The 57,671-nt window shown below is 39.2% G+C and carries 54 protein-coding genes and 2 riboswitches (1 of these 56 running past the window's edge); of the genes, 37 read left to right on the top strand and 17 right to left on the bottom strand.

Going from position 1 to position 57,671, the window contains the following annotated elements; genetic code table 11:
- On the top strand, positions 1-2,258 hold the 3' portion of the coding sequence (ileS, locus tag HCH28_RS20710; RefSeq protein WP_221682891.1) for an isoleucine--tRNA ligase. 835 nt of this gene lie to the left of the window's left edge; 2,258 of the gene's 3,093 nt are visible here — the last part of the coding sequence; the start codon falls outside the window, past its left edge; its stop codon occupies positions 2,256-2,258.
- Positions 2,259-2,300: 42 nt separating this feature from the next.
- Here ileS and HCH28_RS20705 read toward each other — a convergent pair whose 3' ends face one another.
- Positions 2,301-2,903 (bottom strand): LysE/ArgO family amino acid transporter, encoded by a 603-nt coding sequence (locus HCH28_RS20705; RefSeq protein ID WP_221682890.1) that lies wholly within the window; start codon positions 2,901-2,903, stop codon positions 2,301-2,303.
- Between the two features lie 110 nt (positions 2,904-3,013).
- On the opposite strand from HCH28_RS20705, the gene HCH28_RS20700 reads away from it, so the two are divergent.
- Together HCH28_RS20700 and HCH28_RS20695 are read left to right on the top strand one after the other, a co-directional pair.
- Entirely contained in the window at positions 3,014-4,468 is a 1,455-nt protein-coding gene (locus HCH28_RS20700; protein WP_221682889.1) for an aminotransferase-like domain-containing protein, read from the top strand.
- A gap of 324 nt (positions 4,469-4,792) precedes the next feature.
- Positions 4,793-5,977 (top strand): oxalate decarboxylase family bicupin, encoded by a 1,185-nt coding sequence (locus tag HCH28_RS20695; RefSeq protein ID WP_221682888.1) that lies wholly within the window; start codon positions 4,793-4,795, stop codon positions 5,975-5,977.
- Between the two features lie 36 nt (positions 5,978-6,013).
- On the opposite strand, the gene HCH28_RS20690 is transcribed toward HCH28_RS20695, so the two are convergent.
- Positions 6,014-7,165 (bottom strand): MFS transporter, encoded by a 1,152-nt coding sequence (locus HCH28_RS20690; protein WP_221682887.1) that lies wholly within the window; start codon positions 7,163-7,165, stop codon positions 6,014-6,016.
- A gap of 97 nt (positions 7,166-7,262) precedes the next feature.
- Between HCH28_RS20690 and yeiL the strand changes: the two genes are divergently transcribed.
- The 3 genes from yeiL (at position 7,263) to HCH28_RS20675 (ending at position 11,796) form a co-directional block, all read left to right on the top strand.
- Complete coding sequence (yeiL, locus tag HCH28_RS20685) at positions 7,263-7,925, top strand: transcriptional regulator YeiL (protein ID WP_221682886.1); 663 nt, start codon at positions 7,263-7,265, stop codon at positions 7,923-7,925.
- A gap of 386 nt (positions 7,926-8,311) precedes the next feature.
- Positions 8,312-10,063, top strand: coding sequence for a methyl-accepting chemotaxis protein (locus HCH28_RS20680; RefSeq protein ID WP_221682885.1), 1,752 nt, complete (start codon positions 8,312-8,314; stop codon positions 10,061-10,063).
- Positions 10,064-10,101: 38 nt separating this feature from the next.
- On the top strand, positions 10,102-11,796 hold the full coding sequence (locus HCH28_RS20675) for a methyl-accepting chemotaxis protein (RefSeq protein ID WP_221682884.1): 1,695 nt from the start codon (positions 10,102-10,104) through the stop codon (positions 11,794-11,796).
- A gap of 22 nt (positions 11,797-11,818) precedes the next feature.
- Here the strand turns inward: HCH28_RS20675 and HCH28_RS20670 are convergent, their stop codons facing one another.
- Entirely contained in the window at positions 11,819-12,130 is a 312-nt protein-coding gene (locus tag HCH28_RS20670; RefSeq protein WP_004227864.1) for a hypothetical protein, read from the bottom strand.
- Positions 12,131-12,414: 284 nt separating this feature from the next.
- Here HCH28_RS20670 and HCH28_RS20665 point away from each other — a divergent pair, with 284 nt between their 5' ends.
- Complete coding sequence (locus HCH28_RS20665; RefSeq protein WP_009371727.1) at positions 12,415-13,395, top strand: diaminopimelate dehydrogenase; 981 nt, start codon at positions 12,415-12,417, stop codon at positions 13,393-13,395.
- A 331-nt stretch (positions 13,396-13,726) separates the two neighbouring features.
- Here the strand turns inward: HCH28_RS20665 and HCH28_RS20660 are convergent, their stop codons facing one another.
- On the bottom strand, positions 13,727-14,041 hold the full coding sequence (locus HCH28_RS20660; protein WP_221682883.1) for a hypothetical protein: 315 nt from the start codon (positions 14,039-14,041) through the stop codon (positions 13,727-13,729).
- Between the two features lie 211 nt (positions 14,042-14,252).
- On the opposite strand from HCH28_RS20660, the gene HCH28_RS20655 reads away from it, so the two are divergent.
- The 16 genes from HCH28_RS20655 (at position 14,253) to panF (ending at position 30,976) form a co-directional block, all read left to right on the top strand.
- The gene (locus HCH28_RS20655; RefSeq protein ID WP_221682882.1) at positions 14,253-17,441 is read left to right on the top strand and encodes a winged helix-turn-helix domain-containing protein; all 3,189 of its coding nucleotides are present in this window, start codon (positions 14,253-14,255) and stop codon (positions 17,439-17,441) included.
- Between the two features lie 358 nt (positions 17,442-17,799).
- Positions 17,800-18,618 (top strand): alpha/beta fold hydrolase, encoded by an 819-nt coding sequence (locus HCH28_RS20650; protein WP_221682881.1) that lies wholly within the window; start codon positions 17,800-17,802, stop codon positions 18,616-18,618.
- 1 nt (position 18,619) lies between these two features.
- Positions 18,620-19,153 (top strand): GNAT family N-acetyltransferase, encoded by a 534-nt coding sequence (locus tag HCH28_RS20645; RefSeq protein WP_221682880.1) that lies wholly within the window; start codon positions 18,620-18,622, stop codon positions 19,151-19,153.
- A gap of 456 nt (positions 19,154-19,609) precedes the next feature.
- On the top strand, positions 19,610-20,845 hold the full coding sequence (locus HCH28_RS20640; protein ID WP_221682879.1) for a substrate-binding domain-containing protein: 1,236 nt from the start codon (positions 19,610-19,612) through the stop codon (positions 20,843-20,845).
- A 60-nt stretch (positions 20,846-20,905) separates the two neighbouring features.
- Positions 20,906-21,682, top strand: a complete 777-nt coding sequence (locus HCH28_RS20635; protein ID WP_221682878.1) for an ABC transporter ATP-binding protein — start codon at positions 20,906-20,908, stop codon at positions 21,680-21,682.
- Positions 21,657-22,364, top strand: coding sequence for an ABC transporter ATP-binding protein (locus tag HCH28_RS20630; protein WP_221682877.1), 708 nt, complete (start codon positions 21,657-21,659; stop codon positions 22,362-22,364). Before HCH28_RS20635 ends, HCH28_RS20630 begins: the two co-directional genes overlap by 26 nt.
- A 16-nt stretch (positions 22,365-22,380) precedes the next feature.
- Entirely contained in the window at positions 22,381-23,253 is an 873-nt protein-coding gene (locus tag HCH28_RS20625; RefSeq protein ID WP_221682876.1) for a branched-chain amino acid ABC transporter permease, read from the top strand.
- Complete coding sequence (locus HCH28_RS20620) at positions 23,250-24,266, top strand: branched-chain amino acid ABC transporter permease (protein WP_221682875.1); 1,017 nt, start codon at positions 23,250-23,252, stop codon at positions 24,264-24,266. The genes HCH28_RS20625 and HCH28_RS20620 overlap by 4 nt, the downstream gene beginning before the upstream one ends.
- Positions 24,263-25,267, top strand: a complete 1,005-nt coding sequence (locus HCH28_RS20615; protein WP_221682874.1) for a 3-oxoacyl-ACP synthase — start codon at positions 24,263-24,265, stop codon at positions 25,265-25,267. Before HCH28_RS20620 ends, HCH28_RS20615 begins: the two co-directional genes overlap by 4 nt.
- A 12-nt stretch (positions 25,268-25,279) precedes the next feature.
- Positions 25,280-26,191, top strand: a complete 912-nt coding sequence (gene phaZ / locus HCH28_RS20610) for an intracellular short-chain-length polyhydroxyalkanoate depolymerase (protein ID WP_221682873.1) — start codon at positions 25,280-25,282, stop codon at positions 26,189-26,191.
- Positions 26,175-26,906, top strand: coding sequence for a 3-oxoacyl-ACP reductase FabG (gene fabG, locus HCH28_RS20605; RefSeq protein WP_048393085.1), 732 nt, complete (start codon positions 26,175-26,177; stop codon positions 26,904-26,906). The genes phaZ and fabG overlap by 17 nt, the downstream gene beginning before the upstream one ends.
- Positions 26,907-26,921: 15 nt before the next feature.
- Positions 26,922-28,397: a class I adenylate-forming enzyme family protein gene (locus HCH28_RS20600; protein ID WP_221682872.1), complete on the top strand. Its 1,476-nt coding sequence runs from the start codon at positions 26,922-26,924 to the stop codon at positions 28,395-28,397.
- A 61-nt stretch (positions 28,398-28,458) separates the two neighbouring features.
- Positions 28,459-28,692 carry a Rossmann-fold NAD(P)-binding domain-containing protein gene (locus tag HCH28_RS25200; RefSeq protein ID WP_255601709.1) on the top strand — a complete coding sequence of 78 codons (234 nt, stop codon included), beginning with the start codon at positions 28,459-28,461 and terminating at the stop codon, positions 28,690-28,692.
- 1 nt (position 28,693) lies between these two features.
- Complete coding sequence (locus tag HCH28_RS25195) at positions 28,694-29,014, top strand: Rossmann-fold NAD(P)-binding domain-containing protein (protein ID WP_255601708.1); 321 nt, start codon at positions 28,694-28,696, stop codon at positions 29,012-29,014.
- A 253-nt stretch (positions 29,015-29,267) separates the two neighbouring features.
- Complete coding sequence (locus tag HCH28_RS20590; RefSeq protein WP_004227902.1) at positions 29,268-29,531, top strand: YhdT family protein; 264 nt, start codon at positions 29,268-29,270, stop codon at positions 29,529-29,531.
- Positions 29,531-30,976, top strand: a complete 1,446-nt coding sequence (gene panF / locus HCH28_RS20585) for a sodium/pantothenate symporter (RefSeq protein WP_216486813.1) — start codon at positions 29,531-29,533, stop codon at positions 30,974-30,976. Before HCH28_RS20590 ends, panF begins: the two co-directional genes overlap by 1 nt.
- 40 nt (positions 30,977-31,016) lie before the next feature.
- Here the strand turns inward: panF and HCH28_RS20580 are convergent, their stop codons facing one another.
- Positions 31,017-31,787 (bottom strand): TSUP family transporter, encoded by a 771-nt coding sequence (locus HCH28_RS20580; protein WP_221682871.1) that lies wholly within the window; start codon positions 31,785-31,787, stop codon positions 31,017-31,019.
- 125 nt (positions 31,788-31,912) lie between these two features.
- Between HCH28_RS20580 and HCH28_RS20575 the strand changes: the two genes are divergently transcribed.
- Both HCH28_RS20575 and HCH28_RS20570 read left to right on the top strand, forming a co-directional pair.
- Positions 31,913-32,695, top strand: coding sequence for a TrmB family transcriptional regulator (locus HCH28_RS20575; protein WP_221682870.1), 783 nt, complete (start codon positions 31,913-31,915; stop codon positions 32,693-32,695).
- A 23-nt stretch (positions 32,696-32,718) separates the two neighbouring features.
- Positions 32,719-33,105 (top strand): hypothetical protein, encoded by a 387-nt coding sequence (locus tag HCH28_RS20570; protein WP_221682869.1) that lies wholly within the window; start codon positions 32,719-32,721, stop codon positions 33,103-33,105.
- A gap of 50 nt (positions 33,106-33,155) precedes the next feature.
- Here HCH28_RS20570 and HCH28_RS20565 read toward each other — a convergent pair whose 3' ends face one another.
- Positions 33,156-33,527: a nucleotide excision repair endonuclease gene (locus HCH28_RS20565; protein WP_004227912.1), complete on the bottom strand. Its 372-nt coding sequence runs from the start codon at positions 33,525-33,527 to the stop codon at positions 33,156-33,158.
- Between the two features lie 203 nt (positions 33,528-33,730).
- A riboswitch (SAM riboswitch) is annotated at positions 33,731-33,842 on the top strand.
- Positions 33,843-33,965: 123 nt separating this feature from the next.
- Here HCH28_RS20565 and metA point away from each other — a divergent pair.
- Positions 33,966-34,901 carry a homoserine O-acetyltransferase MetA gene (gene metA, locus HCH28_RS20560; RefSeq protein WP_004227915.1) on the top strand — a complete coding sequence of 312 codons (936 nt, stop codon included), beginning with the start codon at positions 33,966-33,968 and terminating at the stop codon, positions 34,899-34,901.
- Between the two features lie 40 nt (positions 34,902-34,941).
- Here metA and HCH28_RS20555 read toward each other — a convergent pair whose 3' ends face one another.
- The 6 genes from HCH28_RS20555 to plsY all read right to left on the bottom strand — a co-directional run bounded on the left by HCH28_RS20555 (position 34,942) and on the right by plsY (position 40,230).
- The gene (locus tag HCH28_RS20555; RefSeq protein ID WP_221682868.1) at positions 34,942-36,090 is read right to left on the bottom strand and encodes a GerAB/ArcD/ProY family transporter; all 1,149 of its coding nucleotides are present in this window, start codon (positions 36,088-36,090) and stop codon (positions 34,942-34,944) included.
- A gap of 31 nt (positions 36,091-36,121) precedes the next feature.
- A complete protein-coding gene (locus HCH28_RS20550; protein WP_221682867.1) occupies positions 36,122-36,355 on the bottom strand; it encodes a hypothetical protein in 234 nt (77 codons plus the stop codon).
- A 5-nt stretch (positions 36,356-36,360) separates the two neighbouring features.
- Positions 36,361-37,560, bottom strand: a complete 1,200-nt coding sequence (locus HCH28_RS20545) for a Ger(x)C family spore germination protein (RefSeq protein WP_221682866.1) — start codon at positions 37,558-37,560, stop codon at positions 36,361-36,363.
- Between the two features lie 25 nt (positions 37,561-37,585).
- The gene (locus HCH28_RS20540) at positions 37,586-39,130 is read right to left on the bottom strand and encodes a spore germination protein (protein WP_221682865.1); all 1,545 of its coding nucleotides are present in this window, start codon (positions 39,128-39,130) and stop codon (positions 37,586-37,588) included.
- A 187-nt stretch (positions 39,131-39,317) separates the two neighbouring features.
- Positions 39,318-39,608 carry a HesB/YadR/YfhF family protein gene (locus HCH28_RS20535; RefSeq protein WP_004227919.1) on the bottom strand — a complete coding sequence of 97 codons (291 nt, stop codon included), beginning with the start codon at positions 39,606-39,608 and terminating at the stop codon, positions 39,318-39,320.
- 19 nt (positions 39,609-39,627) lie between these two features.
- A complete protein-coding gene (gene plsY / locus HCH28_RS20530) occupies positions 39,628-40,230 on the bottom strand; it encodes a glycerol-3-phosphate 1-O-acyltransferase PlsY (RefSeq protein ID WP_221682864.1) in 603 nt (200 codons plus the stop codon).
- Between the two features lie 560 nt (positions 40,231-40,790).
- Here plsY and parE point away from each other — a divergent pair.
- The 7 genes from parE (at position 40,791) to HCH28_RS20495 (ending at position 49,098) form a co-directional block, all read left to right on the top strand.
- The gene (gene parE / locus HCH28_RS20525; RefSeq protein ID WP_004227922.1) at positions 40,791-42,767 is read left to right on the top strand and encodes a DNA topoisomerase IV subunit B; all 1,977 of its coding nucleotides are present in this window, start codon (positions 40,791-40,793) and stop codon (positions 42,765-42,767) included.
- Positions 42,764-45,202 (top strand): DNA topoisomerase IV subunit A, encoded by a 2,439-nt coding sequence (parC, locus tag HCH28_RS20520; protein WP_221682863.1) that lies wholly within the window; start codon positions 42,764-42,766, stop codon positions 45,200-45,202. The genes parE and parC overlap by 4 nt, the downstream gene beginning before the upstream one ends.
- A gap of 108 nt (positions 45,203-45,310) precedes the next feature.
- A riboswitch (TPP riboswitch) is annotated at positions 45,311-45,421 on the top strand.
- Between the two features lie 153 nt (positions 45,422-45,574).
- Positions 45,575-46,570 carry an ABC transporter substrate-binding protein gene (locus HCH28_RS20515; protein WP_221682862.1) on the top strand — a complete coding sequence of 332 codons (996 nt, stop codon included), beginning with the start codon at positions 45,575-45,577 and terminating at the stop codon, positions 46,568-46,570.
- A 1-nt stretch (position 46,571) separates the two neighbouring features.
- Positions 46,572-46,862 carry a thiamine-binding protein gene (locus HCH28_RS20510; protein ID WP_004227928.1) on the top strand — a complete coding sequence of 97 codons (291 nt, stop codon included), beginning with the start codon at positions 46,572-46,574 and terminating at the stop codon, positions 46,860-46,862.
- The gene (locus HCH28_RS20505) at positions 46,862-47,635 is read left to right on the top strand and encodes an ABC transporter permease (RefSeq protein WP_221682861.1); all 774 of its coding nucleotides are present in this window, start codon (positions 46,862-46,864) and stop codon (positions 47,633-47,635) included. The genes HCH28_RS20510 and HCH28_RS20505 overlap by 1 nt, the downstream gene beginning before the upstream one ends.
- The gene (locus HCH28_RS20500) at positions 47,610-48,359 is read left to right on the top strand and encodes an ABC transporter ATP-binding protein (protein WP_221682860.1); all 750 of its coding nucleotides are present in this window, start codon (positions 47,610-47,612) and stop codon (positions 48,357-48,359) included. The genes HCH28_RS20505 and HCH28_RS20500 overlap by 26 nt, the downstream gene beginning before the upstream one ends.
- The gene (locus HCH28_RS20495) at positions 48,349-49,098 is read left to right on the top strand and encodes a TatD family hydrolase (RefSeq protein ID WP_221682966.1); all 750 of its coding nucleotides are present in this window, start codon (positions 48,349-48,351) and stop codon (positions 49,096-49,098) included. The genes HCH28_RS20500 and HCH28_RS20495 overlap by 11 nt, the downstream gene beginning before the upstream one ends.
- Before the next feature lie 25 nt (positions 49,099-49,123).
- Here the strand turns inward: HCH28_RS20495 and HCH28_RS20490 are convergent, their stop codons facing one another.
- The 5 genes from HCH28_RS20490 to HCH28_RS20470 form a co-directional block, all read right to left on the bottom strand.
- Positions 49,124-49,300: a hypothetical protein gene (locus tag HCH28_RS20490; protein WP_221682859.1), complete on the bottom strand. Its 177-nt coding sequence runs from the start codon at positions 49,298-49,300 to the stop codon at positions 49,124-49,126.
- 97 nt (positions 49,301-49,397) lie between these two features.
- Positions 49,398-50,942: a solute symporter family protein gene (locus HCH28_RS20485; RefSeq protein ID WP_221682965.1), complete on the bottom strand. Its 1,545-nt coding sequence runs from the start codon at positions 50,940-50,942 to the stop codon at positions 49,398-49,400.
- A gap of 8 nt (positions 50,943-50,950) precedes the next feature.
- Positions 50,951-51,289, bottom strand: coding sequence for a DUF485 domain-containing protein (locus HCH28_RS20480; protein ID WP_004227943.1), 339 nt, complete (start codon positions 51,287-51,289; stop codon positions 50,951-50,953).
- A gap of 481 nt (positions 51,290-51,770) precedes the next feature.
- Positions 51,771-53,324 carry a solute symporter family protein gene (locus HCH28_RS20475; RefSeq protein ID WP_004227944.1) on the bottom strand — a complete coding sequence of 518 codons (1,554 nt, stop codon included), beginning with the start codon at positions 53,322-53,324 and terminating at the stop codon, positions 51,771-51,773.
- Positions 53,325-53,660, bottom strand: coding sequence for a DUF485 domain-containing protein (locus HCH28_RS20470; RefSeq protein WP_004227946.1), 336 nt, complete (start codon positions 53,658-53,660; stop codon positions 53,325-53,327).
- Positions 53,661-54,245: 585 nt separating this feature from the next.
- On the opposite strand from HCH28_RS20470, the gene HCH28_RS20465 reads away from it, so the two are divergent.
- From HCH28_RS20465 to HCH28_RS20450, 4 genes are all read left to right on the top strand, one after another.
- Positions 54,246-54,842, top strand: coding sequence for an SCO family protein (locus HCH28_RS20465; protein ID WP_221682858.1), 597 nt, complete (start codon positions 54,246-54,248; stop codon positions 54,840-54,842).
- Between the two features lie 189 nt (positions 54,843-55,031).
- Entirely contained in the window at positions 55,032-55,367 is a 336-nt protein-coding gene (locus HCH28_RS20460; RefSeq protein WP_221682857.1) for an ArsR/SmtB family transcription factor, read from the top strand.
- A 31-nt stretch (positions 55,368-55,398) separates the two neighbouring features.
- The gene (locus HCH28_RS20455) at positions 55,399-56,397 is read left to right on the top strand and encodes an NADP-dependent oxidoreductase (protein WP_221682856.1); all 999 of its coding nucleotides are present in this window, start codon (positions 55,399-55,401) and stop codon (positions 56,395-56,397) included.
- A 354-nt stretch (positions 56,398-56,751) separates the two neighbouring features.
- Positions 56,752-57,294 carry a pyridoxamine 5'-phosphate oxidase family protein gene (locus tag HCH28_RS20450; protein ID WP_004227952.1) on the top strand — a complete coding sequence of 181 codons (543 nt, stop codon included), beginning with the start codon at positions 56,752-56,754 and terminating at the stop codon, positions 57,292-57,294.
- Positions 57,295-57,671: the final 377 nt, after the last annotated feature.

Genomic DNA, 57,671 nt, shown 5'->3' with positions numbered 1-57,671 from the left:
CAGGTGTTTCCTATCGATCGCCATTTTCCTATGTAACCGTCCATAAAGGACATATCGTTGTCATGGCAGATTATGTGACAGAGCATAGTGGAACAGGAATTGTACACATAGCACCTGCTTATGGAGAGGACGATTATAAAACGGTGCAGGAACATGGCTTGTCCTTTGTCAATGTAGTTGATCATAAAGGTTGTTATACAGAAGCGGTACCTGAGCTTGTTGGACGTTTTGTGAAGGACTGTGATGTCGACATCATTAAAATGCTTGCAGCAAAAGAGCTTTTATTTGCTAAAGAAAAATATGAGCATAGCTATCCACATTGCTGGCGCTGTGATTCACCATTATTGTACTATGCAACAGATAGCTGGTTTATCAAAATGTCGGCATTAAAAGAGCAGCTTTTACAAAATAATCAGCAGGTGACATGGTATCCTAGCCATATTAAGGATGGACGATTTGGCAACTTCCTAGAAAACTTAGTGGATTGGAATATCAGTCGTAATCGTTATTGGGGGACACCACTCAATGTGTGGATCTGTCAGGATTGCAATCATGAGGAGGCACCTAAAAGTGTTGCAGCACTACAACAATTAGCCAAAGGAGCTGTCAATGAACAATTAGAGCTCCATAAGCCATTTATAGATGACATTGTCTGTACCTGTCCTGTTTGCCAAGGCGACATGAAACGTACGCCTGAAGTTATCGATGTTTGGTTTGACAGTGGTTCGATGCCATTTGCCCAACAGCATTATCCATTTGAAGATGTAGCGAACTTTCATCATCAGTTTCCAGCAGATGTGGTCATTGAGGGAATCGACCAAACGCGAGGATTTTTCTATAGCTTATTAGCAGTATCGACCTTGTTTACAGGAAAACCACCTTATAAAAATGTGCTATCGTTAGGGCATGTACTCGATGAGCATGGACAGAAGATGTCCAAAAGTAAAGGCAATGCATTAGAGCCTGTTGAGTTAATCGAGGAGTATGGAGCAGATGCTCTACGTTGGGCATTTTTAGTTGATAGCTCCCCATGGAATCCAAAGCGTTTTTCAAAGAAAGTTGTCTTAGATGCGAAATCTAAGCTGGTAGATACACTCGACAATACGTTTAGATTTTATGATATGTATGCCCAGATCGATGGTTTTACGTATGATGCTACAAATACAGGTACACGTTCACAGCTAGATCATTGGATATTGTCCCGCTTACATCACACTATCCAGCTTGTCACAACCTCCATGGATGATTATCAATTTACACAGGCTACACGGGAAATTGGTCAATTGGTGGAGGAATTAAGCAACTGGTATATTCGTCGTTCGCGTGCTAGATTTTGGGCAAATGGAATGACAGCAGATAAACGAGGTGCATTTAGCACACTTTATGAGGCACTGACATCCATTTGTCAATTAATAGCACCGTTTACACCATTTATAGCAGAGGATATCTACCGTCAACTATGTGGAAAAAGTGTTCATCTTGAGAAATACCCACTATTCGACGATCAACTAGTGGATGTGAGGCTTGAACAAGAAATGGCAACAGTCTTAACAGTTGTGGAACTTGGACGTAGCATTCGCAATAGTCAGGGAATAAAGGTCAAGCAGCCTTTAAGTGAACTCATTGTTGCCCTAAAAGGTGAACTGTCGGATTACCAAGCCTATAGCGAACTCATTCAGGATGAGTTAAACATCAAAGCTTGTAGATGGACACATGATTTTTCTGCCTATGAAAGCGTGCATTATAAGTTAAACTTTAAATCAGCTGGCGCGGCATTTGGTCCAAAGGTTAATCAAGTAAAAGAGTATGTGTTGGCATTAACAGATGAAGAGAAACAAAGGCTACAACACCATGGAACAGTGGATCTCATGATGGACGGTCAACAGCTAACATTATTAAGAGAACATGTAATAGCTGAATCAATCGTCAAGGACCATTATATTTTAGCAGAGGATAGCACTTGCCGTGTCTTGATGAATGTTCAACTCACAGAGAGCTTACTACAAGAAGGACAAATACGAGAATTAATTCGTACAATACAAGATGCACGGAAAAAATGGCAGCTACCAGTGGCGCAATATGTATCGATTGCCTTTATTGGTAGTGCAGAGGTAATTTTTAATATTCAGCAGCACGAAGCGTTATTACAAGAAAATGTATTAGTTAAAGCTATTCATTATGGTGAGGAATGGCCTCATGCAAAATCCATTGAGACGGCATTGTTTAATGAAAAGCTTACTTTATTTGTTTCTCTATAAAAGAAAAGCTCAGGGTTACCTCCTGAGCTTTTTCTATGTACGTTAAAATAAGCCACTTGCGAGATAACATGCTGTTGCCCAAATAAAGACAGCGGAGCATTTATTAAATACTCGCATCAATTTTCCAGAGCCGTCTAGTTTTTTGAACGAGGCGCCAGTCAAAGTGAGACCGAAAAACCATAGCCAGGAAATGAACACACAAGCAATAGTGAACATCATTTGCTCGGCTCCACTATATTTTAATGCGCTTGTACCAATAACACCGATTGTATCTAAAATAGCATGTGGATTTAGAAGTGACACAGAGAGGGCAAAGAGAATTTGTTTTTTAATAGGCAATGCTTCGCTATTTTCAGTGTTGGCTGGATTTGAACGCCAAATGCTATAGCCCATGTAAAGTAAAAAAACGATACCAATACCCATTAACGTGATACGCAGCCACTCAAACTGTAGAACAATTAATGACAGACCGAATACCGCAAGTAGAATAAGCAGTGTATCACAGATCGCAGCTGTCACACTCGCTGGCAAAGCGCGTAATAAATTTGGTTGTGTAGCACCTTGTGAAAAAACAAAAACATTTTGTACGCCTAATGGCAAAATGAGTCCAAATGCTAAAATGATCCCATGAAGAAAAGCTTCCAACGATCATTCCTCCTTTCTTTACTTATTTTAGATATGGTATAACTAAAAGAAAACGACCAATTGGTTGGTTTTTTATCCACCCAATTCTATAGCATGGAAGGAGAGGGAACATGAGCTGGCAGCCGAATAGACGAAGTGATAATACATTACAGCAGCAGATTGTACAGTGGGTAACGGCCAATGTGGAACGAGGAGACTGGGCAGCAGGGACAAAACTACCTACCCAAAGACAGCTGGCCATGCAGTTCAATGTGAATCGTAGCACAGTTCAGCAGGCTTTAGAGGAATTAAAAGCAATGGGCATTCTTGAAGCAAAAGTAGGCTCTGGTGTTTATGTTACGTACAATTCCTGGCATGCATTAATCCAACAAACACAGCCGAATTGGCAAACTTATATCGAAACAAGCATCCACAAGCCAAACTACCACACCATCCAATTAATTAACGAATACGAACAGCGTGAGGATGTAATACGTTTAGGAACGGGAGAGCTAGCACCCAGTTTGTTGCCTACCGAGGAAATAGAAGCTTCACTGCGAGAGCTATCCTTTCAACCCAAAGCATTAGGCTACTCTTCGCCACAAGGCAATGATCAGCTCCGTAAAGCTATTTGTAAATATGTTCAAAAAAGAGGCATTCCCGCTGAGCCTCAAAACGTCTGTATTGTCTCAGGGGCTCTTCAGGCACTACAATTGATTGCTGTTGGCTTATTAGAGCAAGGGTCTATTGTGTTTCAGGAGCCAACCTCCTATTTAAATTCTGTTCACCCTTTTCAGTCGGTTGGCATGCAAATGATTAGCATTGATCGTGATGAACAGCTTGCTCAAACATTGGCGCAAAGGAAACGAAAGAAACAAGCCGTGTTTTATGCCATACCTACTTTACATAATCCAACAGGTCATGTATGGACAACACGAGAAAAAGAACAGCTATATGAAGCCTGTCAGACATCACGCATTCCGATTGTAGAAGATGATGTTTATCATGAATTGCTTTTTGAAGAGGCATCACAGCCGCTTAAGGCCATGGATAATAGCGGACAAGTTCTTTATATTGGCAGCGTCTCTAAAACCTTAAGCCCAGGGCTACGCATTGGTTGGCTCATCGGTCCAACCACTGTCATTGAGCGGTTAGCTGATATAAAAATGCAAACAGACTATGGCTCAAGTGCCATTTCTCAAGAAATTGTCCTACATTGGCTGCAATCAGGAAAATATGAAAAGCATCTCGCAGGATTACGTCAACAATTACAGGAGCGAGCCGATTTTACGGAACAGCTTTTAAAGGAGACATTTACAGATGTGGCGAATTGGAGCAAACCAAGAGGAGGCTTTTATATTTGGCTCAAGTTTCATGAGCCGCTTGTAGATAAAGACTTCTTTATGAAACTGTTGCAGCAACAAGTATTAATCAATCCAGGCTATATCTACGATCCACAAGATCATCATCATATTCGTCTATCCTACGCCTATGCAACCTACGAAGAATTACAGGAAGGCTTACAAATCCTACATGAATGTGCGGTGGAGGCTATTGGACGAATAGTAAGTAAGGGCTTGTCCTGAAGTTAGGGAAACGAGAGGAGGTTGCTCTAAATAGGTTGAGAAGTGATCAAAGAAGTGAGAAACCCGCTCTAAAGTGGTTGAGAAGTGATCAAACAAGTAAGGAACCCGCTCCAAAGTAGATGAGAAGTGATCAAACAACTGAAGAACCCGCTCCAAAACCAGTGAAAAGTGATCATATAGCAAGCTCCTCTCTCAATTAAATATCCAGGCTTAGCCACCCAACCCACTGATAGAAAAGAAAGTGAATAATCCAAGCCGTGTATCCATACATTTTAGAAGAATAGAAGTATTTTATTTTGATTACGAACATAAAGAGGTGAACGATTGGAAAATTTGCCACCGGGTTATTTTCAGGTGCCTCAGCCTATTCGAGGTGATGGGGCTGGAGGGGTGGATAAGGGGCCACGGGATATTATGAGGGACTTAGAAAATCCTGATATGCTGGTGCCACCAACGACTGATGCGGGTTTGATTCCAAATTTACGATTCTCGTTTTCAGACACGCATATGACCTTAAATCAAGGTGGGTGGTCACGGGAAATTACGGTTCGTGAATTACCGATTGCTACGACTTTGGCGGGTGTGAATATGAGTTTGGCACCAGGGGGCGTACGTGAGCTGCACTGGCATCAACAGGCGGAGTGGTCTTATATGCTGCTTGGTCATGCTCGCATTACGGCTGTCGATCAAAATGGTTGTAACTTTATAGCGGATGTGGGACCTGGTGATTTATGGTATTTTCCGCCTGGCATTCCTCATTCCATTCAAGGACTTGAGGACGGCTGTGAATTTTTATTAGTATTTGATGATGGGCATTTCTCTGATCTGAATACACTGTCAATTTCGGATTGGTTTGCTCATACGCCAAAAGAAGTGTTATCAGCTAATTTTGGGGTTCCTATCCATGCTTTCGATCACATCCCGAGTGAACAAGTATATATTTATCAGGATCGGGTTCCGGGGCCAATCGATTCTCAGAAAGTGCCATCTCCTTATGGGGAGGTTCCGCAAACCTTTAAACATCGTCTGTTGGCACAGCCTCCATTAAAAACACCTGGAGGCAGTGTGCGCATTGTCGATTCGACTAATTTCCCAATCTCTAAAAATATCGCGGCTGCACTGGTGGAAATTGAGCCAGGGGCGATGCGAGAGTTGCATTGGCATCCAAACAACGATGAATGGCAATATTATCTGCAAGGAAAAGGCCGTATGACAGTTTTCACAGGAAATGGAACGGCTCGAACATTTGATTATCGGGCAGGAGATGTTGGCTATGTCCCATTTGCGACGGGGCATTATATTGAAAATACTGGGACAGAGCCATTATGGTTTTTAGAAATGTTTAAAAGTGATCGATTCCAGGATGTATCCTTAAATCAATGGATGGCGTTAACTCCTAAAGAATTGGTGCAAAGTAATTTGCAGGTTGGTCCTGAGTTGCTTGAGGTTCTCAGAAAAGAAAAATGGCCTGTAGTAAAATATCCTGGTTTTTCCTATTATCCGAAATAATCAAAGCAGGTGAGGAAGTTCTCACCTGCTTTTAGTTTAATATTGATATTTTTTGCGTGTCAGGAGCAAAATAGCGATGGCTGGTATTGTACAAATGAGCATGGCTGCGAAGGACAGACCTGGCGATATTTCGTATAAATAGCCACCTAAAAATGTAAGGATGGCGGTACTTAAGCCCATAGCTAATGCAGAGTATAAACCCTGTGCATTGGGTATTTGTTCCTTAGGTAGCGCTTTTGTTAAGTAGCGAATAAAGGCAAAATGGGCTAATGCAAAGGATAATGCGTGCAAGGTTTGTGAAGCGATAAATACCCAGACATTTGGGAACATAAAGATTAGTAACCAACGTAGGGAAGAGCCGCTCGCTGCTAAGAGTAATAAGGACGATGAGCGCCATTTCGTCAATAACGTATCAGCCTTCATAAAGTAAAGAATTTCACAAATAACAGCGATATTAATAATCATACCCATATAGAATGGATCAACCTGTAAATCTTCTAAATAAATATAACCGTAGCTATAATAGGAGGCATGTGCACCCTGTAGCAAGATGACGATGAATAAAACAATGGGGAAGCCTTTGATAGTCCATAGTGTTTTCATCGACAATGATTTTGCACGCTGTTCTTTTGTTGGGACTACCAGTAATTCCTTTGGTGTTGCAAATTGCTGCATAAGTAACATGCCCATCAACCCTATAATCATGCTCCAAAAGATGATGTTCTTTCCAAAAACGCCTGTCAGCATACTAATAATTAACACAGCGATGACAAAGCCAAATGAACCATAGGAACGGCTTTTACCATAATGAATATTGCCATACTGGACAAGCGTAGCTGCACTGCTTTCCACAGCAGGTAATAGCGCTGGGTAAAAAACACTAAATAAAATGGTCACGATTAATAATGCTGTAAAGCCTGTGCTTGGAATATAGAGCAAGGCAGTTAGCAACGAGCCTATTGCTAAAATAGTAATGAGTCGTTTATTGTGTACATATTTTGCAAGTGTTGGGAAGAAGAAAAGATTGGATGTGGCACGAGCTAGGAGCCCACAGCCCATCACTACACTTGCCTGCGAGACGGTTAGATGTTTCGCATCCACCAGCCAACCTGTCCAGTAGGGTAAGAAAATGCCCCAAGTGATAAAAAATGTAAAGAAATTCTGAGAAAGCCATCGTTGATTGTTCATATAATTTCCGTACCTCCATTAACTATGTTGAATAATAGCATGTTCATCGCTACAATAATGTGAGATATCTCATATTTTTTATAGGAGAGAGTAAAAAATGCATATTTTAACAGCTGAAGCCCGTACCCATTATCTTGAAAAATATCCAATCGATGATTTTTTCTCATTTGATATCAATCCCTATTTAGAAGTCCGCCAGTTTGACAAGGGTGAGTGGATCTTCCAGGAAGGCTCATTTCCAGACACCGTGTATTACATGATAGAAGGAAAGGCGAAGCTCTATATGACACATAAAAATGGGAAGGTTTCACTTATTGAATACCTAGAAGCCCCTCTATTTATGGGGGAAATTGAATTGTTAAATGAGGCTAGGTATACAAAGGGGATACAAACCGTCACCAAAACAATTTGCTATTCGATTACACAGTCATGTAAGGAGAAGTTACTTGCGGATGCCTTATTTTTACGTAGACTTTGTGTATTTTTAGGTGAAAAAGCGACAAAAATGACATCTAAATATACACAAAATCAGGCATATCCATTGGAAAATCGCTTAGCAGCCTTTATCCAATTATCTGCCGACCAAGGTGTCTACAGGGAAAAACATACGGAAATCTGTGAGTATTTAGGAGTTTCTTATCGCCATTTATTATATGTTTTGGCACAGTTTTGTGAAGAGAAGATATTAGAAAAGCGGAAGACTGGCTACCAAATTATTGATAAAAAACGTCTCGCGCAGCTTGCACAGGAAATACTATAAAAACAACCAATCCATAAAGGAGGGTCTCAAAAATTATTTGAGATCCTCCTTTTTTTCTTTGAAGAGCAGAGCGTAATTGCCTAATTAAAAATAATTATTCTAGACAAACTAAGTATTCTTTCACTGTACAGAATTGAACTGTGATAAAACTCCTGTATTTTTCAAAAAGTAGAATAGTAAAAATTAATAGGACTTTTATAATGGTTCTTTAGAATTTAATTTGAACTAAAATCTTACATTTTATAGATTGTTTTTCTTAGTACCTGTGTTTATACTATTTTTAGTTATGACAGCTAAGAAAACACATGAGAAAAAATAAGAATAATAAAAAGGAGGGAGTTGCAACGCCTTTAGCCCATTTGCTAGAGCTATGCAGCGAGTGAAAAATGTTTTTTTCTAGGAAAGTAGCTGGAGATTATAATTATTTTTCTGCAATAAACTATTCAGATATAGAATCCAATGAGCGATTTAAAGAAAAGTTAGATTTTTTAGCCTTTTCGAAAAATAGGAGAGAGCTAGTTCGTTATTTACGTACTATCTATGAAAATAATCGAAAGGAAATTTTAGACAACCTAACTGAACGTTTATATGACGTACAGGACTTTGCAAAAATAGCTCAGAAGTACCCGGAGTTAGGAGGAGAAAAGCAATTAATCGATGACTATTTTGAGAGCTTGTTTGAGGACGAATTAAATCTTCAATATGTTTTTAAAAGAAGAAAATTATCATCCATACTTTTAAGTGTGGGGATATTACCTAATCAAATTATTGCTATCTATATGTTAATCAATCAATTGATGATCCCGCTTATCGTAAAAGAATTAGCTCGAAATCCTAAAAATATGCTGGATGTTTTGCTTGCATTCGAAAGCCTATTGAATATAGATCAGCAAATTATCTTTGAAACCTATATAGAAAACCAGGCTAATTCTGTTGTGACAGGATTAGGGGAAATTATTAAATATAATACACAACTCGTTTCAATCAAAGAACTAATTGAGTTTCAGGAGGTGCAGCAAAAAGAAATTATTGCCGCCAATCAATCGATGCAGGTTTTAGAAAACAGCATTGAAGAAATTGCTGTTTCTGTAAGTGATATTTCCGCTCAGACTAAAACAGCATTGTTTGAATTAAATGAAGATCTCGCCTCTTTAAAACATGTTACGTCTATTTTGCAGGTAACGGATGAAAACCAAAAATCAATGCAAGTAAATATCGGTCTTTTAGTAAACCATGTAAACAATGTGGCGAAGTTAATGGAGTTAATTAAATCGATTGCTGATCAGACGAATCTTCTGGCACTCAATGCAACAATTGAGGCAGCAAGAGCAGGAGAGGCAGGAAAGGGCTTTACAGTAGTTGCTGAAGAAATACGTAAATTGGCTGATGATACAAAATCGTCCGTACTTTCTATTCATACGGACATCAATGAATTACTGCTCATAACAGCAGACATACAAGACGTTACACAGCAGTTCGCCAAAGACTTGCATAAAGGCGTAGTCGATACAGCGATGATTACAGAAACACTTACAAATTTAAACGATACCATTCAGCAGCAAGGTATTCGTTTTGGGGAGATTGCAGAAACAGCTAAAAGTCAAGCTGCATCGGCTAATTATATTGCTGAGTGCAATCAAAATATCACTGAAAGCATGGAGAAAAGTAAGGAAATTGTATTTCATATGGGCTCCTCCATTTACCAACTAAGCAATATGATTGATGATTACCGTACCAAAACGATTTCAAATAATTACATCATTAGTCAGGAAGATATTATCGAATTAGCGATTACAGATCATTTGCTCTGGAGTTGGAAAATTTATAATTTACTATTAGGATTTGAAAAAATGTCCGAAGAAGAAATAGCCTCCTATCAAAATTGTCGTCTCGGTAAATGGTATTACGGGTTAGGAAAAACATTGCTTGGAGATAAAGTTATTTTCAAAGAGCTCGAAGAACCCCATATGCTCATCCATGAGCTGGCAAAAAAAGCTGTACAGGCATTCAACCATGGCTACAAAGATCAAACGGAAGCTTATCTTCGTGAAATTACTTTGGTTTCTCATAAAGTAGTGGATAAGTTACAGCAATTAAAAGCTCTTTTAGTGAGTGAAAAACAGCAATATGAACGTTAAAAGGGTCTTAGGTTTTAAACATTTCTGGAGGAATAAAAATGGGCATAATTAAACTTAAATCAGTGCGTCAGAAAAATTTATTTGGTTTTTTGCTTGTCTTACTGCTAATGATTATTCTTTCTATTTTTACCATTGAATCGATGAAAAAAATTCATAGAGATACCGATCATATCATGCAAGAGCAGCTACCATTGCTTATGCTGGATCAATCAATGGCCTTTAACACAGCAGAAAAAATTGCATTAGCTAGAGGCTATATTTTGACAGGTGATAGTTCTTATAAGAATGAGTTTCAGAAATATGCTGAGCAAGCCAGTATTCTAGAAGAAGAGTTGCTACAACAAACGGAATCTCCAAAGACCGAGGAGCTTCTATTGTTAGGAAGAAAATGGAATGAAATGATTGTTGAAAATGTTTTTCCGCTTTTTGAGCAAGGAAAAATCGAACAAGCTGAAGCGATTTTAAATGGGGAGGCTCAAGACTACGCAAGAGAATTAATGAGTGGTTTTACAGCTATGGCTGACGAGCGTAAAAAGGAGGTATTACAACAAGGTATCCAAGTGATTGAAATAGGTAATAAAAATATTCAATTCAACTCAATTTTCACTATTCTGATAGTTCTAACAGGAATTATTATTGCCCTATTTGTAACAAATGGTATAGTGAAACCTATCAAATTGGTTATGAAACGTTTACAAAAAATTGCTGAAGGTGATTTAACTGATCCACCATTAAAAGTTAAATTTCAAGATGAAGTGGCAGAACTGATGAAGGCATCTAATTTTGTTAGTGAAAATAATAATCAGTTATTGCAGCAGGTAAAAGTATCTGCGAAGGAATTACATCAACAAATTGGCTATATTGCACAATCTGTAAAGGATGTATTTAATGGATCAGAGCAGATAACTGAAACGATGATAGAACTTGCCTCAGGCACCGAAGCACAAGCAAATTTAGCAAGTGAAATGGTTTCTAAAATGGAAGTATTTTCTAAAAATATTTGCGAAATGAATGAAAATGGTCAGCATATATTTCAGAGGTCACATGATATCTTAGATATGACTGGTCAGGGAAAAGAGTTAATGGATCAATCCTTGTTACAAATGTCCATCATCCATGAGGTATTTGAGGGGACAGTAACGAATGTCAACAATTTAGAAAAGCAGTCTCAAGAAATTAATCAGCTTGTCACTGTGATTCGAGAGATTTCTGACCAAACGAATTTATTAGCATTGAATGCTGCAATTGAAGCAGCTCGTGCAGGTGATGCGGGAAAAGGCTTTGCTGTCGTAGCAGAGGAAGTAAAGAAATTGGCAACTCAAGTTTCCTATTCTGTAGTTGAAATTACAGGCATTGTGGAGAAAATTCAACAGGAAACCAACACAGTGACAGAATTTCTGCAAAAGGGGTATGTAGAAGTCGCGAGGGGATCAGAGCAAATGAAAATGACTGGGCATACCTTTGAAAATATTAATGAAGCCGTTAAAATGGTGACGATTACTATCCAAGATACATCTGAAATAATTGAAATCGTCATGAGGGATAGTGAAAGTGTAAGTAAAATGATTGAGGAAATAGCTGCTGTCACAGAGGAGGCTGCAGCTAGTGTGGAGCAAACCGCTGCATCCGCAGAGCAATCCAGTATCTCGCTTCAAGTTGTTACGAGCAGTTCAGATCAGTTAACCCGAACAGCCGATCAACTAGAGGAATTAATCCAGTTTTATAAGTTATAAATTAAAAATGGGTTTGACTTCTTTAAATGAAGTCAAACCCATTTTTGTTGTATTCACTTTTTTTAATGAACCAGCGAGCGATATCCTTTCCACTATGGTAAAAGTCCACTTCATTTACCTTGTTTTTTTGGATGGAGAGGTCAGGGATGTTTTCTAAAACGTCAAAAGGTAAAACACCGATACATAAATGATTATTTGTTAGATAATCTCCTTGTTGCTTACTACCACTTTGTATCGATTCACTATGCTTGTTCATTGAGTTTTGTGTCATATGGAATGCAAGTAGTTCTCCTTGTGCCAATGCTGTGCTTGATGAGTAACCAGTACTTTTCATTCAACATGCCCCCTTTTGTCGTTACATTTATTGTACAAGACTAGATGGGAAAATAGCCGTTATTTACAAGGCTTTTACAATAACTTTAAGGTACATGGAAGATTTAGTAATTTGTAACCGTATTCATACCGTTATGGGATATAAACCATAGAAAACTGATATAAATTCTTTTTAAAAAACTCATACTCAAACTATTGTGAATTTTTCTAACACGAAGTATTATTGTAATTAGATTTAACGTGAAAGTTTTCACAAAGTCGCGAAATCGTTAGGAGGAATTTTTAATGAGTGCAATTCGAGTAGGTATTGTAGGATATGGAAATTTAGGACGTGGTGTGGAGTATGCCATTTCACAAAATCCAGATATGGAATTAGTAGCAGTGTTCACACGACGTGATCCTTCAACAGTAAACGTAGCAAGCAATGCGAGCGTATATTTAGTAGATGACGCTGAAAAATTCCAAAACGACATTGATGTTATGATTTTATGTGGTGGTTCTGCAACAGATTTACCAGAGCAAGGTCCACATTTTGCACAATGGTTTAATACAATTGATAGCTTCGATACACATGCGAAAATTCCTGAATTTTTCGATGCTGTAGATGCAGCGGCACAAAAATCTGGTAAAGTATCTGTTATCTCAGTTGGTTGGGATCCAGGTCTATTCTCTTTAAATCGTCTACTTGGAGAATCAGTATTACCAGTTGGTACAACATATACATTCTGGGGCGATGGCCTAAGTCAAGGACATTCAGATGCTGTTCGTCGTATTGAAGGCGTAAAAAATGCTGTTCAATACACATTACCGATTAAAGAAGCGGTAGAACGAGTTCGTAACGGTGAAAACCCTGAACTAACAACACGTGAAAAACATGCACGTGAATGTTGGGTTGTATTAGAAGAAGGTGCAGATGCAACAAAGGTTGAACAAGAAATTGTCACAATGCCTAACTATTTCGATGAATATGACACAACAGTGAACTTCATTTCTGAAGATGAATTTAAAGCAAATCATACTGGTATGCCACATGGTGGTTTTGTCATTCGCAGTGGTGACAGTGGTGCAAACGATAAACAAATTCTCGAATTCTCATTAAAACTGGACAGTAATCCAAACTTTACATCTAGCGTATTAGTGGCTTATGCACGTGCAGCACACCGTTTAAGTCAAGCGGGTGATAAAGGTGCGAAAACAGTATTTGATATCCCATTCAGCCTGCTTTCGCCAAAATCAGCTGCTGAATTACGTAAAGAATTACTATAATCATAGCTAATGATCCCGATTATCATATAGTTGATAATCGGGAATTTTTTTAAGCCTAATTTATTTGCTAAAGTTCGTTGCCAATAAAACGGTACGGTTGTATTATGATATTTCGTCCATCTTAGAAATTCATCTACATGTCGAATGCCAAATTCTAAGACTGCTTGATAAATAAAAATGGAGGCGTATTGTGTGGGAAGATGAAGTAATGCTTCCTTTATAGCAAGAATAGTTTTTCTAGTTGCCGCTGTTAAATTTTCTTTCATAAATGATACTAAGTCTTTGACATTGCCCCTTTTTGGCTATTGGAAAATAACCACATATCCATATTTCACTCAAGTTCCTCCGCTCGGTAAAGCAGTTTAAAATAATATCCATTAAAATCGGAACTCGTATAATCTCTATATTTAAGTTCAATGACGTTCTTATTCAGTATAAGCATGGCTAATTCGCTCATTATGATGTGAGGATTAGGTACATCACAAAATGTTTCAAGGTCAATATCGGGGGAAACCATCAAATTATAAGCAGCTGCCCCTACTACAAAGCAATCGCCTACAGTGCGCCATTTCTGAATCAATTGTAAGTCAGTTAAAACTCTTTCTGCTTTCTGTTTCCTTTTCATTGCTCTATCAAGACTATTCATTTATCCACTTTTCTTCTAAATTTTAGTAATATAACAGAGTAAAAAAATTAGGAAGAAAATACAAACTAAATTCTACTTCCATTCCACAAACAAAAAATGGGGATAAAATCTATAAAAATACATAAAAAATATGGTAAACTGTCAATAATTTAATAATCTGAATTTTTGTAGAAATTTTTGTAACCTTACAAAATATGGAGGTTATGTTTAAATGACAGCAGATATTGTTATTCAATCAAAATGTATGGCGCCCAATCCATCCACGCATTGCATTAATAGAGCAACACTAATGCGAACGCTAAAGAAAACTCGTCATCATACTTGTACTTTTTTGCATAGCGGTGCAGGGTATGGTAAAACAACCATTCTAACTCAATTTCTTGCAACCGAATCAAGTACATTTTCTTGGTACAGTATTTCTGATGAAGATGATAATTTATTACCCTTTTTGAGACATCTCTTTTTTAGTATACAGCGCGTCGTACCGAAGTTTGGTCATACATTTGGTGGATGGGATCAATTATCACGCTTTCCTAAGATGGATGAGCTCAATCGTTGGTATAAGCTATTTATCAATTGCCTCTGTGATATAGAGGAGCCTCTTCTCATCGTGATTGACGACTTTCACCTAGTAGACCATGTTTTTCCTATTAATTATTTCATGGAAAAAATCATTGAATTTGCTCCACCTAGCATTCATTTTATTATTGCTTCAAGAACACTACCCAATTGGGATATTATGAGGAAATTAAGGCTGCAAAAAAAATGGTTGGTTATGAAAGAGGACGAACTGGCCTTTTCAGCTGAGGAAATTGCGGTGTTTTTCGAAGAATATGTAGATGTACATTTATCCGAAGCTGAAATAAAAAAGGTTTTAGAGATCACTGAGGGCTGGGCCATTAGCCTCTCTTTATTGGCAGAGCAATGGCATCATGCTTCGTTAGATCATTGGCTGAGAATACCCACAAATGAGCTATTCACATATTTATCAGAGGAAGTTTATAGTAGAATGACTGCTACTGAGCAGGAGACTATCTTAAAATTAGCGATTTTTCCAACTTTTTCTGCGGAGTTATTGGAAGCGTTTTATGGCACTGAGATTGCGCAAATGCTAAATGCATTAACTCAGCGTCATTTATTTATTCAACCTGTGACAACAGATGGCTTATATCGTTTTCATGCATTGTTTAGTCGATTTTTAGAAATGAAATGGCGACAGTTTCCAACTCTACATGCGGATCTTCATAAACAAGCAGCTTTGTATTATGGAGAACTTCAAAATATTCAAGCTGTCCTGTATCATGCCTTTAAAACGAATGATCATCATTTTTGTGGAGAGCTACTACAGCTTCATGCAGAATCAATCGTACATGCTGGTCAATTTGAATGGTTGCTCGAAAAAATCAATCGATTTAGTGCACAGGAAAAAGATAAATTTTATAAATTATATTATTTTGAGGGCGAATGTCATCGCTACCGAGCTTATTATGAAAAAGCAAAACAATCCTATGAAAAATGTGCAATCATCGCACAGCAGCAGCGTGATCACCTATTTATGACAAAGTCTCAAGCTGGGATAGCCCATATTTACTTAGACACTATTCAACCAGCTTTAGCAGAGCCATATCTTGAGAAAGCATTAGAGCTTGCGAAACATACACCATTGCGCAAAGAGGAACTACTAGAACTTCAACGGCAATACGCTGAAAATTTAGTGAATCTAGGGAAGGCCAAGGGTGCACAGCTCTTTATGGAGGACGTTGCATTGCCAGAGAATGTCATACAACGAGCGAATGTCGATGTGCGTGTTTTACTACGAACAGGACAACTACAGGAAGCCAAGGAGTTATTAGCGCAGCGACTTGAATTACCGCCTCAGCTTGTTGCAACCCATCGCGAAAGTGAACTGCTGGCAGCTTTCGTTTATGCATTGTTAGGTCAGGGCAAAGAAGCCTGGTATGCTGCCCAACATGGAATTCGAAGAGGAATAAAGGAGAAGTCTATTTTCATAGAGGCGGTTGGGTATATCAGAAAGGCTCATGCACTGCTGTTAATGGATTATCCAGATCATCAGGGGGCATGTCAAGCCTATGAAAAAGCATTGACCCTCATGAATGCCATTAATATTTCTCGTGTGAAGGCTGAGCCATATATGGGGTTAGCCATTGTCAAACATTCGTTAGGAGATATGGTAGCGGCGAAGAAATACTTAGCACTGGGCTTACAGGAAACCGAGCAAGTTCAAGATGCTTGGATGACTGCGCTTATTCTTTTAGCAGAAGTAAAAATCATCCTTACTGAGCAAGAAATGGGGAGAGCGAAGCAATTATTAAAGAAGACACAGCAACTATTTCAGGAGTGCGGTGATCGCAATGGCTTGATGCATGTGTTATTTTATCAATCAATGATTGCCCTGAAAGAGTGTAATAAGAAGCCGTTTCAACAGTATTTTCAACAGTTTGCACAACTATGTGTTTCAAATGGCTATGAATACTTCTTACAAAGACCAACGATACTTGGTCCAAGCAATCGAATGGTTTTTTACGAGCTATTGCAATTTAGTCAAATATGTCAGATGGAGCATCCAGCTATCTTATCATTGCAAAGTCATTTTCAGGTCGAGGATAGTATTAGTTATCCGCATGATGAAGTACAGATGAATCTTTTTGGAAGTTTACATTTAATTCGTACACAACGAAAGCTGGAAGACAAAGAATGGCAACGTGATAAATCGAAGGAATTATTCGTTTACCTCTACTGCCATCGCCATCGCTTTACACCAAAGGAAGAAATAGCACAGGCATTATGGCCCGAGCGTAGTGTCGAGTCCTTGGATCGAGATTTTAAGGTGGTCTTAAATACGTTACTCAAAGTGTTAGAGCCACAACGCCATGCAAGACAAGAGGGCTTTTTCATTCAGCGGAAAAATAATATGTATCAGTTACAAAATATTGCTTTTCTCCAAATTGATGTTGAACGCTTTCACTATTATTACAGCTTAGGAATGAACGAATTTGATCCACAGCTGTCCAATGAGTGGCTCTTATTAGCAGAAGCAAGCTATACGGATGTGCTCTATGCGGAAAAAAAGCAAATCGACTGGCTAACGCAGGACCGTGAAAAGCTACAATTTTTATATATCGAAGTTTTGGAACGATTGGCACAAAATGCAACAAGGCAACAGCAATATAAAAAAGCCATTTTTTTCGCAGAAAAGATGCTACGCGAGGATGCACTTTGGGAGGAAGCGTATCGCCTGCTCATGTACAGCCACTACCAGCTCCAAAATCGCTCTCTTGCCTTAAAATGGTATGAAAAATGTGTCCAGCAATTACAACAGGAGCTTAACACAACCCCAATGGAATCCACCATGTCAGTTTATGACTTGATAATGGGTTAGCCAGTGTTGTTTAGGCTAAGCGAAGTGTATTGAACCGTTCCTAAGTAATATGAAAGTGCTCCTATTGAGGGGGAGGCCCGCTCCTAAGAGGAGACAAAGCGCTCCAACAGAGGGAAGAGTCGCTCAAAAGTGAAGTGAAAGGGCTGTAACTAAGGATGGAGGCGCTCCTAAGTAGCGTCAAAGCGCTCCAACTGAGGGTAGGGCTGATCCTAAGAAGAGTGAAAGCGCTCCAACTAAGAGAAAAACCGCTCCTAAGTAGCGTCAAAATGGGCAACATGCTCATAAACCATGTTAACTCGCTCCAACAGTGGCGTAGTCTATATAAACTAAAAAATGTAACCTATTTGGAGGAACAACAATGCCATTTTGTCAGACGAAAAAAGCGAATATATACTACGAAATAATTGGAACAGGGATACCTATCATCATGCTACATGGTTTTTCTCCTGATCATCGTTTGATGAAGGGCTGTATGGAGCCTGTATTTAAAGAAAGTGAAGGGTGGAAACGTATTTATGTGGATCTTCCAGGAATGGGGAAGACAACAGACTATACATCGATTCAGAACTCGGATGAAATGCTAGAAGCAATTATCGAATTTGTACACACAATCATTCAGCAAGAATCGTACCTGTTGGTTGGTGAATCTTATGGTGGCTATTTAGCGCGCGGTATTATGAGGAAATCAGTGGATCAACTTTTAGGTACGGCCTTTATTTGTCCTCTCATCATTCCTGAAAAAGAACAACGTACGGTGCCACCGCATTGTATTGTACAAGCAGATACTGCTTTTTTATCAACATTAAGTCAGCAGGAGCAAGATGATTTTATGTCTAATCAAGTTGTCTTAGATGCCTATAATTGGGAGCGCTATTCAACCGAGGTGTTGGCAGGGTGTAATCTAGCAGATCAGGCATTTTTAGAAAAAATTCAGCAAAGCTACGGATTTTCCTTTACCGTTGACGAAAAGTCCTTTGATAAGCCAAGTCTCTTTTTGCTTGGTAAACAAGATTCTGTGGTTGGCTATAAGGACGCGTTTTCACTTCTAGAGAAGTTTCCCAGAGCAAGCTTCGCCATTTTAGATAGAGCTGGCCACAATTTGCAGATCGAGCAACCTGGATTGTTTACTGAGCTGATGAGTGAATGGCTGAGTCGTGTAGAGGGAGAGATGGATTAAAGTGATACTTGCAAATGATAAATTACTTTTAAGAGAATTTAGGCAGCAAGACTGGGTTGATGTGCATAAATATGCCTCCCAGGAGGTTGTTAGTAGGTATCAAACATGGGGACCGAATTCAGAAGAGGATACAAAAGAATTCATTCAGGATGCTCTCGATGAAGCCACACAAACACCAAGGGAACGATATGTTTTTGCTATTATTCATCAAGAAACGGTAATAGGTGCAGTAGAAATGATGATTAAGGATTTTACAAATAAAGTTGGGGAAATTGGCTATATTGTAAATCCAGACTATTGGGGTAAGGGAGTAGCAACGCAGAGTGCTAAATTATTGGTCACTTTTGGCTTTGAAACATTAAAGCTCCATCGTATTTATGCAACTTGCGACCCTCGAAATATTGGATCATCTAAAGTGTTAGAAAAAATAGGAATGTCAAAAGAAGGAGTATTACGTGAAAACATGTTAATGAAAGATGGCGTTTGGCGAGATTCATTATTGTATAGTATGTTGAAACAAGAATGGTTATCATGAAACGTACGATTAAAAGTCATCTTTACGGTATAAAACTAGGCAGAAGGAAAAAAGCAATAAGAATCCAATGTATCACTGCAATAATGAGAAACAAATTATAAGAAATAAATGTGAACTCTAAAAAGCAAGAATGTTGATTTCTAAACATTCTTGCTTTTTGTTTTAAGAAATGTTGTTTAGTTGCCATTCTGGTTCGCTGCATTTTCGGAATAGAACTATGTTTGTCCCTGTCGTTACGCTTCGCTACACTTTCGGGACAGAAAAAGCTCTGCACGAAATGGCATAATCTTAAAATCTTTTGTCCCTGTCGTTACGTTCACTACACTTTCGGGACAGAGCTAGGTGGCTCATATTTGAGCCATCTAGCTTGTAACTAATTTGTAACTGAACTTTTATATAGTGTTGTCATAGCAAGAAAGCGCTTTCTAGGTAGCTTATTTTGAAGGGGGATATTGGATGAGGAAGCAGTGGTATTGGTTTCTTTTAGTGATGTTGGCTGTGTTGTTGGTGGCTTGTAATGGAAAAACGAAAGACGGTGCAACGGAAGCGGATTCTTCTGATGGGGAGACGAAGGCGGTCACTGCGGAAGGTGGCACAATTAAGATTGGTGTGCTTGCATCGTTAACTGGGGCACTTGAGTCATATGGGAAGCAGACACAGCGAGGATTTGATTTAGGCATTGAGTATGCAACAGGCGGCACGATGGAGGTCAATGGTAAGAAAATAGAAATTGTATATGAGGATACAGAGACAAAGCCAGAGGTGGCTGTGCAAAAAGCGACAAAGCTTTTAGAAGATGATCAGGTTGATTTTTTAGTCGGCTCTTCAAGCTCGGGTGATACGCTCGCTGTTCTACCGCTTGCCGAGGAGTATGAAAAAATTATGGTGGTAGAGCCTGCGGTGGCTGACAGTATTACAGGTTCAGAGTTCAATGAGTATATTTTCCGTACAGGTCGTAATTCATCACAGGATGCCTATGCAGCGGCAGCGGCTATTGCAGGTAAAGGTGTGAAGATCGCTACATTTGCGCCAGATTATTCGTTTGGCTGGGATGGTGTGAATGCCTTTAAAACAGCAGCGGAGGAATTAGGGGCTGAAATTGTACTAGAGGAGTATGCAGATCCTGCTGCAACAGACTTTACTTCCAATTTGCAAAAGGTGATTGATGCGAAGCCAGACTATTTGTTTGTGGTCTGGGCAGGGGCAAATTCACCATGGAATCAAATTGCAGATCTTAAAATTCAAGAAAAGGGCATTAAAATTTCGACGGGTGCGCCGGATATTATTGCGCTTCAATTTATGAACCCATTGGTTGGGATGGAAGGCTTCTCGGTGTATTATCATACACTTCCTCAAAATGATGTCAATCAATGGTTAGTAGATGAACATCAAAAACGTTTCAATGAAGTGCCCGACTTATTTACTCCTGGCGGCATGTCTGCGGCAATTGCTATTGTGGAGGCATTAAAACAATCGGATGGGGATGCAGACGCCAACAAGTTAATCGACGTTATGGAAGGTATGTCCTTTGAAACACCAAAAGGGACGATGACATTCCGTGAAGAGGATCACCAAGCTCTACAATCCATGTATTCGATTCGCTTAGAGCAACGAGATGGTGTGGATTATCCAGTACCAGTACTTATTCGGGAGCTAAGTCCTGAAGAAACAGCACCTCCCGTTATGAATTAAAGAATTGAGAGGCAGCATGGCTGTCTCTCTACATAAACGTGAGAAGGAAGGGAGTAGAGAATGGAGCCTATATTATATACAGATAATTTAACAATTCGTTTTGGGGGACATACGGCTGTGGATAGCGTTAATTTTCAAATGCCTGAGAAGCATTTAAAGTCCATTATTGGGCCGAATGGTGCTGGGAAAACAACCTTCTTTAATTTGATTAGTGGTGAGCTAAAGCCAACTGCGGGTGATGTGTATTTTAAAGGGCAATCACTAGCCCAAAAGTCAGCCATCGAAAGAACTCGAATGGGATTGGGACGATCTTTTCAAATTACCAATGTATTTCCAAACTTAACAGTTCTCGAAAATGTTCGTTTAGCCGTCCAATCCAAGGAGAGAATTCGTTATCAGCTATTCCGCCATTACAAAAGCTATCAGGCAATTACGGACAAAGCGGAGGAGTTATTGGCACTTGTGCTACTCGACAATAAACGAGATGCCCAGGCAACAATGCTATCCCATGGAGAGAAAAGAAAGCTTGAGATTGCCATGCTACTCGCGTTAGATACAGAAATTCTACTGCTCGATGAACCAACTGCAGGGATGTCATTAGAGGAAGTACCTACGATTTTAGAAATTATTCGAAGCATAAAACAGCAGGGGGATAAAACCATTTTGCTCATTGAACACAAAATGGATATGATTTTGGATTTATCGGATTCTATTATGGTGTTGTTCAATGGTCAGCTATTAGCAGATGGTTCACCAGAGGAAATTATGAATAATGATACTGTGCAACATGCATATTTAGGAGGGCTGTACGATGACCACCTTACTGACATTAAATGAGGTTCACACGCATATTGGTCAATATCATATTTTGCAGGGCGTTAATTTTGAAGCGAAGGAGGGGCAGGTTACTGTACTGCTCGGACGCAATGGCGCAGGGAAAACGACCACCCTAAAAACGATAATGGGTTTAACGCCTGCAACAAAGGGTGACATTGCCTTTCGCTCCCAATCGATAAAAAAAAGCCCTACCTATAAGGTGGCTAAATTAGGAATCGGCTATGTACCTGAAAATCAAGGGATTTTTGCAGATTTAACGGTAGAGGAAAACATGAAGGTAGCGATGCGCAAGGAGGATTCAGCCACATTAGAGCGACAGCAATATGTGCTAGAGCTGTTTCCTGACTTAAAGAAGTTTTGGAAAAAGGCTGGTGGGCATTTATCGGGTGGTCAAAAGCAAATGCTGTCCATGGCAAGAGCCTTTATCAATGATAGCCAATTAATACTGATAGATGAGCCTTCCAAGGGACTTGCTCCGATAGTTGTGGAAAAAGTGATGGAAGCGATTGTGGAAATGAAAAAGAAAACGTCCATTGTTCTAGTGGAGCAAAACTTTATCATGGCTAGTCGAATTGGTGATACCTATTCATTAATTGATGATGGGAGAACAGTAAATTCGGGCAATATGCAGGATTTGATTTATGATGAAGAGCTAAAACGCAAGTATCTTGGTATTGGATAGAGGGGGGTGACTAACATTGGAGCTATTGGTCAATTTAATCATTAATGGTTTGGCCACTGGGATGTTAATTTTTTTGCTAGCAGCTGGTTTGACATTAATTTTCGGTTTAATGGATGTATTGAATTTTGCGCATGGTGGGTTATTTGTTTGGGGGGCCTATGCGGGCATCTTTACCTATATGTTGACAGAAAGTTTTATCGTTGGGATTATAGGCGCGATTGTGACTGGAGCGTTGCTTGGACTGCTGACAGAGAAATTCATTATTACGCCTGTTTACGGCAATCATATTCAGCAAATTTTAATTACCTTAGGGTTGATGCTCGTTTTGCAGGAGCTTATTAAGGTGGTTTTTGGTCCAAATGGGGTGGCAGTAAAAACACCAAGTTATTTAGCAGGAAGCTGGGAAATTGGTGATGTGATCATCATTAAATATCGTTTATTTATTATTGTCATAGGGTTTGTGATTTTTGGTATTTTCCAATATATGCTGAAGCGCACGAAGATTGGCTTGATCGTTCGGGCTGGTGTGCAGGATAAGGAAATGGCGCAGGCTCTCGGTATTCATATTAAGCGTGTATTTTTATATATCTTTATGGTGGGCGCTGCTCTGGCGGCACTTAGTGGGATGTTGATGGCTCCCTATTCAGGTGTGATTTATGCAGAAATGGGCATGGAGTATGCCATTTTAGGCTTTATTGTTGTGGTAATTGGCGGTATGGGTAGTTTTTCCGGCTCCTTACTTGCAGCGATTTTAGTGGGGCTAGCAGGTAGCTTTATGGCTTATTATGTCCCTGTGCTGTCACTAGCGGTCAATATGATTTTAATGGCAATCGTTTTAATTTTCCGTCCTCAGGGGCTGTTTGCGATGCGAAAGGAGCGAACATCATGAACCACAAAATATCCTTACGCGCTTTCGCTTTTTTCCTGTTACTTGTCATTTTTATTATCCTTCCTTTTGTCAATGATTCAAGGACACTACTTATTTTACTCACACAAATCTTTATTTTTGGGATATTGGCAATGAGCTATGATATTTTACTAGGCTATACAGGCATCGTCTCCTTTGGGCACGCCATGTTCTTCGGTATTGGTGCCTACACAACAGCAGTCATGCTTAAGCAGATGGATCACACACTCTTGATTTTTGTACTGTCTATCGTGATAGGCATGATACTAGCAGGCTTCATTAGCTTTTTAGTAGGTTTATTAACCTTACGCTTAAAAAGTCATTTTTTTGCGATGCTGACGCTAGCTTTTTCGGGGTTATTTTTAGTCTTAGCTGAAAAGTGGCGCTCTGTTACGTATGGCAATGATGGCTTTACATTCAGAGCACCTGATCTATTTAGAGATCGAATGACCTTCTATTTCTTTGTGCTAGCAAGCTTGGTTGTCATCTTTTTGGCGCTCTACCGCTTTGTTAATTCACCAACAGGTCGTATTTTAATTGCCGTCCGTGAAAATGAACAACGGACGAAATCTTTAGGCTTTAACACGTTGCACTATAAAGTCATTGCCTCAGTTGTGGCAGGCATTGTAGCAAGTTTTGCAGGCTCCTTATATGCAGTGTCATTGCGCTTCGTTAACACGAGTGTCATGGCCATGGATATTACGCTGGATGCATTGTTAATGACGATTATCGGTGGGGTTGGTACTTTAGTGGGGCCGCTATTAGGCTCGGCAGTGATTGAATATGCGCAACATGCACTGTCAGGGCTTGCAAGAGATTATCCTATTTTTGAACGTTGGATTATCTTCTTCGGGATTCTCTATATTTTAGCCGTTATCTTCTTCCCAAAGGGTATTATTGGCTCACTAAGATTGCTCTTTTGGAAGTGGCGAGGAAGGCTAAAGCAACGAAAAACGACAGGTCCCCTGCCTCAGGAAAAGGAGCGATTTGAATGACAGTCGGTATTGTAAGTACGGGTATTTATCTACCCCAACAGAAGATGACATCGCAGGAAATTGCGGCTGTTTCCAATATTCCTGAGGACATTATCCGTCAAAAAATGGGCATTCATGAAAAGCCAATTCCTGATAAGTCTGATCATACAGTGCAAATGGGTATCTGGGCAGCACAGGAAGCGATTCAAAAAGCAAATATAGACCCTAAGGATATTGATGTTATCATCTATATGGGGGAGGAACATAAGGAATATCCACTCTGGACAGCCTCCATTAAAATGCAGGAGGAGCTTGGTGCTGTTAATGCATGGGCATTTGATGTGCAATTACGCTGCGGCACTACAATCATGGCGTTGAAAGTGGCAAAAAGCCTAATGGCCTCAGATGACACGATACGAACCATTCTGTTAGCAGGTGGTTATCGCAATGTTGATTTTATCGATTACAGCAATCCACGAACGCGCTTTATGTACAATTTAGCGGCTGGGGGAGGCGCCATGTTATTACAAAAGAACTATGAAAAAAATCTGCTATTAGAGACAGATATTATAACGGATGGTTCTTTCTCAGAGGATGTAGTCGTGCCAGTTGGGGGAACGAAAAATCCTTTAACCCCAACCCATTTAACCGAAAATTTATATAAGCTTGACGTTTTGGATCCCATTGGGATGAAGGAGCGGCTAGAACAAAAATCTTTAAGCAATTTTTTGAAGGTCATTCGCAGTTCTTTAGCGAAAAGTGGATACAGTGACGATCAGCTAAATTATTTAGCGATGTTGCATATGAAAAGATCTGCACATGATTATATTTTAACGGAGCTTGGCTTACAACAGAAGCAGTCTAATTATTTGCAAGACTATGGACATATTGGTCAGATTGATCAAATTTTGTCCCTACAGCTAGCACAGGAGCAAAATCAAATTCAAGCAGGCGATATTGTGACGCTTGTTAGTGCTGGCATTGGCTATGTATGGGGCGCTATCACAATACGTTGGGGATGAGGGGGAAATGGCATGGTAAAAACGATTCAACTAGCAAATGGAGAGACAATGGCCTATCGCAAGCGATCAGGTGGAGGTCATCCTTTAGTGTTGGTACATGGCAATATGACATCTTCTAAGCACTGGGATATTCTGATGAATGCTTTAGACGACAAATATACTATTTATGCGATAGATTTACGTGGTTTTGGTGAATCATCCTATCTTAAGCCAATCACTGCTATTAAAGATTTTAGTGATGATGTCAAGCTATTTGTGGATGCCCTACAACTGCAAAGCTTTGATATGATTGGTTGGTCAACAGGTGGAGCTGTCTGTATGCAGTTTGCAGCAAATTATCCAGGATACTGTCAACGACTGATTTTACTTGCGTCTGCTTCTACACGTGGCTATCCATTTTACACGGATTTAGGAACAGGCAATCCAGCCTCCTTTAAGCGAGCCTATCATTATGAGGAGGTATTGGTGGATACATCCAAAACAAAGCTTATTCAAGGCTTCTACGATGCAAAAAATGTGGATGGCTTACAGTCTATATGGAATGCATTAATTTATACGCATCATCGACCAAACGAAGGGAAATATCAAGAATATGTAGAGGATATGCTTACACAGCGCAATTTAGCAGAAGTATATCATGCACTCAATACATTTAACATAAGCGCTGTTGACAATGAGGTGGCAAAAGGCTCTCGGGAGGCCTTGTTGCTTCATATCCCAATTTTAGTGCTACGAGGGGATCGTGATTTGGTGATTACAGAGGAAATGAATACAGAGTTATTACAGGATTTAGGCAAAACAGCACAGTTTGTAGGTCTAAAAGACTGTGGGCATTCACCGTTAATCGATGATTTAGCACAATTGACAGCTGAAATTGAAGCCTTTTTAGAAATTGGAGGAAGACAGTATGCGTTTGAACAATAAAGTGGCTATCATTACAGGCGCTGCAAATGGTATTGGCTATGCGGCTGCTGAGCGTTTTATCGAGGAGGGGGCATGGGTGTTTATCGCCGATTATGACGATAAAGCAGGCATTCTAGCAGCACAACAACTAGGCGAAAATGCTGTATTTATACAAGTAGATGTTGCAAGTAGAGAGAGCGTTAATCAGCTGGTGACGGCAGTGATCGAACAGGCAGGACGGATTGATATTTTAGTGAATAATGCGGGGATTACAAGAGACGCGATGCTGACAAAAATGACGGAGGATCAATTTCAGCAGGTACTAGATGTTAATTTGACAGGTGTCTTCCATTGTACACAGGAGGTCATTCCCTATATGGTGGCAGCAGGTGGAGGCAAAATTATAAATACATCCTCAGTTAGTGGAGTATATGGCAATGTTGGTCAAACCAATTATGCAGCGACAAAAGCAGCGATTGTAGGTATGACAAAAACATGGGCGAAGGAATTAGGGCGTAAGGGCATTAATGTTAATGCAGTGGCACCTGGCTTTACAGAAACAGATATGGTCAAAAAAATGCCTGAAAATATTTTGGCTCAAATGCGATCAATCGTCCCCCTACAACGCCTAGGGACACCACGTGATATTGCCAATGCCTATTTATTTTTAGCATCTGATGAGGCCTCCTATGTTCATGGGCATACTCTGCATGTGGATGGCGCAATTATGATGTGATAGGGGGTAGTCAAGATGTTTGTTGAGCAAGAATGGATTTTAAAACGTGCAGCTTTAACACCTCACCACATCGCCTTGATTAATTTAACATCAAAGGAACAATGGACCTACCAGCAATTATCTGAGGAAATCGGCAAATGGAGTCAATTTTTCGAACGGCAGCAGCTACAAAAGGGAAGTAGAGTCGCTGTTTTTGCGAAAAATCATATCCAATTGTTTGCTGTTTTATTTGCCTGTGGGCTACGTGGGCTCATTTATGTACCTTTAAATTGGCGCTTAAGCAAGGAGGAGCTAATACAAATTTTGGAGGATGCAACTCCTGCTATCCTATTATACGAAGAGGATAGTCATTGTCCCTTAGTTTTAGAAAAAATGTTTTCACTTCATGCTAGCCAGCATGAGAAGGAGATACAACCAAGTAGGCAAGACGTGGATGTGGATGATCCATGGTTAATGATTTATACAGGAGGCACGACGGGTCAGCCAAAGGGGGTAGTGTTATCCTTTCAGTCGGTCAATTGGAATGCCATGAATACTATTATTAGCTGGGGTTTACATGCTCAAGATCGGACATTAAATTATATGCCGATGTTTCATACTGGTGGCTTAAATGCTTTATGCATTCCCTTACTTATGGCGGGAGGAACCGTCGTTATTGGCGATAAATTTGATGCAGAAGAGGCACTACAAGCAACGAACCAATATCAAACGACAATTTCTCTTTTTGTGCCAACTATGTATCAAGCAATGATTGCTACGAAGTATTTTCAGGAAAATCAATTTCCTTCCATGAAGGTATTTTTATCTGGCGGTGCCCCGTGCCCTCATCCTATTTACGATGCTTTTTATAATAAGGGATTATTTTTTAAAGAGGGATATGGTTTAACAGAAGCAGGACCCAATAATTTTTATATTGACCGAGAGCGTGCCTATGCAAAAAAGGGGGCTGTCGGGAAAAGTATGCAATTCAATGAAGCTAAAATCATCAATCATATAGGAAAAAGTTGTGCACCTGGAGAAGTAGGAGAGCTATTGGTAAGAGGGAAGCATATGTTTCGCTTTTACTGGAATAACAAGCAAGAAACTGCCAATATCCTGCAAGATGGCTGGTTGAAAACAGGGGATTTAGCGATGATGGATGCGGATGGCGATTTTTATATTGTTGGGCGTAGAAAAGAAATGATTATTTCAGGTGGTGAAAATATCTATCCTCAGGAAGTAGAACAATGTCTACTACGGCATCCAGATGTGCGGGAGGTGGCCGTGATTGGTGTAGGTGATGACTATTGGGGTGAGATCGTGACAGCTTTTATTGTTTGTCCCCACCAGGTAGCCTCTCTATTAGATGATCTTAATGAGCTATGTCATCAACAATTAGGTCGTTATAAGATTCCAAAACAAATGATTTTCTTAGACGAACTACCGAAAACAAGCGTTGGTAAAATCGATAAAAAGGCATTGTATAGGCTTGTTGACTCATCTATCTGTTAAGTATGATGAGAAGGAAGAAACGCTCGTCTTTCTAATTCCGAAATAAGAGAGGGACACATAAATGGCCCACGCATTAGTTATTGGTGGAACAGGGATGTTGGCAGACACCTCCCTATGGTTAGTGAATAATGGCTACCATGTCTCAGTAATTGGACGTAGTGCCCATCGAATGGAAGATTTGCGAAATAGAACAACCAAACCCGCCCTTCTAACGCCGATTTTAGTTGATTATTGTGATATAGCCTTATTAAAAGAGGAGCTAGAAGAAACGCTCGCGCATAATGGGGCCATTTGAATTGGTCGTTGCTTGGATTCATTCCTATGCGGACACTACATTAGAGAACATCTCCAATGTAATTTCAATAGAGAATAACGGGGAATGGAAACTGTTTCATGTGTTGAGGAGTAAGGCGAATTTAAGTGAAGTCCAAGAGAAATTGAAGCTCCATTCTCGTTCGCAATACAGACAAATCCAGCTAGGTTTTATGATGGAAGAAGGTCATGCGAGATGGCTGACACATGAGGAAATATCGCAAGGTGTCGTTGTTGCTATTCAACAGGATCAACCTATTCATATCGTCGGGACGCTACAACCTTGGGCAAAGCGACCGTTATAAACTAACTAACCTTCGTCTAACTAGATGGACGAAGGTTTTTACATATTTCCATTAGCAGTTTGTTTTAGATGTCTACATAATTGTGAGGGAATGTTAGGTTTGTGTGAAAAACGTCAGAATCAGCCAACTTTTTTCTCCTTACATTTTACTTAGTATAACAAAATCATTTCTATATAACTTATCCTTATTTATTCACATCTCTTCCCATCAGACCGACATATCAGTAAAATAGAGTAGGTTAGGGGGATTACATGTGAAAGATCAACGCTTTAAAATAGCGCATCGAGAGGCGCTTATCGGAATTGGACTCGTCCTTGTCAACTTTGCAATTTGGTTTGGCTTTGCCTATGGATTAGGTTCAGGAGATCCAAGAAATTATACGTATGTATTTGGTTTTCCTGCCTGGTTTTTCTATAGCTGTATCGCTGGGACAGGCTTTATGATCCTTCTTATCTGGATTGTGATGAAACTCTTTTTCAAAGAGGTACCATTTGATGATGAGGAGGTGGATCGCTAATGCATTGGCAAGTTGTATTTCCATTGCTATTATTTTTAATTATTATATTTGGAATCGGTATTTGGGCCAATAAGCATGTACGCTCCTCTAATTCATTCCTACAGGAGTATTTCCTAGGTGGTCGTGAAATGGGTGGTTTTATCCTTGCGATGACGATGATTGCTACATATGGCAGTGCGAGTAGTTTTATCGGAGGACCGGGTGTAGCCTATACAAAAGGACTTGGGTGGGTATTACTGGCAATGGCTCAGCTACCAGCAGGTTATTTTGTGCTCATGATTTTAGGGAAAAAATTCGCCATTATTGCTCGTCGTTACCAGGCCATTACGTTAATCGACTTTTTACGCGAACGCTACAAAAGCCATGTCATTGTTATTTTATCAGCCATTAGCATCATTGTTTTCTTATTTTCGGCTATGATGGCTCAATGGGTTGGGGGTGCACGCTTAATTGAGTCGTTAACTGGCTTAAGCTACACTGCAGCATTGTTTATTTTTGCGATTTCCGTGTTAGTATATGTGATTATTGGAGGTTTCCGTGCGGTTGCGCTAACAGATACGGTCCAAGGTTCCATTATGGTGATTGGTACAATTATTTTATTAATCGGCACGATTGTGGCAGGTGGAGGCATCGACAATATAATGGCCTCACTGGTTGCTGAAAATCCTGACTTTGTGTCACCATTTGGCGCACAAGGAGATTTAACACCTTTGTATGTCTCGACATTTTGGATTCTCATCGGTGTAGGGGTTGTAGGACTTCCGCAAATTGCGGTCCGTGCGATGAGCTATAAGGATTCCAAAAGTATGCATCAAGCGATTCTTATTGGCACGATTGCCATAGGGACAATCATGTTTGGCATGCATTTAATTGGTGTGTTAGCCCGACCTGTCATACCTGGCATTGAAATTGGTGATAAAGTCATGCCGCTCCTGACATTGAAGGTATTACCGCCATTTTTAGCAGGAATCGTTTTAGCTGCACCAATGGCTGCGACAATGTCTACGGTTAATGCTTTACTAATGCTTGTCAGCTCTACAGTTGTCAAAGACATCTATTTAAATTATATGAAGCCGAAAGCTAGTGATGCAGAGATTAAGCGTGCAAGCTTTATTGTAACAACAGTCATAGGCCTAGCGGTTGTCATCTTTGCACTCAATCCACCTGATTTATTAGTGTGGTTGAACTTATTTGCCTTTGGTGGACTAGAGGCTGTCTTTATTTGGACAGTCGTTTTAGGATTGTATTGGAAAAAAGCCAATAAATACGGAGCGATTGCGTCGATGATTACAGGCATGTTGTTGTACATTATGATTGATCGGTTTTATCCTTCTGTCTTTGGTATGCATACAGTCACGATACCAATTGTCGCATCCTTCTTTATTTTTGTGCTTGTCAGTTTGTCCACTAGTCATAAATTTAAAAACGAAAAGCTTATGATTTAACGCCAAAACGCCACAGATTTCAAATTCTGTGGCGTTTCTTTTAATGCATCATAAAATCATAGGCATTTTTCGCAAGTAATGTCATTGTAACGACAATAAATAGCGTGCGGACAAAGCCACTTCCTTTTTTGATTGCCATGCGTGAGCCAAGCATAGCCCCACCAATTTGCGCAATGCCCATGACTAGACCATAAACATAATGAATTTGACCTAAGTAAGCAAACATACAAACACCAGCCACATTACTCGCCAAATTTAAAAACTTCGCATTACCAGCCGCCTTTAAAAAATCAAAGCCTACCAGTAAGAAGCTAAAGATTAAAAAGGACCCTGTCCCAGGACCAAGAAATCCATCATAAAAACCAATAGCAAATAATAGCAGCATAAATAAAAACAAATGTTTTTTAGATAGATTTTTTACGGTAGCGACGGCACCCCAATCCTTTTTAAAGATCGTATATATCCCAACAGCCGCCAGCATAACAAGCATCAATGGCTTTAGTAATGCTGGATTGATTAGATGTACAGTCCATGCACCACATAATGATCCGATAAATGCTAGCGGAAAATATTTGAGGACAGAGCGAATGTCCAGCTGGCCAGAACGATAGAAAGAAATAGAGGAAGTGAGCGAGCCCATAGCTCCTGCTAGTTTATTTGTGGCAACAGCAGCGGCTGGATTAAGCCCTACAAATAGTAAGGCTGGTAGTGAAATTAAACCGCCCCCTCCCACTACTGAGTCAACAAAAGCCGCCAGAAATCCAAATGAAATTAATAGTATGAGAATATGTAAATCGATTTCAAACAACATATGACACCTCTTTAGAATTAGTTACTACTGAAATAGTAACTAATTTTATTTACGCTGTAAACCCCATTTTTTCATTGGCAAATCTTCACAAAGGTAGCCTATAATAAAGATAATGGAGGGATTACATGGAGGAATTAATCACCCAGCTGAAAGAAATGGGTTTTACAGAATATGAAGCGAAGGCCTATACGGCACTTGTTCAGCAAAGTCATGTCAGTGCCTATCAGGTTAGTAAAAATTCTGGCATACCACGTGCAAGAGTGTATGATATTTTAAATATCCTTGTAGAAAAGGGCATCGTGTTAAAAGAAGAGACCGCAGAACAAACGACCTATTCGGCAATGCCTGTGTCTGTGTTCTTACAGCAAATGCAACAGCGCTGGGAGTCGAATTTTACGTCTATAAGCGGGAAGCTAGAGAAATTAGAGGAAAAAGTGCAGGAAGCTGAGCCTAAAGTGGTCATGCTGAAGGGCAGGGAATCTATTATCAATTATTGTCAGTCACTTCTAAAGAAGGCGAAGAAAAAAGTGATGCTGTCGATGTGGGAAGATATGTATGAGGTCTTACGTGAAGATTTGCAAGAGGTGGCGCTGCATGTTCCTGTTCATGGCATTACGTTATATGTAGGAGAGCATCTAGCCTCAATTGACCAGCATAGAGCCACACATTATACAAAAAAAGCGTCGACACCGCATTGGTTTATCTTATCGGTAGATGGTCAGGAAATGATTTATGGTCATTCTCCATCTACCCAAGAGACGGCCTTTATCACCAATGATTCCGTTCACATTTATTTGTTAGAGGATTATATATGGCATGATGTACTCATTAATCGGTTAGTAAAACGGGATGATCAGGAGTTAGAAGACTGGATTGCTAAGGAGCGGAAAGCTTTTTTCTTAGAATAGTCTTATAAGGGAAGGGGAGTAACTTGAAAAAATTCGTGTTGCTAGGTTTAATGAGCTTACTCATGCTAGGAGCCTGTAATGCTACACCACCAACCAATCCACCAACGATTCATGAGCTAACGGTTGTCCCAGATAATGTCCAAAAAAATATTGTTTCTAATGACAGAATACAACTATTACATGAAAATGATGCTCCATATTATCTTGTTTATTATTCAAAAGGGAATGTATTGGCAAGTATTACAGCTGAGGGAAATAGGCTTATCATCCAGTTAGAAGAAGGCAGCGAGCAAAAGAAAGAGGCTCAGCCCTATGTTTTTCAAATCACCGTCAAGAATCCTGAGCTTGATACCATTGATTTGCGAATAAACGGTCAGAGTACGCCCATTGATCGTATGACCATTATGTGATAAAAGAAACCGAAATCTTTAGATGAGATTTCGGTTTCTTTATGAGATGTCTAATAAAAGACTTTGTCTACGTTATATTTAGAGCGGAAAGTATTAATCGCGTATGTTTCGTAAATTTCACGTTCCATTGGATCTTCTACTTCATAGACTTCAATTTTGAACACTTCATCACGATGGTTTTTCATCGGAGATACATTATCCTCGAAATGTTTTTTAATACGTTGACGAATTTTACGTGCTTTCCCAACAAATAATAGCTCATTCTTGTCATTATAGAATAAGAAAATGCCGCCTTTATCACGTGTGATTTTATGGAAGTCAATAAAACCGAAGTAAGGTGTGATTGGCACATCACCTGGTTTTAAATCTTGTTCACGTTGACGGATTACTAGATCTGGTTTTGGAAATTCAATTTTAATCAAACTATTCACGTTCCTCTCTCTTACTAAAAGTATATGGTAACATAATTACGGCATGTTTACCATAAATTTTAAATGCAGAAACACCACATATAGCAAGCTTAGTGTACATCAATTGAGCAAGGAACATGCACATGAATCACAAAATATTCTATGAATTATTGATATTCTAACTAGTTCGTGTTACAATTCAAGATAATTAAATAATCTTATCAAGAGAAGCTGAGGGATTTGGCCCGATGACGCTTCAGCAACCTCTAACAATTGTTAGAAAGGTGCTAATTCCAGCAAAGGATTTTTTCCTTTGAGAGATAAGAGTGGACGTGAAAAAAATCCTTCTCATTCTATCTCGTATGGAATGAGGAGGATTTTTTAATTTCGTTGCATCCTATGCAAGCAAGGTTTGCTAAAAGAGAGTGATTATAGAGAGGGGAAAGCAAGATGCCAATTAATATTCCGAAAAATTTACCAGCTGGAGAACATTTACGTGAGGAAAAAATCTTCGTCATGGAAGAAGATCGTGCGAAAACACAGCAAATCCGTCCATTAAATATATTAATATTAAATTTAATGCCTGAAAAAGAAAAAACAGAGCTCCAATTATTACGTTTATTGGGGAATACACCATTACAGGTGAATATTACCTTTTTGAATACAGCCACACACGAGTCTAAAAATGTGAGTAAATCCCATTTGCAGCTTTTTTACACAACGTTCAATCAGATTCGACACCGCCGCTATGATGGTATGATTATAACTGGTGCGCCAGTAGAAAAAATGGCTTTTGAAGAGGTCAACTATTGGCAGGAAATTTCAGAAATTATGGATTGGTCTAAAAAGAATGTGACATCCGTGCTACATATATGTTGGGGGGCACAGGCTGCATTGTATCATCATTATGGCATTGGGAAGGTCGAGCTTTCTGCTAAATGCTCAGGTGTCTATTCCCATGTGATTACAGATTTAACTGTAGATTTGGTACGTGGCTTTAGTGATTTATTTACTGCGCCCCACTCACGCTATACATCTGTTTCGATTGACGAGGTTCGCAATCATCCAGATCTACGATTATTATCCTATTCAGAGGATGCAGGGGTATTTATTGTACAATCAAAAGATAATAAAAATATTATGATTACGGGGCATCTAGAGTATGATGCGACAACGCTAGCCGATGAATACAGTCGCGATGTGGCGAAGGGCATAGATATCGCTGTTCCTGTAAACTACTTCCCGAATGACGATCCGACACAAGTGCCGATGAATACATGGCGTGCCCATACGCATCTATTATTCTCTAACTGGTTGAACTACTATGTTTACCAAGAAACACCATATGAATGGGATTTTGTAGATGAAATCGAATATCATATTTAATTAATAAAAAGTCTAATTTCTTTTCTAGCTTTAAAAGAAATTAGACTTTTTGATTGTCATTTTCTGTTTCCTGCTGAGGTGTTTCGTTTTTTTGAGCTTTGGATTTACGATTTCGAATAACTACCACAATCAGCAATAGTATGGGTAATAAAATGGTGAAAATAAAGGAAAAGATTGGCCAAATTTCATTATTATAATTAGTAGAATGCACAATATCTGGATGAACAATTTGAGAAAGTCCAATAACAATTATCCCCATCGGTATAATGAGTGGGCGATGATCCTTGATCTTTAAAATTTGTGCGAGGCCAACAACGGTCGTATAGAAATACATAAATGTACGAATATAAATAGACGAAATCCACATAAATGCCATAATGATCTCTATACGCTGTAAAAAATTTCCTATAGATATTCTTTGTGCTAAGGCATAGCTAGGAAAAGTCCTTGATGCTGTGTTTTCAGGACCTAATACAAGAATCGATAGGACAATCAACGTAACTAAGACGATTCCACCAAAGATTGCCCCAATATATAGCCCTTTCTGTGCAGACGGCTGTACATTGACACCAGTAGGATAGAGCATCATTAATACAAGTAATGGAAAGGAAAAGATACTCATAAAGCGTGCAATACTATAAAACATAGATGTTTTGGTTGCTTCTAGTAGAGGCTGAATATTCTCAAATGTAATTTGAGGGGTAATACTAAGGACGAAAAAAATAAAAATAAAGATAAACAATGGGAAGAGGATTTCTGCCGAACGGGCAAAGGTCTCAATTCCTAAATAAGCGGCATACATAATAATGATACTGAACAGTAGGGCAAATGCTAATGTCGGTGTCTCTGGCATTACTTCCGTTTTCATGAAAATACCTATAAAATAGAGTAATTCTCCAGCCGAAAGAAAGGTCATAATCAGGAAACAAATTGCTGTGATTTTCCCAAAAAAACGCCCAAGAATTTTTTCATTAGCCTCGATAAAGTTTAGAGATGGTGTTTGATTGGCCAGTGTTAAAAATAATTTTAGTACCAGTAAACTAAGGAGAACACCAATGCTTGCTGCTATCCAAGCATCTTGCTTAGCGGCACCAGTAATACTCGAAGGGATAATTAAAATCGCTGTACCGATAGAATAGAGGAAGGTAACGATTGTAAACTGTCTTGAACTAATTATCTCTTTTTCCATCAAGCTACCCTCCGTTTCTCAGTCCATCTTTCTATTTTGTGAATGACACAATGTAATCCCTAATTGGTGTGAAGATAAAGGTAATCAAATCTAATGGGCTAGGAATATGGATTTTCAGGGCAATCCCCATATTTAAAGCCGTTCCAATAAGAAGCAAAAAGGAGAATACAATCATGGCTTTTCTATCCTGTTGCTTTTTTAGCTTTGGAATAAAAATAAGCGCAATGATTATCGCGATGATCAAGATAGCTACGGCTAGTACCATTGCATTTATTCCTCCTTTGGCTTGTTTAATAATGAATTTTGCATCGTACCTGAACCTTGGGTAGTTACCTTTACATGAACTACCACTGCTAAATCTGGAAAAATGGAAGTCCAATCATCCTTGATTTTTTTCCACTGCTTAGGATCTGCCCGATGTAGGGCATCCCCAAATCCAAAAACATCTACTTCATATTGCTGTTGAATTTTCTCTACTGTTTTTTCTATGCGTTCATCAATTCCCTGGGCTGTTTTTTTGTTAACGTAATCAATCGATTTATTTTTGGTAAGATCGATATCACATTCGACCTCTCCAACATTCTGCTCTACATTAATATGAACATCGATTTTCGGTTTCCCGTTTTTAAATGACCCTTTCACCTTTGTAGTGGATTGGGTAATTTCAGTAGACAAGGTCCCTTTATTAGGACAGGCAATGATTTCTATCGTACTTTGAATTTTGTCATTAAGAAAACTAACACTTTTGCTTTCACTTTCAGTCAGTAGCCCTATATATTTATCTCCTTTAAAGACTGCTAAACCTGTATAACCTAATAGCACAGGTGCTTTAACACGTTGCACATTTGTTTGATCTACCCCTAATTTCTTATCGCCATGAATTTCAATAGCAGAAATTAATGCCCCTTTCTGCTTATTGCTTAACGTATTGACTAATTCATCAATATTAACAGCTATTGTGGAGCCCCAAGCCTTTTCAGAGACATCCAGGGAATTTAACATTTTATTAGCAGGAACTTTTTCGATGGGTGTTAGTACATTTAATACTTCCTTCGCTGTTGCTTCGTGAGACATAATGACGTCGAAATCCTTACGAAATTCATGGTCCCTTACAATTAAATCAAGTGCATCACTCATGCCTTCTTTAGCAAGATCTTCCCCTAAAACAACCACTTGAAGGTGGGCAAAATAGGGCTTTCGAGCAGCGATGGTCGTCATTTTTCGAATCGCCTCAAAGATGGTTTCGCCTCTCGAATGATAGCTAACGACAGGTGAGCGTTGAGTGGAAGCTTGTCGCACTGAGACTTCACTAGGATCGACAATTTGAACTGTAATTTCATATTCCTCATCTATTTTGTCAATGCCTAGTGCTACGACAATGGCTAATTCATTTAATTCTCGCTTACTCCAGCAACCACTTAACAGTAAAGTGAGGATACATAGTAAGCAAATCCAGTTTAATTTTGCCATATTCTATTCCTCATTTATCCTGAAGTTATTTCCTGCCTTTTACATTGATATAGTTATGTCCTCTAACAATATTTTTTTGATTGACTAAACGAGGTCGTGTAAGTAATTTTCTGCGCGGGAACAGCACAAATGCATCCTTCTGATCCTGTAATACCAACGGTGCGAATGGACTTAAATAAGGTACACCAAATGAACGAATGCTACATAGATGAAGAATAATTAGCATAATGCCAAACATTACACCGAATAAACCAAACATAGCAGCTAAAATCATTAATGGGAAACGTAGTACCCGAATCGTATTCGATAAGCCATAGGCAGGGAATAGGAAGCTGCAAATCGCTGTTAGGGCTACGATGATTACCATTACAGCGGAAACGACCCCTGCATCAACTGCTGCCTGACCAATAACTAAAGTACCTACAATGGATACCGCAGGACCGATTGTTCGAGGCATACGAAGTCCAGCTTCCCTTAAGACCTCAAAGGCAACCTCCATAATAAGCGCTTCTACCACTGCAGGAAAGGGTACGCCCTCCCTTTGTGAAGCGATGCTAATTAACATGGGTGTTGGTAGCATTTCTTGGTGGAAGGTAGTAATCGCTACATACAAGGATGGTGCTACTAATGCTAGACTGATACCAAAGAAACGCAATATACGTACAAGTGAGCTAATCATCCAATGCTGATAATAATCTTCTGCTGATTGTAAAAAGGATGTAAATAGCGCTGGTACGACTAAGACAAAAGGTGTGCCATCAACTAGAATCGCCACTTTGCCATCTAATAATTCACCTGCGATGACATCAGGACGTTCGGAGTTATAGACGGTTGGAAACATAGAGTTTTTTGAGTCTTGAATAAAATCCTCAATATAGCCACTTTCCAAAATGCCATCAATATTGATACGATCTAATCGAGCCAATACCTCTGCGACGATTTTGTCACTGGCGATGCCATTTATATACATCACCGCTACATCTGTTTGTGTCACATCTCCAATTACACGGGACTTAATCCAGAGATTCGGACTTTTTATTTTGCGACGAATGAGCGCTGTATTCGTACGCAAGGTTTCCGTAAATGATTCCCTCGGTCCGCGAATAACGGATTCCGTCGATGGCTCTGTGACAGCTCGATCCTTGGCACTTCTTGTACTTGTCACAATCCCCTCAGCAAAGCCATCTAATAAAATAACCGTTTCACCATTGAGAATAGCATTGTAGAGTGTTGTGAAATGCTCGATATTCGTGACATCGCCTACTGTTAAATAGGAATTCCGAACATATTGGTTAATTGTTGTTATTTCAATATCTTGTTCTTCTTCAATATTTGCCATCAGTTTATCGATAACAGAATCAGAAATAGTCGTTTTATCCGATAAGCCATCAATGGAAATTATGGCGAGGCTATGGGGGGCAGTCTCTCCAATCGCAATTTCCCGTATGATAATATCATTACTATGCCCTAGTGACTGTTGAATGATTTTTATATTTTTAGATAGGGAAGTATACAATAAATCGTTCGTTGTATGGGATGGGGAGGTCTCGTTATGGTTAGACATGGACATGTGTTTTCCTCCTCAATTGGTCGTTCATTACCTTTAGAATGGACAATTTTTTTGAGAGATAAACGAAAGAGATATGAAAAATCTAGCTATTTGTGGCAATATCACATCCCTTGCGACTTTTGTGTGTCTTGTTTGGGAATAAATAAAAAACAGTCTGTCCTTTCATCTATTGAAAGGACAGACTGCTTTATGTACGATAGTCGTATTGTAATTCATCTTTACTTGTATCAACATCAACATGTAAATTGTGATCGTTAAAGAACCAAAGATCTTTCTCATCAATATAATAGATAACACCATCAATTTCTGTCTGCACACCTATGGCAATAGGTTCCTCACGTGTCATGCCTAGTGAAAAGCCTTCATGAAACGGACTTGAGCCACCATAACGTGCATAAAAACGGATTGTATCACCAGGTTCAACTTCCATTTCATGTTTGAACCATTGTAGGGCTTCATCTGTCAATGCAATATTCATTTCAAATGCTCCTCTCTTCCTACAGCCATTTTACCTTTGGTTCGGTGCCGTTTTTAATACGAGCAATATTGGCACGGTGACGATAAATAATAAAGGTAAATAAAAAGGCTACCAAGATGCCTAATGCAAAGTCACCTGTTATAAAATAATAAACGATTGCATAGATAAGCGCTACTAAAGCGGCTATCATTGATGTTAAGCTGACGATTTTTGTGATTTTTAATGTCACAATAAAGGTAATAAATAGTAGGACAAAGAGTGGCCAAGAATAGCCTAATAATACACCCGCTGACGTTGCCACAGCTTTCCCACCACGGAAGTTGGCGAAGATTGGGAACATATGACCGATTACGGCGACAAGCCCCAGTAATAAAGGGTGGAGTGTAGTATCAGAGAAAACGGGAAGTGTCACGAGTAAGACAGCGGCAGTCCCTTTTAAGACATCCATTATCGTAACAATAATACCAGCCTTTTTCCCTAATGTTCTAAAAGTATTGGTTGCACCAAGATTACCGCTCCCGTGTTCACGAATATCGGTATTATAAAAAATTTTGCCTATCCATAATCCAGAAGGTATAGAGCCGATTAGATAAGCACATAAAATAATAAGTCCATTGATCATAGTTGGACTCCTTTCATTCATAGTCCATCACTTGGTACTAATAGTTTGTAACAAGTATTTTACACTTTTTCTTGCTAATCTACAATGTTAGAAGGAGATTTCATCCGAAGTCTTGAATCAATACAAAAGAGAATCTATTAGCGAGGACTTGGCTTTTAGACATAAATTTGTAGGAAGCGCTAAAACCTTTATAAAAATATAGGCAAAATGGCAATTTTGTCAATCGCTCATTCCTTTGGTAGAATAGAAGTCTAACTTTATCCTGTTTAATCGCAAGGCACGAGGTAGTGTGCTTCTATTTGCAAGCATCACAACTATATTTTGCAACTTAGTAGGCTTCAATGCGTCAAATGATGATGGAAGCTAGAAGCAGTCTGTCTTGCTCAAATACCAATTTTAAGCAACTGTTGAAGATGTTTACTATTGATAAAAATAATCAAAACTGTGAGCAAATTTTAAAATTTTATTGGACCTGTCGCTAGCTATTGACAGGAAATGCTATTATTAGTAGGATGAGAACATAAATAGAACATGTGTTTGTTTTTTGGAGGGGAATTTTTTTGACGAATAAACAGTCACCTAGCGTCTATAATGATGACGCTATACAAGTATTAGAAGGATTAGAAGCGGTACGCAAACGACCTGGCATGTATATCGGTTCGACGGATGGCCGTGGACTTCATCACCTTGTGTATGAAATCGTAGATAATGCGGTAGATGAAGCACTGGCTGGCTTTGGATCTCATATTATTGTCACAATTCATAAAGATCAAAGTATGAGTGTGCGCGACTTTGGACGTGGGATGCCAACCGGTATGCATAAAATGGGCAAACCGACACCAGAAATTATTTTTACTGTGTTACACGCTGGTGGCAAATTTGGTCAAGGTGGCTATAAAACAAGTGGAGGTTTACATGGTGTTGGTTCTTCCGTTGTGAATGCGCTCTCAACATTTTTAGAGGTGACAATTCATCGCGATGGTAAAAAGTATCGTCAACGCTTTGAGCATGGAGGACAGCCTGTCACAACACTTGAAAATATTGGGCAGACCAAGCAGACAGGAACGCTTGTTCATTTCCTACCAGATGAAACAATTTTCTCTGTCACAAAATTCAATTATGATACGTTAGCAGAACGATTACGCGAATCAGCCTTTTTATTAAAGGGCTTAAAAATTGAATTAATTGATGAGCGCGAGGAGGGCAAGAGCGATGTGTTCTTTTATGAGAATGGCATCGAGGCTTTCGTTGCGTATTTGAATGAGGAAAAAGATGTCCTTCATCCAGTAAAATATGTAGAAGGCGTACAGGATGAAATCGAAGTAGAGTTCGCTTTCCAGTATAACGATGGTTATTCAGAAACGATTTTATCATTCGTTAATAATGTCCGTACACGTGATGGTGGTACACATGAAACGGGTGCAAAGGCAGCATTGACACGTGTCTTTAATGAATATGCAAGAAAAATTGGCTTGTTAAAGGACAAGGATAAAAACCTTGAGGGGACAGATATTCGTGAGGGCTTAGCAGCGATCGTGTCTGTTCGTATTCCAGAGCATTTACTGCAATTTGAAGGACAAACAAAGGGCAAGCTTGGGACAAGTGAGGCTCGTTCTGCTGTGGATAGCGTAGTGTCTGAGCAAATTTTGTATGTGCTAGAGGAAAATGCAGAGTTATCAGCTTCTCTTGTTCGTAAAGCGATTCGAGCGCAGCAAGTGCGTGAAGCAGCTCGTAAAGCGCGTGAGGATGCACGAAATGGCAAGAAAAACAAAAAGGGTAGTACGATTCTATCTGGAAAATTAACGCCAGCTCAGTCACGTAATGCGGCAAAAAATGAGCTGTATTTAGTCGAGGGTGATTCTGCGGGTGGCTCTGCTAAACAAGGTCGTGACCGTACATTCCAAGCGATTCTGCCATTGCGTGGGAAAGTAATCAACACAGAAAAAGCCAAACTACAAGATATTATGAAAAACGAAGAAATTTCAACGATTATCCATGCGATTGGAGCAGGTGTTGGTACGGATTTTGCGGTGGAGGATTCTGCCTACGATAAAGTAGTCATCATGACCGATGCGGATACGGACGGGGCACATATTCAAGTCTTGCTATTAACATTCTTCTATCGTTATATGCGTCCACTTATTGAGTCTGGGAAGGTCTATATCGCACTACCGCCGCTTTATAAAGTCTCAAAAGGTACTGGAAAAAAAGAAATCATTGAATATGCTTGGACAGAAAGCGATTTACAAAAGGCCATCAAAAAGGTTGGCAAGGGTTACATATTACAGCGCTATAAAGGTCTTGGCGAGATGAATGCAGACCAACTATGGGACACAACGATGAACCCTGAAACACGGACATTGATTCGTGTCACAATCGAGGATGGTGCACGTGCGGAGAGACGTGTCACGACGTTAATGGGCGATAAGGTTGAACCACGTCGTAAATGGATCGAAGCCAATGTAGACTTCGGTATGGAGGATGATTCTAACATTCTAGAGAATGAATTCATCCAACAAGAGGAGGACCAAGCATGAGTAGTACAGAAAAGTTCCAAGATTTACCGTTAGAAGAAGTGATGGGTGACCGTTTTGGTCGCTATAGTAAATATATTATTCAAGACCGCGCGTTGCCTGATGCACGTGACGGTCTTAAACCAGTACAGCGCCGTATTCTATATGCGATGTTTACGGAGGGCAACACACATGATAAACCGTTCCGTAAATCCGCAAAAACAGTGGGTAACGTAATTGGTAACTATCATCCGCACGGCGATAGCTCTGTGTATGAAGCGATGGTAAGGATGAGTCAGGACTGGAAGGCACGTCATATGCTCATTGAGATGCACGGGAACAATGGGTCAGTCGATGGCGATCCTCCAGCTGCGATGCGTTATACAGAGGCAAGACTATCTGCTATTGCTGCTGAAATGCTACGAGATATTGGCAAGAAAACGGTCGAGTTTGTGCCAAACTTTGATGATCAGGATATGGAGCCAACTGTTTTACCAGCACGTTTTCCTAACCTTTTAGTCAACGGCTCTACAGGGATTTCCGCTGGCTATGCGACAGATATTCCGCCACATGCCTTAGATGAAGTACTGGATGCTGTGTTGATGCGCTTAGACAAGCCTAATGTTACTGTAGATGAATTGATGACGGTGATGAAAGGGCCTGATTTCCCAACGGGTGGCATCATTCAAGGTGTTGATGGCATTAAAAAGGCGTACGAAACAGGTCGTGGTAAAATCATCGTCCGTGCACAAGCAGTTGTTGAACCAATCAAGGGTGGTAAAGAGCAAATTGTTATCACTGAGTTACCATATGATGTAAATAAAGCGAATCTTGTAAAAAAAATTGATGAGCAACGTGTAGATAAACGACTAGAAGGCATTGCGGAAATTCGTGATGAATCAGACCGTACAGGCTTACGAGTGGTAATTGAGCTGAAAAAGGATGTACCAGGACAAGGAATTTTACAGTACTTGTTTAAAACAACGGATTTACAGGTAGCTTATAATTTTAATATGATTGCCATTCATAATCGTCGTCCAACGATGATGACATTGCCATTATTGCTAGATGCGTATATTGCCCATCAAAAAGAAGTGGTAACAAACCGCTCCATTTATGATTTGCAAAAGGCAAAGGACCGTTCTCATATTGTAGATGGATTAATTAAAGCTCTTTCGATTTTAGATGAAGTCATTGCGACGATTCGTTCTTCTAATGATAAGAAGGATGCAAAGCTTAATTTACAAGAGAAGTTTGATTTTACAGAAGTACAGGCAGAGGCCATTGTAAGCCTGCAATTATACCGTTTAACGAATACGGATATTACAGAGCTTCGTCAGGAACAGGATGAGTTAGATAAGTTAATTGCCAAGCTAGAGGGGATTCTACAAAGTGAGGCTAAGCTTGTGCGTGTTATTAAACAAGAGCTGCTTGATATTAAGAAACGCTTTACAGAGCCTCGCCGCTCGAAGATTGAGCAAGAAATTGAAGAAATTAAAATTACATTGGATGTCCTTGTGCCAAGTGAGGAGGTTGTCGTAACAGTAACGAAGGATGGTTATATTAAACGCACTTCCACACGTTCTCATGCCGCTTCAAATGGGCAAGATTTTGCCATGAAGGATTCAGATTATTTATTGTATGAAGCAAACTTAAATACACAGCACCATCTATTGCTGTTCACAAATCGAGGCAATTATATTTATCAGCCTGTTCATGAGCTGCCTGATATACGTTGGAAGGATCTCGGCCAGCATATTTCAAGTATTGTCCCAACAGGGGAAGATGAATCGATTATTGCGGTTTATGGCTTCGAAACATTTGAACAGCCAAATACGTATGTCTTCACAGCCACAAAAGATGGTCAAATTAAGCGCTCACCACTCGTAGACTATGCAGTGACACGTTATTCAAAGCCTATTAAAACGATGAACGTCAAGGCTGGTGATGCGATGATCTATGCATCGTTTGTAACAGATGACGTGGAGCTGATGCTCACAACGGATACAGCCTATGCAATTCGTTTCCCAATGGAGGAACTACCTGTGACAGGTGTGAAAACAGGCGGTGTGAAAGGGATCACACTAAAAGATGGAGAAGCCTTAGTTGGCGTCAATGTATTACAGCCTGATGTTACCCAATATGTAGTGATTGTGACACAGCGTGGGGCCGTGAAGAAAATGAATGTCGCTGAAGTTGAAGTAGCAGGTCGTGCAAAACGTGGACTAAAAGTATTAACAGAGTTAAAAGCAAACCCTCACCGAATTGTGGCAGTTGTTCAAGCAACAGACGGGGAGCAGGTTGTGATTGAAACTGAAAAAGGTGTTCAAGAGGTGATTGACGTGCAAGCATTGTCTCGTGCGGATCGCCATTCCAACGGTTCATTTAAAGTAGATATTGCAACAGATGGGGCAATCTCTCATGTTGTCACAGCCAAAAAAGAACAGAAACCAAGCTAAAAGAATGCCCAGTCTCTTAGGAGTGCTGGGCTTTAAGCTCATTTCAAAAATAGCACCTTGTCATTTAAGTGAAACTATGGGTATAATAATCATCGAAAAGTTCATAGCGAAAGAATGTAGGGGGGCTAGTAATTGCTAGCTGAGATTGTGTCCGATAGACGCTGACCCTTTGAACCTGATTTGGCTCGTACCAGCGTAGGGAACATCTATTCAAAAAAGCAAAGTTTTGAAGATTGATTGCGATACGTCTGGGAGGAATCCTAGGCGTTTTTTTATGTTTCAAGCAACAGCTTGCCAACATTGTATACGCTTTCTTCTGGTGACAACATTCATTCATGAACACTTTCATATTACAAACTGGGAGGCTTTCGCATGAAAAAATGGTTATTTATTCTAATGGTAGCACTATTAACATTAGCAGGCTGTAGTGACAAGGAGGATAAGCAGGCTGCTGACAAGCTGAAAAAGGTGTCTGTGGTACTGGATTGGACGCCGAATACAAATCATACAGGACTATATGTTGCAAAAAAACTCGGTTATTTTGAGGAACAGGGCTTAGATGTTGATATTATTATGCCTGGTGAGGCGGGTGCAGATCAGCTTGTTGCTTCTGGAAAGGCGGATTTTGGCGTGAGCTATCAGGAAGGCATAACACAGGCACGAGTACAGAATGTGCCGCTGGTCTCAATCGCAGCAATTATACAGCATAATACATCTGGCTTTGCTTCTATTGCTTCAAAGGGCATTACATCGCCGAAGGATTTTGAAGGTAAAACCTATGGTGGTTGGGGTGCGCCATTAGAGCAAGCCGTCTTACAATCACTAATGCAAAAAGAAAAGGCAGATATTAATAAGCTAGATATTGTCAATGCAGGGGATTTAGATTTCTTCACAATGATGGAAAAAGACATTGATTTTGCTTGGATTTATTATGCATGGACTGGTATTGAGGCTGAGCTGCGTGGGGAAAAGATTAATATGCTATATCTTACAGATTATAGTGATCAATTAGATTATTATACGCCCGTTTTAGCTACAAATGAAAAAATGATACAGGACAACCCCGATGTAGTCAAAGCCTTTGTGGCAGCGGCAGCGAAGGGCTATGAATACGCAAGTGAAAACCCAAGTGAAGCGGCGGATATTTTAATCGAAGCGGCCCCTGATTTAGATAAAGCGTTAGTGCATAAAAGTCAGGAATGGCTGGCTGATAAATACCAGGATGATGCCAAGCAATGGGGAGAGCAAAAGCTTTCTGTGTGGGAAAATTATGCGAAATGGATGTCTAGCAATCAAGTACTAGAGGGCGAATTTGATGCGAAAAAAGCCTTTACTAATGAGTTCTTACCTAAAAAGGAGGGCAAATAAGATGGCAAATTCATTAATCAGTGTACAAATCATTCCGAAGACAGAGAAATATGAAGATGTGATACCGTATGTAGATGCAGCAATTGCGGTGATCGATGCTTCTGGGGTGAAATATGAGGTTCATCCATTGGAAACAACGATGGAGGGTGAGCTTTCAACATTGCTCCAAATCATTGAAAAAATGAATGAGAAGATGATCGAGCTTGGTGCCATCAATGTCATTACACAAGTGAAAATTTTATATCAGCCAACGGGGATTACGATGGATACATTAACGGAGAAATATCAGTAATGAAACATGCATTACACAAGGGAAGGACGATAATTTTTATCGCCTTCCTCTTATTCATATGGGAACTAATCGTGCGGTTCGCTGAAGTTCCTCATTGGTTATTACCCGCACCCAGTAGTATTTTGTCGGAGTCCATCCAGTCGTATCAAACCTTTCTACCACATGCATTTGCTACGGTACAGCTAGCTCTACTAGGTTTGGCCATTGGCATCGCTTGTGGGCTAACGGTGGCAGTAGTGTTGCATCGATTTAATTTTATTCGAGAACTGTTTTATCCAATTCTTATTATGTCGCAGAATGTTCCTATTCTAGTCTTGGCACCGCTACTTATTATTTGGTTTGGCTTTGGCTTATTACCGAAGCTTATCATTATCTGTCTTGTGTGCTTTTTCCCGATTGTCATTGCAGCGATGGATGGATTTAGACAAACAGCTCCAGCATTAAAGCATTATTTTGCCATGGTTGGTGCTACAAAGGCACAAACCTTTTGGAAGCTGGAATGGCCTTATGCCTATCCTGCGATTTTTTCAGGCATTAAAATTGCGGCTACATATAGTGTGATGGGGGCTGTGATTGCGGAGTGGCTTGGAGCAAAAAAGGGTATTGGTGTTTACATGACCCTAGCCCAGTCCTCCTTCCGTACAGATCGCGTATTTGTGGCAATTTTTGCGATTGTTCTCTTGAGCTTACTATTGTTTAGCGGTATTCGTTTAATTGAAAAATTTATGGTGAAGGGAAGAGGCTATCATGCTCAGCATTCAAAACATCGCTAAATCCTTCGATGCACTAAAAGTACTTGATCAACTTTCTTTTGACGTAAAGGATGGCGAGTTTGTGGCCATTGTTGGTCCTTCAGGCAGTGGTAAGAGCACACTTTTTCAATTAATTGGTGGTGTTTCGCCAATTGATCAAGGAGCCATTTTACTAAATGGAGAGGATATCCAACGAAAAAAAGGAACGATTGGCTATATGCCACAGCAGCCATGTCTATTACCCTGGCGCACAATAGTAGAAAATGTCACGCTTGTAGAGGAATTACAGCATAAACCGAATGTTGAACGTGCCAAGGAATGGTTAGAAAAGGTTGGTCTTGCCTCCTTTATCCATGCCTACCCGAACGAACTGTCTGGAGGTATGCAGCAGCGTGTGTCCTTTATTCGAGCAATGGTCAGTGAAAAGCCGATTTTATGCTTAGACGAACCATTTTCTGCGTTGGATGAATTTACTCGACTGGAAATGCAAGCATGGCTTTTATCTATCTGGGAAGAGTATCGCAAATCCATTCTATTTGTTACACATAGTATTGAGGAAGCTCTCTTTTTAGCAGATCGCATACTTGTTTTAACCAAACGTCCAGCAACCGTTAAAAAGGAAATCATCGTGCCATTTGAGAGACCTCGGAAAGAGGAAATTCGACATTCTGCAGCATTCACAGCGTTAAAGCAACAATTATTTATGTATTTACAGGAGGAAAAGGGTGATATGTATGTTGATTGATGCGCATATTCATTTGGATCAGTACACCGATGAGGAAATTCCCTCCTTATTAGAAGAGGTGAAAGCTGTAATTGCGGTTAGTATGCAACTTTCCTCTTGTGAAAGAACGTTGCGTTTATCGAATAGCTATCAGCAAGTAAAGGCTGCTTTTGGCTTTCATCCTGAACAGCCTTTACTAAGTCCAAATGATGAGGCAGCATTATTCGATTGGATTCGTTCGCATCAGGATGTCATGGTTGCTATTGGTGAGGTGGGTCTACCTTATTATTTAAGACAAGAGCAAGGGATTGATGAACGTCCCTATGTGGCGTTATTAGAGCGTTTTGTTGTATTGGCGAAGGAACTGAACATGCCAATTGTGTTACACGCAGTATATGAGGACGCCCATGTTGTGTGTGATTTGCTGGAAAAGCATCAGCTTCACGAAGCCCATTTTCATTGGTTTAAAGGGGATGAAGCTATTGTGAAGCGCATGATAGAGCGTGGTTATTTTATTTCCATAACCCCAGATTGCTTGTATGAAGAGGAAATTCAACAGCTAATTGATGCGTATCCGATTGATTTGATGATGGTAGAAACGGATGGTCCTTGGCCGTTTGAGGGACCGTTTACGAAGAAGCGTACATCTCCCTGGATGATGCACTCAACGATTGAGGTGATTGCCTCCATCAAAGGGCTATCAACACAGGAAGCGGCCAAAATTATTACGCAAAACACGAAAACATTTTATCGGCTTTAATAGGACAAAGCAGTATAGGTACGAGTTATTCGTCCTTATACTGCTTTTTATATTTCGTATAATCATGCGCTAATTTTTCGTTTTTTGTTTTCGTTAGACGTTCATGTGTACTAAAAGAGATAGATTGTCGATTTTTTTCAACATCTTTACCAACGGTGCGTTTAATGTGCATCCGCTTCTTTTTAGCTTTAGATTGTGACATGAGCATCGCCTCCAATTCATTTTTAATTCTATAGTAGCGAAAAGGGAAGAAAAAGTAAAACCTCGTAAGCAAGATACTTACGAGGCTGTCGAGTGTATTAGTGAGATACGTCCTGTACAGAAATACCTGTGTTTGCTTTAACGTCAACTTCACGATACTTCGCATCATCTGTTTCTTTAGAAATTAATGTGCCGATGAAACCACCAAGGAAACCAAGTGGTACAGAGATTATGGCTGGGTTCGTTAACATAATTAATGGATCACCAACGAAAATTGCCTTACCTTCAACTGGATTCCAAACGTTTGGAGACATAGCAACTAATACTAATGCAGAGATTAAACCTGTTAACATCGCAGTAACAGCACCTGTTGTATTGAAGCGTTTCCAATAAATTGTGTAAATAATAACTGGAAGGTTAGCAGAACCTGCAATACAGAATGCTAAAGATACTAAGAATGCCACGTTTAATGTTTGTGCACCAAGTGCTAATAGGATAGAAATAACAGCGATTGTAATCGAACCGATACGAGCTGCAAGAACTTGCTCTTTTTCTGTAATTTTACCCTTTTTGATAATTTGTCCATAAATATCATGAGATAGGGCAGATGCACCAGATAGTACAAGACCTGCTACTACCGCTAAAATTGTTGCGAATGCTACTGCACAAACGAATGAGAATAGAATGTCGCCACCAAGTGCTTCTGCAAGAAGTGGGGCAGCCATGTTACCAGCAGCGTTTGCTGCGATAATATCTTCTTTCCCAACGAATGCTGCTGCACCGAAGCCTAAGAAAATTGTTAGAACGTAGAAGATACCTACGATCCAAGTAGCCCAAATAACAGATGAACGAGCTGTTTTCGCGTCTTTTACTGTGAAGAAACGCATTAAGATATGTGGAAGACCCGCAGTACCTAATACTAACGCAATTAACATAGAGATTGTATCAAGTCCATTTGTATATTTAAGACCTGGGTTTAAATAAGCAGCGCCACTGTCAGTAACCGTTGTCATTTCTTTAAACATTGTAGAGATACTGAAGCCGAACTCTTTTAATACTAAGAACGAAATAATAACTGTACCCAACATTAAAAGACAAGCTTTAATAATTTGTACCCAAGATGTTGCAGTCATACCACCGAATAGTACGTAAGTTGTCATCATAAATCCTACGATTAATACGGCGATCCAATAGTCGATTCCTAAAAGTAATTGAATAAGTGCTCCTGCACCAACTAGTTGTGCAATCATGTAGAATAAAACAATTGTAATAGTGCTTAAAGCAGCTGTTCCACGAACTTTGGCGTTATCAAAACGCGCTGTAATCATGTCAGCTAATGTAAATTTCCCAAGGTTACGTAATGGCTCAGCAACGATATATAATACCACTAAGTAAGCTACTAAATAACCAATAGAGAAGAAGAATCCATCAAATCCAAATAATGCTACAGCACCAGCGATACCCAAGAAGGATGCTGCTGATAAATAGTCACCTGCGATAGCTAGTCCATTTTGCCAGCCTGTTAAGCCACCACCAGCAGTGTAGAAATCACTTGCTGAAGATGTACGTTTAGATGCCCACCATGTAATAACTAATGTTAAACCAACAATGCCTACGAAGAAGAATATGGCTGTAAAACTCATTCCGTTACTCATCGGCGGCCACCTCCGTTCTCGTATTCAGCGATAATCGCTTTTGCTTCTCTATCGAAGCTGTTTGCTTTTGCTACATATAAATGACATAACCCCCATGTCATGATGAAGAGACCTGCTGCATAGATCCACACCCAAGTAATTTCCCCAAATGCCTTTTGGTGTAGAATTGTCGTGTACGATGTCAGAATTGGTAACAACATGTATGCCGATAAAAATATGGCAGTTATAGACCAAAGAAAAGAGTTCTTTCTTCGTACAAGAGACTTAAATGATTCCTGATTTGCAATTGAATCATAGTCAATCACGATACCTTTTTTTGCTTGATTGTTCGCCATTAACATTCCCCATTTTGTGTATATTTTTTCTACCTCAAGACTTGATTTTGCTAGTTTAGTGAATTCACATTTTCATTTTATGAAACAGTTCACAAAATTGCAATACATTTCAGAAAAATTATGTAAAAAAAATTTTTCAGAAAATACTCCTAAGAGAGAAAAAATGGCGCAAAGCCAAGAATATAAAGGGTTTTAGAAAATTCAGATAAATAAATGAAGTGAAGAGAAATCTAGATTCTTGACAAAAAACCAAGGGTAAATTTACAAAAAAATCTTGTTTTTTCAATTAAAAATAAACACTATTTACCTAGTGAAAATTGGATTTTTTCTGTTTTTTGGAAGTAAAATAATATTGTTCGATAAATAAATTGGTAGATATTGAATAACAAAAAAGGCGAAAAACTCGACCAAAAATCGAATTTTTTGCCTATTTTTTTGCATTTTTTGAATTAGGATTCATTATGCAGGAGGTGTATAAATATTAATGTGAAATATCAGAGACAGACACACCTGTATTTGCTTTCACACGAATTTCTTTATAAATACGTTCTGCTTCTTCCTGTGGTACTTTGTTAGATGAAAGGACAGTACCTAGGTATCCAGCAATAAAGCCTAATGGAATTGTAATAATCGCTGGAACAGCAAGTGGCACAAGTGGTTGTCCAACAAAGATTGCTGCACCTTCAACAGGGCTCCACACATTTGGTCCCATTGCTCCTAAAATTAAACATGATACTAGCCCCGTTACCATCGCAGTTACAGCACCTGTAGAATTAAATTTCTTCCAATAGATTGTATAAAGGATCACAGGTAGATTTGCTGATGCACCGATACAAAAGGCGAATGACACTAGGAATGAAACGTTTAAGTTTTGTGCAAACAGAGCAAGAATAATAGACACGATCGCAATGGAGATAGAGCCTGTACGAGCTGCTACTACCTGTTGCTTCTCTGTTAATTTACCACCCTTAATGATTTCTCCATAAATATCGTGAGAAATGGCAGAAGCTCCTGTTAGTACTAAACCAGAAACCACAGCTAAAATAGTCGCAAATGCCACTGCGCCGATAAACGCCATCAATACATCTCCACCTAAGTAATGCGCAAGAAGCGGAGCAGCTGTATTACCAGCCTTACTTTCAGCAAGAATTTGATCTAAACCTACAAAGTTTAATGCACCGAACCCTAAGAAAATTGTTAATGAGAAGAAAATGGCTGTAATCCAAGTTGTCCAAGAAATAGAGGCACGTGCTGTCTTTGCATCCTTTACTGTAAAGAAACGCATTAAAATATGTGGTAAACCAGATGTTCCTAAAACTAAAGCCATCATCATCGAAACCGAGTCGATTGTGCTTGTATACTTAATTCCAGGTACAAGGAACTTTTCGCCATGATCTACTGCAATTGTGTCGAACATCTTCATAAGAGAGAAGTCAAATTTCATTAGCACTAAAACCGCTAATAGACCTGTCCCGAATAATAATAGACTTGCTTTAATAATTTGCACCCAAGAAGTCGCTGTCATACCACCAAACAATACATAAGTTGTCATCATAACACCGACAATTAAAACGGCAATCCAATACTCAATACCGAATAATAGCTTAATCAATGCACCAGCACCAACTAGCTGTGCAATCATATAAAGAATTACGATAATAATGGTACCAGACGCTGCCACACCACGAATTCGTTTTTCATTGAAACGAGCCGTTAACATATCTGCTAACGTGTAGCGGCCTAAGTTTCGCATTGGCTCAGCAATGACATAAAGCAGTACTAAATTCGCTACTACATAGCCTACAGAGAAGAAGAAACCATCAAAGCCAGTTAAGGCAATTGCACCAGACACCCCAAGAAAGGCTGCTGCAGATAAATAGTCACCAGCAATCGCAAAGCCGTTTTGCCACCCCTTTAAACCACCGCCAGCAGTGTAAAAATCAGCTGCAGAAGATGTACGCTTTGCTGCAATATAGGTAACAACAAGTGTTAAGCCAACAATAGCTAAAAAGAAACCTATGGATACGATGTTCATTTATTTTCCACCTTTCGCCTGATACTCTGCAAGAACAGCAGCTGCAGCTTTATCGAATGAAGCAGCTTTTTTTACATATACTGTACAAAGCACAATGGTCATGATAAATAGTCCTGCAGAATAAACCCATACACCCGTTATATTTCCGAAGAATTTTTGTTGTAGTACAGGCTGGAAAGCAAGAATCGGAAGCAGGATATAAAGAATTAAAAACACTGCTGTAATCGAGAAAAGAAAGGTATTTTTCTTTTTTACAAAGCTATTAAACGATTCCATTGCTTCAATTGCATGATAATCAATTGATTGGGCCTGTTTTTTGCTTGAAACATTCGCCATTATTATTCCCCCTAAAGTTATATATTTCTGTTTTAAACGACATATTTCTTTTTCATTCGTCGTTATATTCACTTATTTTATGGGGGAGATTCCTATAATGCAATACTAAATTTTGAGTTTTTATAATTTTTAGTCACTTCTGTTTTGAGGAAATAACATAGAAATATTAAGGATTTATTAGAAAAATTCTGTTTAAAAGAGCGTGTGGTTTTCTGATGAAATAATATTGTTAAAATAGTTTGTTGTTGATAAAAATGAATGTAGGAGAAAATACAAACATAAAAGAGAATTTTCTGTATTTTATTATTCTGCTATTAAATTCCAGAGTAGCTATTTAAGTAGAAATAATTTGTTATATAACAATAATCTGAGATTTTGGGAAATAACGAAAATGATAAAAAAAAGCTATGAAAAAATTTTTAAAAAGGATGTGTCATTTGGAAGAATTAGTGAGGCGGAATTCCAGAATCAGTTAATGTTCACATGTTATACAAATAGCCATCTGGGTGTAAGTCCATTATCTTGTGTTTAGCTTCTATAATGAATAAAATAAGGTGATGAAATGAAGGGAAGTGGGCACCACTAATGACAAAGAAAAGTATATTGCTAGTTTTAGTTCTAGCATTTAGTAGCATTCTAGCTGCTTGCGGTAGTTACAAGTTTGAACCAACATTAAATCTCGAGGTTCAAGATTTCACAGTAACGAATCAAAAAAATGAACAAGTGACCCTAGATGATCTTAAAGGTAAGCCTTGGTTAGCCATGTTTATTTTTACAAACTGTACGACAATCTGTCCACCCATGACATTTAATATGACAGAAGTTCAACAAGCACTACAGGATGAAGGCCTTGAAGATTATCAAATTGTGGCATTTAGCGTGGATCCAGAAGTGGATAAGCCTGATGTATTAACAAATTACTTAAATACGTATAATGTTGTAGATGAAAGCAAATGGCAGCTACTAACGGGCTATCAACAAAAATTTATTGAACAATTTGCACGTAAATCATTTAATTCCTTAGTTAAAAACGATCCTAACTCAGACCAAGTCATACATATGTCGAGCTATTATTTAGTAAACGCAGAAGGCACAGTTGTAAAAGACTATGATGGCGCGACAAACGTACCAGTTGAAACAATCGTTGGAGATATGAAGGCTCTTATTAAGGAGAGCAAATAACACAGAAGTCCATGTGACTTCTGTGTTTTTTTATTGAAAGAGGGGAAAGTAGGGTGTACGCCTTTAAAAATCATTCGTCTCGATTTACTTTCCCAATATTGCAGCAAATACAGCAATATTATATCGTTATATGCATCAATGGTTCATTAACTTAAACTATTCAACTGATTAGTAAAAGGAGGGATTTAAATGAATAAACAGGACCAGCTTAACTTGATTAAGGACGACTTTATAAATTCTCAAAAGGTACTATTAGCAATTGGTGATGAAACCAGACAAGCCATTTTAATGGTTTTAATGGGCACAGATTGTCAAACGGGATTGCGTGTAGGAGAAATCACGGAACAAACACATCTTTCTCGACCAGCTGTGTCACATCATCTTAAAATTTTGCGAGATGCTGGTGTTATTTTAATGCGCAAAGAAGGTACAAAAAACTTTTACTATATAGATATACGGACAAAACTAGGTTCGTTAAAAAATCTTGTTTTGGATATTGAGACGTTGTTAACGGAATTTTATTGACAATATAATAGATTATCTGGAGGAAAAAACAATGAGAGCAATGGTGATCGATCAATATGGCAAAGCCCCAATGCGCTTGGCAGAAGTGCCTACACCTGAAATAAATGAATATGAGGTGCTTGCTGAAATCCATGCAGCAAGTATTAATCCAATTGATTTTAAAATCCGTGATGGGAAAGTGAAGCTGTTAATCCAATATAAAATGCCACTGATCCTTGGAAATGATTTTTCAGGGGTCGTCGTAAAGGTTGGCGAAAAAGTGACGCGATTTAAAGTAGGAGATGAAATTTATGCACGTCCAAGGAAAAGTAAAATTGGTACTTTTGCGGAATATATCTCGATTCATGAAGATGACATAGCCCTAAAACCTAAAAATTTGAGCTTTGAGGAAGCCGCATCAATCCCACTGGTTGGCTTAACGTCATACCAAGCTTTACATGACATCATGCAATTACAAAAAGGTCAAAAGATTTTAATTCATGCTGGTTCTGGTGGTGTAGGTACCTTTGCTATTCAACTAGCAAAGGTAATGGGCGCCACAGTGGCAACAACAGCTAGCGAAGCTGGTGCAAACTTAGTTACATCTTTGGGTGCAGATAAAGTGATTAATTATAAGAAAGAAAGCTTTGAAGCTATACTGAAAAATTATGATGCCGTCTTTGATACGCTCGGAGGAAAGACCTTAGAAAAATCTTTCGAGATTATCAAGAATGGTGGGAAAATTGTATCCGTATCAGGTTGGCCGAATGCTCGTTTCGCCAAAGAATATGGTTCAGGATTTTACAAAACATTGTTATTTTCAGCAGCCAGTCATAAATTGACCTCACTTGAAAAGAAATATCATGCTCAATATTCCTTCTTATTTATGAAACCTAGTGGCGAGCAATTACGCATAATCGCCGATTTAATTGAAGCTGGTAAAATCAAACCAGTCATTGATAGAACTTTTTCATTTGAAGATGCTCAAAAGGCGATGGAATATGCGGAGTCAGGTAGAGCAAAAGGGAAGATCATCGTAAAAATGAAATAGCCTTTATGTTGTATTTTAGCAAGGTTTAAGTGAAAAGTTCGTAATAACCACAAACCTCCAATAAAATAAGAGGCTTCTGCTTTTGAAGGATAGATGTAGTCCAATAGTGAAATGAGCGAAGGTTCACCACTTGCGTTCTTTGAAGGCAAATATAGCAAAGTTAGTCAGCCAATAAGCTTATAATTACCTATCTCCTAAAAAATAGAACCATCGTTTGAGCATTATTTGTTCGAACGGTGGTTTTGTCTTTGTTTTAAGTGGAAAATGGATTGCTTAATTGCTGTAGTTATGGACGTTTTTATTCAATCCAAAGGTTGATAAAATCACATCATACTACAAGTAGGAGTGATAACAATGGATAAGGTACGTTATAAAGTAAGAGAAGTGTTGGACAAGAACAAAATTGATGCATTTTTGCAGCAAGCTCGCATTGGGCATTTGGGTATGGTTGATGGTCATCTGCCATATGTTGTCCCCCTTAATTTTGTGTGGACAAATGGAGTGCTTTATTTCCATGGAGCCACTGGCGGTAGACGAAATCAAGTGATGGAAGAGAATCCAGAGGTTTGCTTTACGGTTTGTGATGAATATGGAACCATTACAAATCCAGTACCTGCAAAGACGGACACCGCTTATATGAGTGTCATGGTTTTTGGCAAGGCTCAGCCTATTTTCGATTTGGATGAAGCGACACACATGTTGCAAGAAATGATAAATAAATATGTACCTGGTTACTATAATCGCCCATTATCCCAGCAACACGTGGACAAATATCGATCAGCCGTTTTCGGAGGGCCTGTTCAAGTTTACCGTATTGATCCTCAACATATTACCGCGAAAGAAAATCCAATTGCCTTAGGGGAGATGTTCAATATTGAGAAAATCCCACATACATAGTATTGGTTTTCAGAAATTAGTACATCAAATCCCTGCAAGCACCACTAACTCTAGTCAGATATGTAGCTTTGGAATAAAGATGGATTAACAAATAGCCCTTAATCCTTATCTAATAGCAAATAGCAACATCAAAACCTCCATTTTGAAAAATTGATCAAAATGGAGTTACTCTCTTTAAATAAGTATGAGATTTTTATAAAAAAGTTTGATCATTTTTCAGCTATGTTGTTCCACAATTGCGCCCTATTATTGAATAAGCTATTGCATGATGTCCTCATATTGTTCTGTAGTTTTTGGATTAGTAAACTCGCTATGCAAATCTAAATTAATAATCGAAACCGTAATTATATGTTAAGATTGACTTATATAAAATAAAA

The organism is Lysinibacillus sp. K60 (assembly GCF_019731275.1).
Lineage (GTDB): Bacteria > Bacillota > Bacilli > Bacillales_A > Planococcaceae > Lysinibacillus > Lysinibacillus capsici.
Note: the sequence above shows the minus strand (reverse complement) of the source record. Positions and strands in the feature narration are given on the sequence as shown.

Coding starts and splice junctions, on each gene's coding strand:
- HCH28_RS20630 (WP_221682877.1), top strand. CDS start 21,657: ATGACCACCTTACTGACATTAAATGAGGTTCACACGCATATTGGTCAA.
- phaZ (WP_221682873.1), top strand. CDS start 25,280: ATGGTAAAAACGATTCAACTAGCAAATGGAGAGACAATGGCCTATCGC.
- fabG (WP_048393085.1), top strand. CDS start 26,175: ATGCGTTTGAACAATAAAGTGGCTATCATTACAGGCGCTGCAAATGGT.
- HCH28_RS20690 (WP_221682887.1), bottom strand. CDS start 7,165: ATGAACAATCAACGATGGCTTTCTCAGAATTTCTTTACATTTTTTATC.
- HCH28_RS25200 (WP_255601709.1), top strand. CDS start 28,459: ATGGCCCACGCATTAGTTATTGGTGGAACAGGGATGTTGGCAGACACC.
- HCH28_RS20505 (WP_221682861.1), top strand. CDS start 46,862: ATGAAACATGCATTACACAAGGGAAGGACGATAATTTTTATCGCCTTC.
- panF (WP_216486813.1), top strand. CDS start 29,531: ATGCATTGGCAAGTTGTATTTCCATTGCTATTATTTTTAATTATTATA.
- HCH28_RS20480 (WP_004227943.1), bottom strand. CDS start 51,289: ATGGCGAACAATCAAGCAAAAAAAGGTATCGTGATTGACTATGATTCA.
- HCH28_RS20535 (WP_004227919.1), bottom strand. CDS start 39,608: ATGAATATTGCATTGACAGATGAAGCCCTACAATGGTTCAAACATGAA.
- HCH28_RS20475 (WP_004227944.1), bottom strand. CDS start 53,324: ATGAACATCGTATCCATAGGTTTCTTTTTAGCTATTGTTGGCTTAACA.
- HCH28_RS20550 (WP_221682867.1), bottom strand. CDS start 36,355: ATGGTACTAGCCGTAGCTATCTTGATCATCGCGATAATCATTGCGCTT.
- HCH28_RS20640 (WP_221682879.1), top strand. CDS start 19,610: ATGAGGAAGCAGTGGTATTGGTTTCTTTTAGTGATGTTGGCTGTGTTG.
- HCH28_RS20650 (WP_221682881.1), top strand. CDS start 17,800: ATGCCATTTTGTCAGACGAAAAAAGCGAATATATACTACGAAATAATT.
- HCH28_RS20555 (WP_221682868.1), bottom strand. CDS start 36,090: ATGGAAAAAGAGATAATTAGTTCAAGACAGTTTACAATCGTTACCTTC.
- HCH28_RS20485 (WP_221682965.1), bottom strand. CDS start 50,942: ATGAGTTTTACAGCCATATTCTTCTTCGTAGGCATTGTTGGTTTAACA.
- plsY (WP_221682864.1), bottom strand. CDS start 40,230: ATGATCAATGGACTTATTATTTTATGTGCTTATCTAATCGGCTCTATA.
- HCH28_RS20675 (WP_221682884.1), top strand. CDS start 10,102: ATGGGCATAATTAAACTTAAATCAGTGCGTCAGAAAAATTTATTTGGT.
- HCH28_RS20465 (WP_221682858.1), top strand. CDS start 54,246: ATGACAAAGAAAAGTATATTGCTAGTTTTAGTTCTAGCATTTAGTAGC.
- HCH28_RS20455 (WP_221682856.1), top strand. CDS start 55,399: ATGAGAGCAATGGTGATCGATCAATATGGCAAAGCCCCAATGCGCTTG.
- HCH28_RS20635 (WP_221682878.1), top strand. CDS start 20,906: ATGGAGCCTATATTATATACAGATAATTTAACAATTCGTTTTGGGGGA.
- HCH28_RS20600 (WP_221682872.1), top strand. CDS start 26,922: ATGTTTGTTGAGCAAGAATGGATTTTAAAACGTGCAGCTTTAACACCT.
- HCH28_RS20670 (WP_004227864.1), bottom strand. CDS start 12,130: ATGAAAAGTACTGGTTACTCATCAAGCACAGCATTGGCACAAGGAGAA.
- HCH28_RS20700 (WP_221682889.1), top strand. CDS start 3,014: ATGAGCTGGCAGCCGAATAGACGAAGTGATAATACATTACAGCAGCAG.
- HCH28_RS20655 (WP_221682882.1), top strand. CDS start 14,253: ATGACAGCAGATATTGTTATTCAATCAAAATGTATGGCGCCCAATCCA.
- metA (WP_004227915.1), top strand. CDS start 33,966: ATGCCAATTAATATTCCGAAAAATTTACCAGCTGGAGAACATTTACGT.
- HCH28_RS20540 (WP_221682865.1), bottom strand. CDS start 39,130: ATGTCCATGTCTAACCATAACGAGACCTCCCCATCCCATACAACGAAC.
- HCH28_RS20470 (WP_004227946.1), bottom strand. CDS start 53,660: ATGGCGAATGTTTCAAGCAAAAAACAGGCCCAATCAATTGATTATCAT.
- HCH28_RS20510 (WP_004227928.1), top strand. CDS start 46,572: ATGGCAAATTCATTAATCAGTGTACAAATCATTCCGAAGACAGAGAAA.
- HCH28_RS20575 (WP_221682870.1), top strand. CDS start 31,913: ATGGAGGAATTAATCACCCAGCTGAAAGAAATGGGTTTTACAGAATAT.
- HCH28_RS20460 (WP_221682857.1), top strand. CDS start 55,032: ATGAATAAACAGGACCAGCTTAACTTGATTAAGGACGACTTTATAAAT.
- HCH28_RS20665 (WP_009371727.1), top strand. CDS start 12,415: ATGAGTGCAATTCGAGTAGGTATTGTAGGATATGGAAATTTAGGACGT.
- HCH28_RS20615 (WP_221682874.1), top strand. CDS start 24,263: ATGACAGTCGGTATTGTAAGTACGGGTATTTATCTACCCCAACAGAAG.
- HCH28_RS20620 (WP_221682875.1), top strand. CDS start 23,250: ATGAACCACAAAATATCCTTACGCGCTTTCGCTTTTTTCCTGTTACTT.
- HCH28_RS20580 (WP_221682871.1), bottom strand. CDS start 31,787: ATGTTGTTTGAAATCGATTTACATATTCTCATACTATTAATTTCATTT.
- yeiL (WP_221682886.1), top strand. CDS start 7,263: ATGCATATTTTAACAGCTGAAGCCCGTACCCATTATCTTGAAAAATAT.
- parC (WP_221682863.1), top strand. CDS start 42,764: ATGAGTAGTACAGAAAAGTTCCAAGATTTACCGTTAGAAGAAGTGATG.
- HCH28_RS20545 (WP_221682866.1), bottom strand. CDS start 37,560: ATGGCAAAATTAAACTGGATTTGCTTACTATGTATCCTCACTTTACTG.
- HCH28_RS20515 (WP_221682862.1), top strand. CDS start 45,575: ATGAAAAAATGGTTATTTATTCTAATGGTAGCACTATTAACATTAGCA.
- HCH28_RS20495 (WP_221682966.1), top strand. CDS start 48,349: ATGTTGATTGATGCGCATATTCATTTGGATCAGTACACCGATGAGGAA.
- HCH28_RS20500 (WP_221682860.1), top strand. CDS start 47,610: ATGCTCAGCATTCAAAACATCGCTAAATCCTTCGATGCACTAAAAGTA.
- HCH28_RS20660 (WP_221682883.1), bottom strand. CDS start 14,041: ATGAATAGTCTTGATAGAGCAATGAAAAGGAAACAGAAAGCAGAAAGA.
- HCH28_RS20680 (WP_221682885.1), top strand. CDS start 8,312: ATGTTTTTTTCTAGGAAAGTAGCTGGAGATTATAATTATTTTTCTGCA.
- HCH28_RS20490 (WP_221682859.1), bottom strand. CDS start 49,300: ATGTCACAATCTAAAGCTAAAAAGAAGCGGATGCACATTAAACGCACC.
- HCH28_RS20450 (WP_004227952.1), top strand. CDS start 56,752: ATGGATAAGGTACGTTATAAAGTAAGAGAAGTGTTGGACAAGAACAAA.